This is a genomic window from Chelativorans sp. Marseille-P2723, assembly GCF_902809845.1.
Classification (GTDB): Bacteria; Pseudomonadota; Alphaproteobacteria; order Rhizobiales; family Rhizobiaceae; genus Chelativorans.
Genome location: NZ_CADDWI010000009.1, coordinates 344382 through 402052 on the forward strand (window position 1 = coordinate 344382; position 57671 = coordinate 402052).

At 57.7% G+C, this 57671-nt stretch carries 53 protein-coding genes, 1 CRISPR repeat array and 1 riboswitch (2 of these 55 cut by a window edge); of the genes, 17 read left to right on the top strand and 36 right to left on the bottom strand.

Annotated elements, in window-relative coordinates; translation table 11 throughout:
- A protein-coding gene (locus HUS57_RS08955) for a hypothetical protein (RefSeq protein WP_173932869.1) crosses the window boundary here: on the top strand, window positions 1-590 show its 3' portion. The gene continues 808 nt to the left of window position 1, outside the view; only the last 590 of its 1398 coding nucleotides appear in the window; its start codon lies beyond the left edge, outside the window; its stop codon occupies window positions 588-590.
- 92 nt (window positions 591-682) lie between these two features.
- Here HUS57_RS08955 and HUS57_RS08960 read toward each other — a convergent pair whose 3' ends face one another.
- Complete coding sequence (locus HUS57_RS08960; protein ID WP_173933260.1) at window positions 683-1867, bottom strand: acyl-CoA dehydrogenase; 1185 nt, start codon at window positions 1865-1867, stop codon at window positions 683-685.
- A 173-nt stretch (window positions 1868-2040) separates the two neighbouring features.
- Between HUS57_RS08960 and HUS57_RS08965 the strand changes: the two genes are divergently transcribed.
- From HUS57_RS08965 to HUS57_RS08995, 7 genes are all read left to right on the top strand, one after another.
- Window positions 2041-2982 carry a LysR family transcriptional regulator gene (locus HUS57_RS08965; RefSeq protein WP_173932871.1) on the top strand — a complete coding sequence of 314 codons (942 nt, stop codon included), beginning with the start codon at window positions 2041-2043 and terminating at the stop codon, window positions 2980-2982.
- Window positions 2983-3074: 92 nt separating this feature from the next.
- The gene (locus HUS57_RS08970) at window positions 3075-4124 is read left to right on the top strand and encodes an ABC transporter ATP-binding protein (RefSeq protein ID WP_173932873.1); all 1050 of its coding nucleotides are present in this window, start codon (window positions 3075-3077) and stop codon (window positions 4122-4124) included.
- A 10-nt stretch (window positions 4125-4134) separates the two neighbouring features.
- Entirely contained in the window at window positions 4135-5487 is a 1353-nt protein-coding gene (locus HUS57_RS08975) for an ABC transporter substrate-binding protein (protein WP_173932875.1), read from the top strand.
- Between the two features lie 32 nt (window positions 5488-5519).
- Entirely contained in the window at window positions 5520-6458 is a 939-nt protein-coding gene (locus HUS57_RS08980; RefSeq protein ID WP_173932877.1) for an ABC transporter permease subunit, read from the top strand.
- Window positions 6458-7300 (top strand): ABC transporter permease, encoded by an 843-nt coding sequence (locus tag HUS57_RS08985; protein ID WP_173932879.1) that lies wholly within the window; start codon window positions 6458-6460, stop codon window positions 7298-7300. The genes HUS57_RS08980 and HUS57_RS08985 overlap by 1 nt, the downstream gene beginning before the upstream one ends.
- A 120-nt stretch (window positions 7301-7420) precedes the next feature.
- Entirely contained in the window at window positions 7421-8587 is a 1167-nt protein-coding gene (locus tag HUS57_RS08990) for an AbrB family transcriptional regulator (RefSeq protein WP_173932881.1), read from the top strand.
- Window positions 8588-8764: 177 nt separating this feature from the next.
- Entirely contained in the window at window positions 8765-9925 is a 1161-nt protein-coding gene (locus HUS57_RS08995; RefSeq protein ID WP_173932883.1) for a GGDEF domain-containing protein, read from the top strand.
- A gap of 85 nt (window positions 9926-10010) precedes the next feature.
- Here HUS57_RS08995 and HUS57_RS09000 read toward each other — a convergent pair whose 3' ends face one another.
- From HUS57_RS09000 to HUS57_RS09125, 26 genes are all read right to left on the bottom strand, one after another.
- Window positions 10011-11423, bottom strand: coding sequence for a hypothetical protein (locus HUS57_RS09000; protein WP_173932885.1), 1413 nt, complete (start codon window positions 11421-11423; stop codon window positions 10011-10013).
- Window positions 11424-11842: 419 nt separating this feature from the next.
- Entirely contained in the window at window positions 11843-12133 is a 291-nt protein-coding gene (locus HUS57_RS09005) for a hypothetical protein (RefSeq protein WP_173932887.1), read from the bottom strand.
- Between the two features lie 37 nt (window positions 12134-12170).
- Window positions 12171-13082: a LysR family transcriptional regulator gene (locus HUS57_RS09010; RefSeq protein ID WP_173932889.1), complete on the bottom strand. Its 912-nt coding sequence runs from the start codon at window positions 13080-13082 to the stop codon at window positions 12171-12173.
- Between the two features lie 614 nt (window positions 13083-13696).
- A complete protein-coding gene (locus tag HUS57_RS09015) occupies window positions 13697-13987 on the bottom strand; it encodes a hypothetical protein (RefSeq protein ID WP_173932891.1) in 291 nt (96 codons plus the stop codon).
- Window positions 13988-14061: 74 nt separating this feature from the next.
- Window positions 14062-14424, bottom strand: a complete 363-nt coding sequence (locus HUS57_RS09020) for a hypothetical protein (RefSeq protein WP_173932893.1) — start codon at window positions 14422-14424, stop codon at window positions 14062-14064.
- Window positions 14425-14601: 177 nt separating this feature from the next.
- Entirely contained in the window at window positions 14602-14871 is a 270-nt protein-coding gene (locus HUS57_RS09025; RefSeq protein WP_173932895.1) for a hypothetical protein, read from the bottom strand.
- A 158-nt stretch (window positions 14872-15029) separates the two neighbouring features.
- A complete protein-coding gene (locus tag HUS57_RS09030) occupies window positions 15030-17102 on the bottom strand; it encodes a flagellar biosynthesis protein FlhA (protein ID WP_173932897.1) in 2073 nt (690 codons plus the stop codon).
- A 23-nt stretch (window positions 17103-17125) separates the two neighbouring features.
- Complete coding sequence (locus HUS57_RS09035; RefSeq protein ID WP_173932899.1) at window positions 17126-17803, bottom strand: hypothetical protein; 678 nt, start codon at window positions 17801-17803, stop codon at window positions 17126-17128.
- Window positions 17804-17813: 10 nt separating this feature from the next.
- Window positions 17814-19166 (bottom strand): pilus assembly protein N-terminal domain-containing protein, encoded by a 1353-nt coding sequence (locus HUS57_RS09040; RefSeq protein WP_173932901.1) that lies wholly within the window; start codon window positions 19164-19166, stop codon window positions 17814-17816.
- Between the two features lie 40 nt (window positions 19167-19206).
- On the bottom strand, window positions 19207-19743 hold the full coding sequence (locus tag HUS57_RS09045) for a hypothetical protein (protein WP_173932903.1): 537 nt from the start codon (window positions 19741-19743) through the stop codon (window positions 19207-19209).
- Between the two features lie 3 nt (window positions 19744-19746).
- Window positions 19747-20052, bottom strand: coding sequence for a hypothetical protein (locus HUS57_RS09050; RefSeq protein WP_173932905.1), 306 nt, complete (start codon window positions 20050-20052; stop codon window positions 19747-19749).
- 125 nt (window positions 20053-20177) lie between these two features.
- Complete coding sequence (locus HUS57_RS09055) at window positions 20178-20930, bottom strand: tetratricopeptide repeat protein (RefSeq protein WP_173932907.1); 753 nt, start codon at window positions 20928-20930, stop codon at window positions 20178-20180.
- A gap of 342 nt (window positions 20931-21272) precedes the next feature.
- Window positions 21273-22289, bottom strand: coding sequence for an EscU/YscU/HrcU family type III secretion system export apparatus switch protein (locus HUS57_RS09060; RefSeq protein WP_173932909.1), 1017 nt, complete (start codon window positions 22287-22289; stop codon window positions 21273-21275).
- Window positions 22286-23089 carry a flagellar biosynthetic protein FliR gene (locus HUS57_RS09065; RefSeq protein WP_173932912.1) on the bottom strand — a complete coding sequence of 268 codons (804 nt, stop codon included), beginning with the start codon at window positions 23087-23089 and terminating at the stop codon, window positions 22286-22288. Before HUS57_RS09065 ends, HUS57_RS09060 begins: the two co-directional genes overlap by 4 nt.
- 1 nt (window position 23090) lies before the next feature.
- On the bottom strand, window positions 23091-23354 hold the full coding sequence (locus HUS57_RS09070) for a flagellar biosynthetic protein FliQ (protein ID WP_173932914.1): 264 nt from the start codon (window positions 23352-23354) through the stop codon (window positions 23091-23093).
- 36 nt (window positions 23355-23390) lie between these two features.
- A complete protein-coding gene (locus tag HUS57_RS18095; RefSeq protein ID WP_173932916.1) occupies window positions 23391-23765 on the bottom strand; it encodes a hypothetical protein in 375 nt (124 codons plus the stop codon).
- A gap of 273 nt (window positions 23766-24038) precedes the next feature.
- A complete protein-coding gene (locus HUS57_RS09080; RefSeq protein WP_173932925.1) occupies window positions 24039-25097 on the bottom strand; it encodes a FliM/FliN family flagellar motor switch protein in 1059 nt (352 codons plus the stop codon).
- Window positions 25087-25572 carry a hypothetical protein gene (locus HUS57_RS09085; protein ID WP_173932927.1) on the bottom strand — a complete coding sequence of 162 codons (486 nt, stop codon included), beginning with the start codon at window positions 25570-25572 and terminating at the stop codon, window positions 25087-25089. The genes HUS57_RS09080 and HUS57_RS09085 overlap by 11 nt, the downstream gene beginning before the upstream one ends.
- On the bottom strand, window positions 25565-26857 hold the full coding sequence (locus HUS57_RS09090; protein ID WP_173933263.1) for a FliI/YscN family ATPase: 1293 nt from the start codon (window positions 26855-26857) through the stop codon (window positions 25565-25567). Before HUS57_RS09090 ends, HUS57_RS09085 begins: the two co-directional genes overlap by 8 nt.
- Window positions 26858-26891: 34 nt before the next feature.
- Entirely contained in the window at window positions 26892-27536 is a 645-nt protein-coding gene (locus HUS57_RS09095) for a hypothetical protein (RefSeq protein ID WP_173932929.1), read from the bottom strand.
- Complete coding sequence (locus HUS57_RS09100; protein ID WP_173932931.1) at window positions 27523-28137, bottom strand: hypothetical protein; 615 nt, start codon at window positions 28135-28137, stop codon at window positions 27523-27525. The genes HUS57_RS09095 and HUS57_RS09100 overlap by 14 nt, the downstream gene beginning before the upstream one ends.
- Window positions 28137-28946, bottom strand: a complete 810-nt coding sequence (sctJ, locus tag HUS57_RS09105; RefSeq protein ID WP_348640563.1) for a type III secretion inner membrane ring lipoprotein SctJ — start codon at window positions 28944-28946, stop codon at window positions 28137-28139. Before sctJ ends, HUS57_RS09100 begins: the two co-directional genes overlap by 1 nt.
- Window positions 28943-29341 (bottom strand): hypothetical protein, encoded by a 399-nt coding sequence (locus HUS57_RS09110; RefSeq protein WP_173932934.1) that lies wholly within the window; start codon window positions 29339-29341, stop codon window positions 28943-28945. The genes sctJ and HUS57_RS09110 overlap by 4 nt, the downstream gene beginning before the upstream one ends.
- A 33-nt stretch (window positions 29342-29374) precedes the next feature.
- Entirely contained in the window at window positions 29375-29791 is a 417-nt protein-coding gene (locus HUS57_RS09115) for a hypothetical protein (RefSeq protein WP_210256065.1), read from the bottom strand.
- A gap of 2 nt (window positions 29792-29793) precedes the next feature.
- On the bottom strand, window positions 29794-30870 hold the full coding sequence (locus HUS57_RS09120; RefSeq protein ID WP_173932937.1) for an FHA domain-containing protein: 1077 nt from the start codon (window positions 30868-30870) through the stop codon (window positions 29794-29796).
- 137 nt (window positions 30871-31007) lie between these two features.
- Window positions 31008-31295, bottom strand: coding sequence for a hypothetical protein (locus HUS57_RS09125; RefSeq protein WP_173932939.1), 288 nt, complete (start codon window positions 31293-31295; stop codon window positions 31008-31010).
- 711 nt (window positions 31296-32006) lie between these two features.
- On the opposite strand from HUS57_RS09125, the gene HUS57_RS09130 reads away from it, so the two are divergent.
- The 4 genes from HUS57_RS09130 (at window position 32007) to HUS57_RS09145 (ending at window position 39574) form a co-directional block, all read left to right on the top strand.
- Window positions 32007-34304, top strand: a complete 2298-nt coding sequence (locus HUS57_RS09130) for a hypothetical protein (RefSeq protein ID WP_173932941.1) — start codon at window positions 32007-32009, stop codon at window positions 34302-34304.
- 67 nt (window positions 34305-34371) lie between these two features.
- Window positions 34372-34572: riboswitch (cobalamin riboswitch) on the top strand.
- Window positions 34573-34679: 107 nt separating this feature from the next.
- Window positions 34680-37535, top strand: a complete 2856-nt coding sequence (locus HUS57_RS09135) for a ribonucleoside-diphosphate reductase subunit alpha (protein ID WP_173932943.1) — start codon at window positions 34680-34682, stop codon at window positions 37533-37535.
- A gap of 106 nt (window positions 37536-37641) precedes the next feature.
- A complete protein-coding gene (locus HUS57_RS09140) occupies window positions 37642-38754 on the top strand; it encodes a ribonucleotide-diphosphate reductase subunit beta (protein WP_246727809.1) in 1113 nt (370 codons plus the stop codon).
- A gap of 472 nt (window positions 38755-39226) precedes the next feature.
- Window positions 39227-39574 (top strand): hypothetical protein, encoded by a 348-nt coding sequence (locus HUS57_RS09145; protein WP_173932945.1) that lies wholly within the window; start codon window positions 39227-39229, stop codon window positions 39572-39574.
- Window positions 39575-40449: 875 nt separating this feature from the next.
- A CRISPR array of direct repeats spans window positions 40450-42261; the repeat unit is 32 nt; unit sequence GTTTCGATCCACGCCCCCGCGTGAGGGGCGAC.
- A gap of 194 nt (window positions 42262-42455) precedes the next feature.
- Here the strand turns inward: HUS57_RS09145 and cas2 are convergent.
- From cas2 to cas3, 7 genes are all read right to left on the bottom strand, one after another.
- Window positions 42456-42746, bottom strand: a complete 291-nt coding sequence (gene cas2, locus HUS57_RS09150) for a CRISPR-associated endonuclease Cas2 (protein WP_173932952.1) — start codon at window positions 42744-42746, stop codon at window positions 42456-42458.
- Between the two features lie 10 nt (window positions 42747-42756).
- Entirely contained in the window at window positions 42757-43791 is a 1035-nt protein-coding gene (gene cas1c, locus HUS57_RS09155) for a type I-C CRISPR-associated endonuclease Cas1c (protein WP_173932954.1), read from the bottom strand.
- Window positions 43788-44480 carry a CRISPR-associated protein Cas4 gene (cas4, locus tag HUS57_RS09160; protein ID WP_246727810.1) on the bottom strand — a complete coding sequence of 231 codons (693 nt, stop codon included), beginning with the start codon at window positions 44478-44480 and terminating at the stop codon, window positions 43788-43790. The genes cas1c and cas4 overlap by 4 nt, the downstream gene beginning before the upstream one ends.
- Entirely contained in the window at window positions 44467-45342 is an 876-nt protein-coding gene (gene cas7c, locus HUS57_RS09165) for a type I-C CRISPR-associated protein Cas7/Csd2 (RefSeq protein ID WP_173932956.1), read from the bottom strand. The genes cas4 and cas7c overlap by 14 nt, the downstream gene beginning before the upstream one ends.
- 5 nt (window positions 45343-45347) lie before the next feature.
- Window positions 45348-47219 (bottom strand): type I-C CRISPR-associated protein Cas8c/Csd1, encoded by a 1872-nt coding sequence (gene cas8c, locus HUS57_RS09170; RefSeq protein WP_173932958.1) that lies wholly within the window; start codon window positions 47217-47219, stop codon window positions 45348-45350.
- Window positions 47216-47911: a type I-C CRISPR-associated protein Cas5c gene (gene cas5c, locus HUS57_RS09175; protein WP_173932960.1), complete on the bottom strand. Its 696-nt coding sequence runs from the start codon at window positions 47909-47911 to the stop codon at window positions 47216-47218. The genes cas8c and cas5c overlap by 4 nt, the downstream gene beginning before the upstream one ends.
- Window positions 47912-48278: 367 nt before the next feature.
- Window positions 48279-50480, bottom strand: a complete 2202-nt coding sequence (gene cas3 / locus HUS57_RS09180) for a CRISPR-associated helicase Cas3' (RefSeq protein ID WP_246727811.1) — start codon at window positions 50478-50480, stop codon at window positions 48279-48281.
- Between the two features lie 418 nt (window positions 50481-50898).
- Between cas3 and HUS57_RS09185 the strand changes: the two genes are divergently transcribed.
- The 5 genes from HUS57_RS09185 to HUS57_RS09205 all read left to right on the top strand — a co-directional run bounded on the left by HUS57_RS09185 (window position 50899) and on the right by HUS57_RS09205 (window position 55230).
- The gene (locus tag HUS57_RS09185; protein WP_173932964.1) at window positions 50899-51093 is read left to right on the top strand and encodes a hypothetical protein; all 195 of its coding nucleotides are present in this window, start codon (window positions 50899-50901) and stop codon (window positions 51091-51093) included.
- Window positions 51094-51312: 219 nt separating this feature from the next.
- Window positions 51313-52359: a carboxynorspermidine decarboxylase gene (locus HUS57_RS09190; RefSeq protein ID WP_173933269.1), complete on the top strand. Its 1047-nt coding sequence runs from the start codon at window positions 51313-51315 to the stop codon at window positions 52357-52359.
- Window positions 52360-52400: 41 nt separating this feature from the next.
- Complete coding sequence (locus HUS57_RS09195; RefSeq protein ID WP_173932966.1) at window positions 52401-53675, top strand: saccharopine dehydrogenase family protein; 1275 nt, start codon at window positions 52401-52403, stop codon at window positions 53673-53675.
- Between the two features lie 808 nt (window positions 53676-54483).
- The gene (locus HUS57_RS09200; RefSeq protein WP_173932968.1) at window positions 54484-55014 is read left to right on the top strand and encodes an NUDIX hydrolase; all 531 of its coding nucleotides are present in this window, start codon (window positions 54484-54486) and stop codon (window positions 55012-55014) included.
- A 12-nt stretch (window positions 55015-55026) separates the two neighbouring features.
- The gene (locus HUS57_RS09205) at window positions 55027-55230 is read left to right on the top strand and encodes a hypothetical protein (protein WP_173932970.1); all 204 of its coding nucleotides are present in this window, start codon (window positions 55027-55029) and stop codon (window positions 55228-55230) included.
- Between the two features lie 54 nt (window positions 55231-55284).
- Here the strand turns inward: HUS57_RS09205 and HUS57_RS09210 are convergent, their stop codons facing one another.
- Complete coding sequence (locus tag HUS57_RS09210) at window positions 55285-56550, bottom strand: Glu/Leu/Phe/Val dehydrogenase (protein ID WP_173932972.1); 1266 nt, start codon at window positions 56548-56550, stop codon at window positions 55285-55287.
- A gap of 288 nt (window positions 56551-56838) precedes the next feature.
- Window positions 56839-57671 carry the 3' portion of an alanine racemase gene (alr, locus tag HUS57_RS09215; RefSeq protein WP_173933272.1) on the bottom strand. The gene runs 298 nt beyond the window's last position, so only the last 833 of its 1131 coding nucleotides appear in the window; its start codon lies beyond the right edge, outside the window; the stop codon is at window positions 56839-56841.

Genomic DNA, 57671 nt, shown 5'->3' on the forward strand with positions numbered 1-57671 from the left:
CAGAGAACCGGCTTTACCTGCTGGGCGATCTATTGTCGGGATGGATCGCACAAGCAGTAGCCATATCGCCTGAGGCGCTCGACTTCCAACTTCGCGAGATTGTCGATGTCGCTGCAAAGCGAGGAATGGGAATGGAACTCGCCCTGCACCTTATGCGGACATTGCAACGTAGTGAGAGGCCAGATCTGCAGGCGGGGCTGATCAATGCGATCCTCGAGCGGTTCGGATACTCAGCGATAGTGCCGGTTCGTGCGGCGATAACCCCCCAGGTGCTCGCCGCACGTCCGGTAATGGCGGCTCGGCTGTTCCTTGCCGAAGGAAACCCCATGGCGGCACGTTATTTTCTGCTGGGAACCGAGCTGGCAGATATTCCCGAACGGTTGCGCCCATCCTGGCTTGATCTGGCAAGGGAAATTCTCAAGCCCTCCGAGCTACTTGGCGAACTGGTGGCGCAAGCGCGATCCGGAAAGTTGCCAGCGGATATGCTGCGGCCCGCACTCGACCTTGCAACGAGCCTTGGAGGCGAAGCACAGCTCCGCCAGATTTGGTCGCTCGCAGCTTACGCCGAATGGCAATCGAGCGACATCTAGGTCACTCCTAAATTTCATGGATGCTGGAATGACCAGGTTCCGGCTTTTTCAGATCTGGACGGAGAACCGACACCCGCTTTTCTATGAACCTTTCAGTAGAACGCCTGCAATCCGGTTTGTGCGCGGCCGAGGATGAGGGCGTGCACGTCGTGTGTGCCTTCATAGGTGTTGACGGTCTCCAGGTTCTGCGCGTGGCGCATCACGTGATACTCGACCTGGATGCCGTTGCCGCCATGCATGTCGCGCGCGGCGCGGGCGATGTCGAGCGCCTTGCCGCAATTGTTGCGCTTCACCAGCGAGATCATCTCCGGCGCCATCCGCCCCTCGTCGAACAGCCGTCCGACCCGCAGCGAGGCTTGCAGGCCGAGCGCGATCTCCGTCTGCATGTCCGCCAGCTTCTTCTGGAAAAGCTGAGTCTGCGCCAGCGGCCTGCCGAACTGGATGCGCTCCAGCCCGTAATTGCGCGCCCGGTGCCAGCAATCCTCCGCCGCCCCCATGACGCCCCAGGAAATGCCGTAGCGGGCTCGGTTGAGGCAGCCAAAGGGACCCTTCAGGCCGGAAACATTGGGCAAAAGCGCGTCTTCGGAAACCTCCACCCCGTCCATCACGATTTCGCCGGTGATGGAGGCGCGCAACGAAAGCTTGCCGCCGATCGTCGGCGCCGAAAGCCCCTTCATGCCCTTTTCCAGGATGAAGCCGCGGATCTGGTTGTCATGGGCGGCCGACTTCGCCCACACCACGAACACATCGGCGATCGGCGCGTTGGAGATCCACATCTTGGTGCCGACCAGCCGGTAGCCGCCATCGATCTTCTCCGCCCGCGTCTTCATGGAGCCGGGATCGGAACCGGCATCCGGCTCCGTCAGACCGAAGCAGCCGATGAGCTCGCCCGAGGCAAGCCCCGGCAGGTATTTCCGGCGCTGCTCCTCAGAGCCATAGGCATGAATCGGATACATGACCAGCGAGGACTGCACGCTCATCATCGAGCGGTAGCCCGAATCCACACGCTCGATCTCGCGCGCGACCAGCCCGTAGGAAACATAGCCGGCCCCCGCACCGCCATATTCAGCCGGGATCGTCACACCCAAGAGCCCCGCCGCACCCATCTGGCGGAAAATCTCCGGATCCGTCTCCTCCTCCATATAGGCCCGCTCAATGCGCGGGCTCAGCCTCTCCGCCGCAAAGCCAGCCGCAGCGTCCCGGATCATCCGCTCCTCTTCCAAAAGCTGATCCTCAAGAAGAAAAGGATCAGACCAGGCAAACGGGCCACGATCGATCTGGTTCTTCGGCGACGGGTTGGCGGTCTCGGACATTGCCGTTTTCCTTCCTGTAATGTGAAATCGGGAGTTCGGCCACGGCATCAGCGCGCGCATAGATCATGTCTTTAGCAATTGTATCTATGGCCGAGAAACAATATTTATGCGTAAAATAATGCGCAAAAGGAATATCCGTGGGCCGTTCTCGCCGCTTCATTCCATCCACGAGTCTGTTGTCAGCCTTTGAGGCTGTGCTCAGAACGGGAACAACAGCAGCGGCGGCACGGGAACTGGACCTTACGCAGGGTGCGGTCAGCCGGCTCATCCAGAACCTGGAGGCCCAACTGGGACAGCGGCTCTTCGAGAGGCACCGCCGCAGGCTCATTCCCACGCAAGCCGCCCGCGCCTATGGCCGAGATATAAGCCGTGCGCTGGACCTCATCCAACGCGCCAGCATGGAGCTTTCGGCGAATCCCGGCGGGGGCGTTCTCTCGCTCGCCATCCTGCCGGCTTTCGGGACGCGCTGGCTCGCTCCAAGACTGGGAAGTTTCCTGGCGCTGCATCCGGGGGTGACGATCAATCTCGCCACACGACTGAAGCGCTTCAACTTTGAGGCGGAGGGGTTCGACGCTGCCATTCATTTCGGCACGGACGATTGGCGCGATGCAGGACATATGAAGCTTTTCGAAGAGCGGTTGACAGCCTGTGCTGCGCCGTCTCTGCTCGAACGCAGCCCAGTAGACACGGTGGAGGATATGCATTCGCTGCCGCTGCTGCAGCTTGAGACGCGCCCGACAGCATGGGCGGCATGGTTCAGGGCACACGGGGCTGAGCCGGTACCCGTACGCGGAATGCTCTTCGATCAGTTCGCGACAATGACGCAGGCGGCCATTGCCGGGCTCGGCGTGGCACTTCTGCCGGAATATCTGGCGGCGCCCGAGATAAGGGAGAGACGGCTGGTCCCGCTTTTCCAGCGCGCAACGAAAGGCGTTGGAGCCTACTGGCTCGTCTGGCCACAGGCGCGTGCGAACTATCCGCCGCTTGCATCCTTCCGCGAATGGCTTGCTGCGGAAACCGCTTCGTTGCATCTGGAAAATCGCGACGCCGCGCATGAGGATGCTGCCGTGCCCCTTTGACAGGCTTCAAGGCACACCCTTTAATCCGCACAGTCAGCATGCCGAGACCATTCTGGCTGATGAAGCATGGTGCAGAGCGGTGGAGAGCCTCGGTGACGAAAGTTCATCTAAGCGGGGTGCGGAAGTCCTTCGGCTCGTTTACCGCAATCGAACATCTGGAGCTGACGATAGAGTCCGGCGAGTTCGTCGTGCTGCTCGGCCCCTCGGGCTGCGGAAAGACGACGATGCTGCGCATGATTGCCGGGTTGGAAGAGCCGTCGGCCGGGTCGATCCTGCTCGACGGCGCGGACGTATCGAATACGCCGGTGCAGGAGCGCAACGTTGGAATGGTTTTCCAGCGCGCCGCCCTTTTCCCCCATATGACGGTTGAAAAGAACATTCTTTTCGGCCTCAGCGTGCGCGGAAGACCGCGCGGTGAGATGCGCGAGAAGCTGGAGGAGATGCTTGAGATCGTCCAGCTCCACGACTTTCGCCACCGCTTTCCCGCCCAGCTTTCCGGTGGGCAGATGCAGCGCGTCGCCATAGCCCGCACCCTGATCACCGAGCCTTCCGTGCTGATGATGGACGAGCCCCTTGCCGGCCTCGACACCAAGCTGCGCGCAACGATGCGCCGCTTTATCCGCGACGTGCAGAAGCGCTTGCGCCTCACCACCATCTTCGTCACGCACGATCAGGCCGAGGCGATGGAACTCGCTGACCGTATTGCGGTAATCTTTGACGGACGCCTTGCCCAATATGCACCGCCAGATTTGCTCTACAAACGCCCCAGTTGCATGGCCGTCGCGGATTTCATGGGAGTGTCCAACATTTTTCCCGGCACGCTTGTGGCAAAGAACCGGGTCGAGTCGGCGTTCGGGCAATTGAGGGTGGATGAACAGCCGCGTTGTCCCCTTGGGGCCACCGTCAGCCTCATGCTGCGCGCGGAGGCAATCGACCTTCATGAGCATAAGGAAGACACACGCTTTCAGGCAATTGAAGGCCGGATAGTGGAACGGGATTTTCTGGGCGCCAGCGTTGTCTACACTCTGGAATGCGGCGCAACACGCATCGCGGTAAGCGAGCCGTCTCGCCGCCTTCTCGATGTCGGCCGGACAGTATGGCTCGACATTGCGCCGGAAAGCGTCTGGCTGCTATCGCATTAAGGGAGGCAACATGCACAAGTTTCGACTGGTTCCCATCACCTTGCTGGCGCTGCTGGCCTGCTTTCCGGCGGTGGCCGATGAGGGCGCGGAAAGGTTCAGGGATGATTTCCTGGCCGGAAAACTCGCGTGGGGGCAGGTTCGCGAAAGAGCGCGGGAGGAAGGCCAGGTCAATCTTTACTACTGGGGCGGCGATGACCTGCTGAATGTATGGATGGACAGGGTGGTAGCTCCTGCCATGAAACAGGAAGGCATCACCTTCAATCCCGTGCGGGTTACTGCCACGAAGGATGCGATCGACCTCGTTCTGACGGAACTCGCTGCCGGCAGGACCATCGGCAAGGGCAGCGTCGACGCGATATGGGCGAACGGCGAAAACTTTGCGACGCTGAAGCAGCAGAACGCGCTTTTCGGCAGCTTCGCCAAATTGCTGCCAAACGCGGTGAATCTCGAATGGGATCCGGCGGATGAGCGGTCGCTCACAAATCTGAGGGATTTTGGCGTGGAGACGCTTGGGCAGGAAATGCCCTGGTCGGCTGAGCAATATGTGTGCGCAGCCGATCGCGCCCGCGTTGCGGAAGAGGACACGCCGTCAACCTTCGCGCAGTTACATGCCTATCTTGAGAAGAACCCGGGAAAGTTCACCTATGTGAAGCCACCCCACTATATTGGCAACACCTTCGTACAGGCCGCGATCTACGCCCATAACCCCGATGGAACAGGGGCCATGCCATTGCAGGCCTCACTGGATGACTTGGGAGTAGAGGAGCTTGCCCGCCTCATCGAGCCCGGGCTTCGTTACCTGAAGGATCTGGAGCCGCTGCTTCTGAGCGCGGGGAATGGACGCAGGCCCCGCTATCCTGAAGACATTGCGGAACTGGAAGGCCTGTTCCTCAACGGTGAAATCGATTTTGCCTGCAAATTCGGCCTTTATGCGGTTGCCACAGCGGTTGCGACAGGCCGCTATCCGGAAAAGGCCGAAGGGTTCATCTTCCCAGAGGGCAACATGATCAAGAACAAGAACTATCTGGTCATCCCTGCAAATGCCCCGAACCCTGCAGCATCCCTGGTCATGATCGACTATATGACCTCTGTTGAGGCGCAGGTCTCAAAGCTTCGCCATGTGGGCATGCCAGCCGGGATCGATCCGTGGCGGCTGCCGGCAGAAGATGCCGACGCGCTTGAAGAAGCGTCACCTGGCCATGTCGGTGTTACCCAAGCGCAGCTCGATGAGAATGCAGCGCCCGATACCCACGCCACATTGGTCGACGTGATCGAAGCCGTCTGGCTGGAATATATTGAGCGGAATAGAAACGAGCCCATCTCGAAGATCGTCGCGCGCGTGGCCGAAAATTACATAAGATAAATAGAAGCAGGCCAGCCGCACCGGAGCCAGCCATGTCCTCCCCGATCCCGCCACCAAATTCAGCGCCGCGCCTCTTCCAGCCGGCGCAGGCGGCAGGCAGACGGCCCGCTCTCGGCCTTGCGCTGACCCTGACGCCGATTGCTTTCGTTCTTGTGCTGCTCTTTGGCGGGGCTATGCTGCTTGCCGTGCTCCAGTCCCTGGGCTTTGCGCCATGGTTCGGCGTCAACACATTCCCAAGTCTGACATATTTCAAGGCGCTTTGGGCATCGCAGTTCTTCTGGATTTCTGTCGGCCTCACCCTTTATTACGCAACTGCCTCCACAATGATCGCGCTGGTGCTCGCCATCCCTCTTGCACTGGCGCTGACCAAGGCATTTCCCGGCCGGGGACTATACGATTACATCTACAAATTGCCGTTGATGATCCCCTATCTGGTTGGGATCGCTCTGGCCGTGCTTATGCTTGGCAATGGCGGCATTCTTTCCCGACTTGCAGCCTATGTGGGCCTCATCGACGATCCCGGCCAGTTCCCTGCCATCCTGAAAACGCATTACGGCTGGGGCATCATTACCGTCTATGTGTGGAAGCAGACACCTTTCATGACGCTTGCCATTTATGCGGTTCTGCTTGGTGTCGATCGCAACACCGAAGAGGCGGCCGCAGTGCTCGGCGCAAGCCCGCGGGCGATCTTCTTTCGCGTCACGCTGCCGCAGATCCTGCCCGGCATCGTCTCTTCGAGCCTGATCTGCTTCGCCTTCAATATGGGAGCCTTTGAAGCGCCGCTGATCCTGGGCGGCGGCTTTCCCGATACACTGCCCGTGATCGCCTGGCGCTACTTCAACGATGCAGATTATACGCTGCAGCTTCAGGGCATGGCGGCGGTGGTCTCGATGGGCATCATCTCGGGCGTGCTCCTGTTTGCCTATCTTGCTGCGTACAGGCGCTACGAAATGATGATTGGAAGGGTCTGATGCGGCGCCCCCGCCTCACAGATCGGCTGTCGCCCTTCCAGAGGTTCTACCTTCTGGCCATGGCCGCCTTCATCCTTGGTCCGTTCCTGCCGCTCATCATCCAGAGCCTCGCTTTCCGCTGGGCCTGGCCGGACCTGCTCCCCTCGGAGTGGTGGCTGGAACAGCGCGAGCGTTCGATTGGCCCGCTTGCGTGGGATTATGTCTTTTCGCCGTATTCGCGCGTACTTGAGGCTACGGTGAACACGGTCATCATCGGGGCGGCGGCCACGATCCTGTGTCTAGCCATCTGCCTTCCTGCGGCGCGCGTGCTGGCGCGCGAGCGGTTCAGGGGCAAAAGCGCGGTCGAATTCTTCCTCTCGTTGCCCCTCATCCTTCCGGAGGCTGCGATTGGAATTACGCTTCTCATGGTTTTCATAGGCCTTGGTCTGGCCGGCAGCTATGCGGGCATTATCATTGCCCATCTGATCCCGACCATTCCCTACATGGTGCGCACGCTGACGGCGGTCTATCAGGGGCTCGGAACCGAGTTCGAGGAGCAGGCAATGGTCCTTGGCGCCAGCCGGCTGCAAGTCTTCCTGCGTGTCACGCTGCCCATGCTCATGCCTGGCGTCGTGGCCGGCGCGCTGTTCACCTTTCTCGTCTCCACCAACATCTTCCTGCTCACTTTTCTGCTGGGCCAGGGCAGGATCATCACGCTGCCGACGCTGCTTTTCTCAAAAGTGTCGGGAGGAACCATCGATGCCTCCGCAGCCGGCATCACCGTCATTGCCACCCTGCCGGGAATCGTGCTTCTGCTCCTGACAGAACGTTTTATCAGGCAAAAAGCTTTCGACGGGTATTAGGCAAGCTAACTCCTGCGCGGGGTTGACAATCATCCGAAAGATACGCGATCCGAACGGCGGATGTATTGTCGCCGGTTCTCGCCATTTACATACCGTTCCGGCTTCGGGAAGGACTTCAACTTGGATGAAACATCTTCTCCCAAGCGCTTGCAGGAAGCCAGCGGTGGGGATACCGCCATTGTTCCCCCGGTTGTTCGTTCAGCCAGCGCGTCTGTAAGCGTCGTTCTTGCACTCGTCATAGGAATCGCGGGCGCGCTGGTTTTTGCACATTTCCAGCTTCCGCTTCCATGGATGCTAGGTGCGATGGGCGCAAGCAGCGTTGCCGCCCTCGCTCGCTTGCCTGTAACCATGCCAAGCCTGGTGCGCCAGCCAATGCTGGCCATTATTGGCGTGATGCTGGGTGCAAGGCTTCAGCCCGAGCTATTCAAAGATGTCTGGGCATGGCTCCCGACACTCGCCCTCATCGTCGTGTTCGTAGCAACCAGCGGCTTTCTCTGCATGGTCTATTTCCAGAGAGTGGCCGGCCTTGATCCACGCACCGCCTATTTTTCTGCGATGCCAGGCGGGCTCATGGAAATGATCATCCTAGGAGAAAGATCGGGCGGCAATGTCCAGGTCATTGCGCTCTGCCAGTCTGCCCGCATTCTGCTGCTCGTCTTCACCCTCCCCTTCCTGATACGTTATCTTGGCGATGCCTCCTCGCTGACCATCCAGACCGGCGCTGCTCCATCGATCTTCGATGCAGATTGGCAAAGCCACTTGTGGCTCCTTGTCACCGCGGCGGCCGGCGCCCTGTTCGGCAGGATCGCACGGCTTCCTGCAGGATGGTTGTTCGGACCGTTTCTTGTAAGCGGTCTCGTTCATCTTGCCAGCTGGAGCAACTTTCAACCCTCCGTCGAGATCGTCAATGCGGCCCAGCTTATCATCGGCACGGTGCTGGGTTGCAGCTTTGCGCGTTCGAACCCTGCCCTTGTACTGCGAATGTTGAAGCTTTCGGCTGGCGCGACGGTCATCCTGCTGGCGACTACCTTCACTTTCGCGTTCCTTGCCAGTCAGGTCTCTTCTTACGGCTTCCTTCCGCTACTGCTTGCCTACTCGCCGGGTGGACTGGCAGAGATGAGCCTGATGGCGCTGGTGCTGCAGGTGGAAACGGGATTCGTGGTTCTACATCACATTGCGCGCATTACATTGGTGCTCTTTGGTGCCCGTCTCGTATTCTCGTTGGTGTTCAAGGATGGCAAAGCAGCAACTAGCAGCCTGAGCAAAGATGCACGCAAGGACAGCTAAAACCCGCGAAACTGTAACCGCCTCAAGACACCATGATGGCAATAACTGCACCTCGTTGAAATTATCCTACTAACGTACTACTAAGCCGCTCAACATCGTTGACGCTTGAGTCGCGTTGAGGAATTTCTTCAGGTATTGACGCGGAACAGACGTGTAACTGGTTCTCCTGCAGGCTGCATGGCGCTCGATTTCCTCACGCTTTACGTGATCATACTGCTCAACTCATTGAGCTTCGCCATTGTGTGGCTCGTGATCGCCTGCACCTATCGCAGCATGAAGGCGGCGCGTTTCTGGCTTGCCGCCCTTGTGATGACCTGCGTGAGCGGCCCCCTGCTCGTGAGCGCCGACGGAAACGAAGCGATTACCTATGTCGGCCTGACGCTGGTGGCGGGAAGCTTTGCAGTCATGTGGCAGGGTGTGCGGGTATTCCACCATCAACCGCCGTTCTGGTTAGCCGTAGTCGCCATCGTCGCCGCCACATTTGCCGCCCTGAACATTTTTGGACCACAGCAGGAGGCGATCAACATTATCGCCGCCATAAGTCAGATCGGGCCGGTGTCCTTCGCAATGGTTGCGCTTCTGCGCGAGCGTCCACGCTATATCGGCGTGTATGTTGCAGCCTGCGCCGCCGGTGTGCTCATCCTCGGCCAAGGAGCCGAGGCGATCACAAACGCCTTGCGGCTGTCGGGCCTCATGACCATTGACGCTTACTACTCCGTCGCGGCGTGGTTCCTTGTCTGCGCCGTCATTGGCGGCAGCGTCTGGAACCTCGGCTTCCTTCTCATGGCTTCCGATCGATTCAGGGCCGAACTCCGGTTGCTGGCAACGCGAGACGACCTTACAAACCTGCCCAATAGGCGTGGCCTGCGGGAAAAGATCGCAATTTGCGAAAAATCGGTGCGGCGCAAACGAACCTCCGCAGTGCTGATGATGATCGATCTGGACAGGTTCAAAAATATCAATGACCGCTTCGGTCACGCCGCCGGAGATGCGGCGCTGGCCCATATCGGCCGCGTGATCCTCAGCAGGCTCCGCGACGACGACGTGCTGGCGCGCATTGGCGGGGATGAGTTTTGCGTGCTGTTGCCACACACGAAGCTGAAAACGGCTTCCACAATCGCAAAGCGGTTGATTGAGGCAATTGCATCGACGCCGTTGGAATGGAAAGGATGTCGGGTCGACCTTTCTGCTAGTATCGGACTGTCCGAATGGAAACCCGAATCCTCCATCACGCTGGCTGAGATCCTGCCACTGGCCGACGCGGCCATGTTTGGTAGCAAACGCGAGAGAAACAACAGCGCGCCCTCGACCACTGTTAACCTTCAGCTTGCAGGCTGACGACTTCTCGGGACAATCGCCAGCCTGTTGAAAGATCTGTTCTGGCCAGTCCTTTGTGCGCCGGCGGGATCTGGCCTGACCGGGCCTAAACCTTCAATTCCTCAAGTGCAGCGCACCGGATCGCATGAGCAATTACGTTGCGATATACGTTGTCCTTGCGCAGTATGCGCTTATCCTTGTTCCGCTCGGACTGCAGGAAACGCAGAAATTCGCCCAGCATCCGATCGTCTCCAGCATTGGCCGCCGGATCAAAGTCGTCATAGCGGTAGATCCGGCCGATGGCGACATGAGCATCGTCAATCGCCTTCTTGCCATTGCATATCCGGTCAGCCAAGCCTTTCAAGAATGTCATTTCTTCCTTGTCCGAAAGTGTCCTGCCGCCAAGCTGCCTGGACCCTTGCGCGATCGCGGAGCGGTTCAAAAGCGGACGGACCAGGTCTCCAAAACTTGAGCCGTAAGCTTCAGCGATCTTCTGCTGGAGGAAAGACTGTGCGGCCTGTCGTCTGAGGGAAACATTCCGGCTGCTCTCGGCTACATCCGCGGCTACTGACTTCCGATCAGGCTTGAAATCCGCAAAGGGTTGCTCCCCCCTCAGCGTGTCGAGAGCGAAGGAGCCCAAAAGCGTTACGAGCAGAGGGAAAGCTGCAGGATTGCGCGCCGATTCGCCACCTTGCACCGCATTCATGACATTGAGCGACAGGAAGCCGGCTTGGGCGGCAAATTCGTGGAGGAAGTCCAGCACGGTGTGAAGGCCGTTATCGACAAGTCCGTGGCCGATGGCGAAGGACGTGAAGGGGTAGGCCTCCTGATCGAAGCGGGCACGGCGGAGGCTGACCCATTCATATCCGTGATGCAGAATCTCCGGCAAATTGGTCATCATCAGTGCATTGCCGGCCGCCGCAGCAATGGCAGAGGTCTTGTCCAGGCCGAACGCGGCGGTTGTAGGATTAAGCGTCATGGCACCTATAGCACAGATCGAAAGTGCAGGCATGAGCGCGTCCTTGAAGCGTCGCTCGTGGAGTGCCTGCACTACCGTCGGCAGGTTCTTGCCAATGGTGGGAACGAACATCAGGAGAGCAGTAAGAGCCGCTGCGGCAATATTGGAACCGTTGAGCGCCTTGTCACTGCTGATCTTGTCGAAGAAATACGTGTTGACCGTCGCAATTGTGTCATCGATCGCAAGGTCCCGGCCGCCAAGGACTGCGAAATAGCTCTTGACCAAAGCTGTTATTCTGTCCTTCAGGGTGCCGTCGGGTTTGCTGGTTTCCAGATGCTCAAGCAACTGTGCGTTGACTGCCGGCAGAAGCTTTCTGGCAATCTCCAGCTTTGCGGGTGTTTCATCCGCCAATGTCAACGAGCGGCAAACTTGAGCCAGATGCTGCGGCGAAGGTGAACGTTGCGCCTCCGCCTCCTCCAGGTCGCGATGCCGGGTGATGAAAAGCTTTCCACCACGCAGGGCAAGGTCGGCCCCTGCCTTCTTGAGAAAGGCGTTCGCCATGTCTTCTGCGAGTTGTTCACTGACATTGCCTTGGGCAACCTTGTTCTGGCCGTTGGCCTTTCCGAAGCGATCCAGGCTTGCCGCCCGAGGTAATAGCAGGTTTGCGGAAGAATGTTGAAGGGAAAGGCTTCTTGAGCGTCGGGGAGATAACGCTGACGCGCTGCAAGCGGATTGTATATCCGGCGTCCGCAGGACGTGCATAGGAATTGCGGCACTCGAAATCGGCATGGCGTTCACCTGTGAATCGGTTGGTCGGCTCGACATCCGTCAGGTAGCCAGCGCTGACACGAATATTAGAATTGGAAAATATTATGATCACCAAGCATGCCTCTACCTCACGGAATAGCCTGCCCATGAGGACGGGCGGCAACCGCGGATGCCACAGTTACCGCCCAGGTCGTTTACGTCATTGCGGACCTTTATATAGGAACGACGCAGCTTCGGGAGATCACTGCGTAAGCAATAACTTCCATTTCCTCGCCGATAAGCCGCATAACATCTTCTTTCTGCCCTTCTGGCAGATCGGAATTGCCGACATATTGCAGTAGCACTTCAAGAGCCTGCGTCAGTTCGGCATTATTCCGGAAACGCTCGACAACCTTGAATGCCTCATCGAATGAAAAGGAGAATACATCTGCAACGAGGCTCATATATCTGGGGAATTTCCCGAACTCGTTATCAAGCCCCCCAGCTGTGTCATCCACTATCATGCTATATGGTCGAACCCGTATTCATATTAGGACGCAGTCAGATGTAGAAGCGGCGCTCGAAGACATTGTCGATGTCCTTGCCGATTACCTTGCTGCGCATTCGGTTGCCATGAGAGATGGACAAGCCGATAGGGATGAACAGCTTTGAGTAGGAAAAAGGAAGCCAGCGAAGGCGAAGTTCATCTCCGAACGCATCGATCAAGTTCTTTGGTGCGATGGCAGGAATGCCTGCCTTGCTACAAAAGTTGCTCAGTACCGAGGGGCAGTTCACCTCAATGAAGTCGCCGGCGTCCTTCTGGGCCATCTTGAGATTCTCATAAATGCGCTCCAAAGTGTTCGGGCAGAGGTCGGAATATATGACTGCGCCACTTGGTACATCCTCCCACGCCACTTCGGATTGACCGGGATCGATATTGGAATAGTTGTCGGGAATTATTAGGACCATTTCCACATTGCCGATCGAAATATACTCGCTATTCTTTAGACGTATCTCCCCATCAACAAGCGCCATGCAATCCTCGCGATTCTCGATTGCATTCATGATTTCCTGCCAGCTTGCCGAACGAATGGAGGTCTGCGAATCCGTCTCCTGCTCGATCAGTTTGCTGAGCCACAGAGCGGAGACCGATGCAGCGTAGGGCGTCTGGATCAGAATTTTCTGGACGCGGCGTGGCCGCTTGCCGGCGCTGATGGCCTCAAGCGCGCGCTCATACACGGCCAAGGTGCGCACAAATGTGTCATAAACTTCATTGCCGCGTTGCGTCGGGGTAGCTCGCCGCGTTTTGCCCGAACGTTCAAACAGCTCTTCGCCTACGGTTTCCTCGATCTCGCCAATTATGCTTATAGCCGCGGGCTGCGATATGTTTGCCCGCCGAGCCCCTTCGGTAAAGCTGCCTTCTTCAATCGCACAAACGTACACCCACATCTTGCGGATACTGATATTTCTCATCTAAAAACACCCGTAAAAGAAAGCCATGCGGATCAAAACGCTGACGTGCGCACCCAGAAAATATGACAGAGCCCTCCTAGGGCAACGTCGCTGAGCTATCCGCAGAGTAAAAGCGCGGGCCTCAAAGGAGCGCCGCGATAACTGGCCGTTTACATATTGTAAACTGATTTGTATATCCAGCCCGGATAGGGAAACAATTTTCTATTTGCGCGTCAAAATTCCCGTCGTTCATAGATAAATCCAGCGTCGACGGAAAGATCGTGGCATCTGCCATGCCGGACGGGTCCATTTACCCCCAGTCAGGGGCACAACGGCAAGGCTGAAGCTGGCACAGAGTTCATGGAAAGGACGATGAGGCAGGTGTGAGGAGGAGTGAGCACGCCGCCGGAGCTGCAGGGAGCATTAAATGCAGCATTGTGAAGAGGGTGGGCTCCCCATCCGTTCTTGGGCGCGGAGCCCTCGATCAGGAGCCAGTCGGAAGCAAGGTCCTATGAGGCTACTTTCAATATCGTCAGGCGCGTGTTGCAGAATCGCAGCGGCCGTCAGGACGCTCAAGAAGGGTGTTGTCTGAGCCGCCGCAGCTGAAGAATAGGGCGGCAGGGAAGCGTCCCTGCTCACCCCAGGCTGCGCTGGAACGAATCGATCAGCTTGAACTTGTCGGTAAGCTTCGTCAGAAGGCGCTTGGATTGTGCGCTGGCAATGGTGCTGTCGGCCATGAACGCCACCATCCTAATCTGTTCGTTTACCAGCTCCTTCATGTGAGCGCGGCGCCGGAGTGACGAATCGGTCATTTGTGCCCGCACCTGGCCCATCTCGTTCTCCACAACATCCTGAACCAGGCGCAGGATTGCCGTGGAATGAGCATCCGTGCCGCCGAAAGCAGATATGGAAGAAAGCTCACTCATTGTTGATCCTTAGAGGTTCAAAAACAGCCCGCGCTGCCTCTCCCCACGGCAGCGCGGATAAAAGATCATCAGGATCAGCCCGCAGACTGGCTCATCTGCTGAGAATCCTGATTGATTTTTTCCATCTGCTTGGTGAACGTATGCATCGTCATGTCGTGCGAAACCTTAAGGATGCTCTCAAAGGTCGAACGATCCATCTGCTGCATGTTGATTTCATGCATCTCACGGCTGTCTCTATCAGCATTGAAAGCGGTGTCTGCCTGGAACTGAAGAAGCCTTCCCAATTCCGCCGCGTTGATGGCAGAGCTGGACGCAAGAGCGCCAGCGGAAGCATTTCGCGAGGTCAAGTTGCCTAGAACTGAACCTAGCGCGTTTCCGAGCGAAGGTAGCAGGCTGCCAAGGGCAGTGGAAGCAAGAGCAGTCATGATGTACTCCAAACTATTAGTCTAATATGTCGTTCAAATTGCCCCGGATGGAAGCCGGATCAGACACTCAGACCGAATGAACAGTCCGTGTGTGATGAGGCTTCCGTGCAAGGCGGACAATTCCGCCCTTGAAAGCCGCCGGCAGGCCTGGAACGATGTTCTGCAACGGCCTGCCGCGCGGATCTTCGATCACCTGAACTGCATGTTGCTCATACAGTTGGTACAAGCACCGCAGTTGCAGCCGCCGCCCTGGCATCCGCCTGCCGGCTGTGCACCAGCCGCATTGGCACCGCAGTTACTTCCCGAGCAGCCAGCGTCGGCTTGCTTGCTCTTTACGGCAGCGGCCAAGAGCTCGAACAGAGCGGTGAAATCCTGAGTTTCCTGTCCGGGCTGGGAGAGGATATTCTGAAGATTTTTGAAATTCTGAGCGCCGCCCTGAATACCGGAAATACCAGACATATATGTCACTCCTAAAACTTATACTGGACAAAACACAAGGCAGTAAGTCTATTCATCTCCTTGTGTTCTGTAATATGTCGAAGTTCGCGGAAATAACCTCTTCGCTGTTTCCGATAGCCAGGCGGAAGCGTTTTCAGTTAGCCAGCCTCTTCAGCATCCTATTGCTGCACGGCTTCTGCCGGCTCGGCAGAAAGGAATGAGACCGGATATATGACTGTCTCCGGGGTAATTTCCTGATAGGCGAGGACAGGCAGGTAAATGCCGTGCTCATGAAGGATGTTGTGCATAGCAAAACGCACATCCTGCTGCATGATCAGGACAGGATCGAGCCCGCGCCGGAACCCCTCCCCACATATCTGCCTGGCCTGCTTGACGATGTGCGCCGCGATCGAAGGCTCAAGAACGAGGAAATTCCCTTCCTCGGTGCTCCTTGTCCCTTCGCGGATAAAGGACTCGATCGTCGGCGAGACAACGACCACCGGCAGAAAGCCATCAGAGGCAAAGCGCTGGGTTATGAAATCAGCGATCTCAACCCGCACTTTCTGCGCAAGATAGGCCGGATCGGGCCGCCTCTGCGACCATTTCAGAACAGCCTCAAGGATGCGCACACGGCTGGTGATCGGGATGCGCTCACGAAGCAGGTTCTGGATGACGCCCGTGACCTGGTTGTTCGAGACAGCCTCGCGCAGGTCGCTTATCAAGGCAGGATTACTAGCCTGCACTTCCTCAAGCACTGCCGAAGTGTTCTGGAATGTAGCCAGGAAGTCCAGCCGCTCGATCACCACCCGTTTTGTATGCAGGAGCAACTGCACCATGGGAGGCCAATAGGCGATATTTTCCTGAATGAGTTTTTCCTCATATTCGGCAGAAACGACCGCTCCTTCCCTGCGGCCGAAGCTGCCAAGGCAAGGGATGCCAAGCGGTTCGAGGTAGTCCGGATTGGCCTTCACGAAAAAACTGTCCACCCTGAGGGTGCCGCTATCGGCAAACTCCTGACCGACAAAGATCTTGTAGGTGTGCTCGGACCCTTCATCGACCTCAAGCCGCCAATAGCCGGTGGGAATACCATATTCCTGTTCTAGTCCGGTACGCGCCTTTTCGAAAGCCTCGTAGAACCTTACGACATCCAGCTTGTAGACTTCGCGGGGCAAGAGCAGCTTCAGGCTCTCCTTCTTGCCCGTGCGCCCTTCGATCTCGGCATATTGCTGCTTCAACAGCGCAAGGCGCAGGTGCCAGTCACTTTGCGCATTCTGCACAATGCGTTGCCGGTGGCGCATGGTCCAAAGGACGCCTCCGGCCATGCTGACGCCGACCAAGACGAAGATCGAAGTAGGGAAACCCGGAACAAAACCGAACAGCGCTATGATAATACCAGCTATGATGATCGTGCGGTGATTGGCGACAATTTGCTGGGTGATCTCTGTTCCTAGATCCATACCCTTCGGATTTGCAACCCGAGTAACCATATTGCCGGCCGCCACCGAGATCAGGAGCGCCGGAATCTGGGCGACCAGCCCGTCGCCAACCGTCAGAAGCGAATAAAGGCTGAGCGCCTCGCTAAAGCCCAGTCCGCGCTGGGCCATGCCAATCGCGACGCCTCCAAGAAGGTTGATGGCAGTGATTACAAGGCCCGCTATGGCATCGCCCTTCACGAACTTCATCGCGCCATCCATGGCGCCAAACAGTTTGGCCTCGCGCTCCAGGTTCTGCCTTGCCAATCTGGCGTCCACCTGATCCATGTTGCCCGCACGGACGTCCGCATCGATGCTCATCTGCTTGCCGGGCAAGCCATCCAGCGTGAAGCGCGCGCCAACTTCTGCAACACGGTCGGCACCCTTGGTGATTACAAGGAACTGCACGACGGTGATAATCAGAAAGATCACCAAACCGACTGCTAGGTTGCCGCCCATTGCAACCTGTCCGAAGGTCTCGACGATGCGTCCTGCGTCGCCCTCGATCAGGATCAGCCGCGTCGTTGATATGGATATTGCCAGCCGAAAGAGCGTCGTCACGAGAAGCAGCGGCGGAAAAGTGGAAAAATGCACGGGATGGTGCATCTGCAGTGACATCAAGATGATGATGATCGACGCGCTGATGTTCAGGGTGATCAGCACATCCATCGCCGCGGCTGGCAATGGCAAGATCACCATGAGAAGAACAAGTACAAAGACTACAACAAGAACAATGTCCTTCTGCCGCCCCAGCAGGACCGCAAGTTTTGCCGGTTTCATCGTTCGTTTTCCGGTAACAGGGACTATTCGGCGGCCAAACCCGATTCGGCGCCGACACCACCCGACTGCATCACGTCCGGCATCCGGGACAGTGAGTGCAGGACCGGGTCTTCCACAGCGCCGCGCAAAATGGTTGGGATGGTCCGGTTTGCCTTTTCCAGAGCTTCGACCGCCTTCTTGATGTTCGATACATAGGAAGGAGGGCCAGATACCATGAAGACCCTCCCCTTCAGGTCATAGCGATGCCTGAATTTGGGCTGGTAGAGATCAAGGCGGGAAAGTGCCGTCATGACACGAGCGCCGTTGTTGTTCTCAAGCGCAAAAACTTCGGTCTGGACGCTGCTGGATGGCGCCATATGAAGCACGGTGCCATCGAAATACCAGACGAAACGAAACTCCGCCGCTAGATGATCGATGAAAGCCTGGCGGGAAAGATTGCGCGGAGCAGCATCGCTTACGCGTCCCTGGATGCCCGGAGCGATGTTCGCTCCGATCCCCAGATTGAGCGCGAAGAAGCGGATCACCTCGTTCACATCCTGCTCGACGCTCACATAGTTGTAAGGGCTGTTTGCGCCTGGCAGCGTTGGTTGCGCTCTTGCCGTACCTGCTGACAGGATGCTGCCTGCCAGAAGGAGGCTCGCAACTAAGCACCTTGTGAGCGACCGATATCCATTCCCCCTCGAATTCTGTTCGTTTGCCAAGATATGTGCCTCAATAAAGAAACCCGGCAGGACCATACAGGCGCACCGAAGCAGGGCGCTCACCTCTGGCCTCGGCGCTTCTCGCAAGAATATATTCAAGATTACTCTGCTGAAGGTCCATCACTTCTGCGATAACCGGCTTATCGGGTTCGCCAAAGAAGGGAGTGACAACCACGATAAGGTCCCGTTGGCGAGAGGTTATGTTGTCCCGGCCAAAGAGCCAGCGCGAAAGCTCGCCTAGTAGGCCCCAGTTGCGGCGCGGCTTGTCTAGCGATGCGCTCGTATCCAGACGCGACAGGCCGGCCAGGATAAAATCCTCGCCGCTTGCAAGATCCACGCTCGTATCGACTTTGCGGGTAGCGATATTGGCGAACCTATCTCCGTTGATGAATTGGGCAGTATCGTGGACGTTGGAGATTTCGGATTCGATGGCCAGATGGATCTTTTCACCGGGAACGAAGCTCGGCGTGAAACCGACATTCAGCCCCACGAATCTGTAATCAACGCTATAACCCGGAGCAGTCTCCGCATCCGAAACCGCATAATGTGGAATGGCCAGCTCTTCACCAACCATGAAGCTAGCCTTCTTCTTGCTCGTGGTCGTCAACGTCGTTTCAGATAGAACTGTGGCCACCCCGGTATCGAGAAGTAGCTTCAGGAGGGCATTGACCTCCAAGCAGGGTTTGGACTTGCACCGCCCATCTGGACGACTGGAGGTCAGGACGGACCAGCTTACGCCATAAATTTCCAACTGGTCCCTTGCTACCTCCATGAACTTTACGTCAAGGCGGATGATCCGACCGTCGGTCACGATGATCTCGTCGATGAGCACTCCATCGGGGATGCTGCCGCGCAGGCTCTCCATGATCGCGTCATAGATACGCTCATCCGCGACCGTCCCGCTTACGTAAACGCTCCCCCGCGCAGACTGGACGGTCACATGAGTCCCCGGAAAACGGTAGGCGATCATCCGCTGCACTTCATCAAGATTATGGATCACGATCACATCATATGAGAACAGGGTACTCCCTGTCAGATCGACGCCGATAACCGTCGTCTCGCCCGGCTGCTTGCCGTATACAAAATGCGCTTCTCCCGGCGAGGCGCTCAGATCCGCAACATCTGGATCGGCTACGAAAACGGTTTCGGCTTCCTCGGTGCCCTGCAGATGCAACCCTTTGCCGACCTCGATCACAAGCTGCCCTGAGCGGGCGGAAGCCGCGCTGGCGCAGATGCAAAATGCAAGCAGGAGGAGCGCCAGGAAACCACTCAGACGCTTGGGAAAATCCGGCAGGAAGCCGGAACAGGAACGGTAATAGCGGAAAGTAACGCCTCTTAACGACATGGTTGAGAATGGTGTCATCCCATTGCCACCGCTAATAATTCGACAGCTTGTCATGCCGTTAACGCGCCCGTGCAAATGCATCAGCGTCAATACGCTGCCAGTTCTGGAGAATGCGGATCAGGCTGATAAAGGACCGCAAGCTGACATGGGTCGCCACTTCGTTGACTCCCATCTTGCTGGTTCCCATGATGTGACTGTCATGTCGTGCCTTAGCGGAAGCTTGTGCATCCTTTCCCTGCACGTCCGCCTGCGGCGCTGTTACCGAGCGTGCCCCCCTGCTCTCACGAATGCTGGCGAGAATCGCGTCGTCACTGGCGACCCTCTTGGACTTGGCAGAGACTTTCCTGTCAGATTCGTTGGCGGCGGCCGATCCTCTCCTGCCAGCCGTCAATCCAGTTGCGGCGGCGGCCATATGCTCAGAGGTATCATTATCATAAGCTTCCCTCAGCATCGCCTCGTAGCTGGTGGAAGCTACTTCGGCGCCCTGGGGCGAGCTTTCCCGAAGCTTTGCCTGCTTCTGCTGCCCCTCAGGTGTATTTGCGCGTGACGGAAACGCCGTCTGCTTGCTTGCGACTCTGGCCGTAGTTCCGCTCATCTCTTATCTCCCTCTCAGATAGGTCCTGAGTGCTTCCTGCCTCTCCGGCTCAGAATGCCCTTCATTCATCGCAAGTTGCGCTTTCAGATAGGCTAGATTGCGGGTCTGACGGTGAATGGTGCTGACGACGGCCGCAGCTTCCTCAGTCTCACCCTCAAGCAGCAGTCCGTAGGCAAGAGCCTCTCTGAAGCGGTTATCCTCAGGGTAAAGCGCCACCCCGGCTCGCCCGTAAATAATAGCCTTGGCGAAAAACTTCGTCTTCAGGCTAAAGGCTGTCAACATCAAAAGAACATCTGCAGTTATGCCCATAACAGTCTCGTTTATTCTGGCGAGAACCGGCAGCCCAACGCAGGGAAACCGGATCAGCGCTGATAGGAAAATTGGAAAAAACAATAATTGCAAACAAGTCGTACATAGATGGCTGGTTATGCTCCTCAGCGCCTTCCGACGAGCTTCGAGACCTGAATGAAATTCGCTTGTGCCTCCCCTTCAGCCAGGTCCAGAAGCGCCGTCCGCTTCGATCTTCCACGATCACCAGCAAGGTACTGAATCAATGCAAGATTCTGCCGGATCACCGCTTCATTCTGATTGGAGCGAGATAGCTCCGCGACTATAGGATAAGCTTCCTTAGCCTCTCCTGCCAAAGCAAGCGAAAGCGAGAGATTGTTAAGTGCCTCCTTATGCGTAGGAACACGGTTCAGAACGGTTCTATAGAGTTCCTGCGCCAGGTCATGACGACCATCCAGATCGCGAACTACACCCAGAGCGGTGAGCGCGTGGATATTTCCAGGCTCCCTTTGCAGGATGTCGTTCAGCAGGACCTCGGCTCCGGCGGGATTGTTACGGGCTAGTTCCACCCTGGCGAGCCCCAGCTTGCCTGGAAGCCGCGCGCTAAGTTCGATTGCTCTTCGATAGTGGGCGGACGCCTTCAGCAGAACTCCTTGCCGGAAATAAGCTTCGCCCAGCCCTAGCGCAGCGACACTGGAGCGGGGATTGTTCTCAGCGATCCTATCCAAGAGGGCATACGCCTTGTCATAGTCACCATAGCCCAGCATCCGCTCGCCAACGGAGATTTGCGCCAATGTACTGGTGCGGTTGCTGTTTGCAGTGGAACATGCAGCAAGAATCGCAACTCCGGCTACCGCCAACAGCCGGGGAACCACCCCACGTGCAAGGTTCAGCTTCATAGTTCACCTGACTGACCGAACACCCCCCAAAGATGCCGTCGCCTGTGAAAGTCAGCGCTAAGGCAGGGGGTAATCGTCAGGCCATTGCATGGAGGCCGCAGCAACGCCTTTACCGGCGTGCGGTGATCGACATTGTAGCTGATTATTGCCCCTATGCCCCCGCACGCCGAACACGCGGAAAAGTGCATGAACAAACCGGATTACCATTTATCTCTCGCAAACAATCTACATACCAACGAACAGCAAAATCAATATGCGCATTCCATATCTGTATACCATATCGAAAGCACGTTTATCCACCAAAAAATACCTTGGTTCTGACAGCAAGGGGAAAGGCTGAGGCTAACTCATTGACGCCCTGAGGATTCTTTCAAAGTTGCGAGCAGCCCGTGCCGAAAGATACTGGCCGACCGGCGCCGCCCGATACAACTCAAGGGCTGCACCGGGCTGATTGATCGTCGGAATTTTCATAGAGGCAAATCTTCTGCGAAGAACTGGAACGCGCGCGCCCTTAGCTTTGAATACGATGTAGGGAGGCTGCTGCACACCTGGATAAAAGATGAGGGCCACGAGCACCTGATCACTATGCACCACATGCGTTGCCTCCGATGGCAGCGGCATGGTTGCGTCGCTCACGGCGATGGATTTGCGCCCGGCCTTGATCTCAGGGTCCCCTTCCTGCCCTTTATACTCTCTTTTTACCTCATCCTTCGTCATCTTGTTCTGTGAGATGAACAGAAGACTCTGAATGCGGTAGTCGATAGCGGCCATCACCAACAGGGCGATCAGAATGGATATGATGGCAGTCCGGATAATCTTGACAAAGAGCGGATAAAGACACGCTTCGCCGCAATAGCTTGCATTTAGGGAATTTTCTATGTTGGCATAGATTGATATGTATAATATTACGCATACAGAAAAGAAGAAAACAAGCAGTCGCACAAAATTGTATAGAGTAGACTTGGAGAATATGCTCTTCACCTGGTTGACAGGATTCAATTTTTGGAACTTTATAGAAAGTGCTTTCGGCGCGAACAGGAACTTGTTCATCAGCATTCCAAAAAGCACGGAAAACAGCGATGAGGCGGCGCAGATCGCCAGAATAAAGTAAAGCGCGTCCAGAGTCGCGGGGAGACTCAGCGCCCACGCTGCACCGAAGTCTTCGTCGATATTCGAAAAGACAGCTGTCGAAAGGTCGAGGAGTACTTTAGAAAGTCGGTCGAAAAGCCCCGCAATGAGCAGCAGGGTGAAGGTTAGAAGCGCAGCCTCGATGACGTTCCTGCGCTGCGGAACCTGCCCTTCCTTGCGCCGTTCATCCAGTCGGTGCGGTGTCGGCGCCTCGGTTTTCTCGCCGCTCATGGGATGAGTGCCTGCTTCAGGAGCTCCAACGCTCCGGAAAGCACCTGCAGAACGTTCGGGTAGAGAATGCTCATATAGAAAATCAGCATGACCATGAGGACGGCGGACTTCACCGGCATGCCGAGGGTAAGCGCGTTGAGGCTTTGGGCGGAGCGGGCCAGGAAGGCAATGCAGATGTCGCTCAGGAACATGAACCCGGAAATTGGCAGGACAAGCACCATGGCCGTGATGTAAACCATCCCGGCAAACCGCAGGAAAAGGAGCATCATCTCCGGTGAAATGTCAGGGAGAAGCTCCAGCGGCCGCCATATAGTGACGCTTTGGTAGAACATCGTCATCACCATCAAGAAACCGCCGGCGGCGAAGAAATAACCAGCAAAAAGCTGAGACAGAAAGATCGCCGTCGGCGTCGTCTGTGCGGAGAAAATCACGTCGAAATCTTCCGCCTGTGTGCTGCCGCGCTGGGTATCGAGAATGGCGCCTGCCAGTTCCAATCCGCGTACAGGCAGCCAGGTGAGTGCCCCGAGAAAAAGACCGAGCGTCAGTTCTTTCACGATCAACAGGAGATAGGCAGGCAGCACATCTTTTCTTTCTGCAATCTCTGCTGCCAGTTCCGGCATGATCGGAAAACTCAAGGCAGCCATCACGCCAAAACGCACGACCCGCGGGACGCTGCGGCGGGAAAAAAAGGGAGAAGCCGCCAGAAATCCTGTCAGACGAGAAACGGACAGCATGAACGCAAGCAGAAGATCCAGCAGTTCGCGATTGTCCGACGCCAGGAATGAGAACGCTCCGGCCATTCTAGATCCCGATGATCTTGTCCATGGCTTGGTTCAAAAATCCGAGCAGATAAGAGGACATCCAGCCGATTGAGATCGATAGCATAAGCACAACGGCTGCCAGCTTGGCTGCGAAGGCCACGGTCTGCTCCTGAACCTGTATCAAGGTCTGGATGAGCGCCACGACCAGCCCTACCACCGTGGCGGCAATAATTATCGGCATGGATAGATAGAAAACCATCACGATGGCATTCCGCGCCATCATCAACACTTCATCGGGAAACAATGTGCGACTCCTTCTCGCCTCCCGAGGTTCAGGGCTTCACCGGGCGTAGCTCAGCACCAGGTTGTGAAGCACGAGCGACCAGCCATCGGCCGCCACGAACAAAAGAATCTTTATGGGCAGCGATACCAGCATGGGCGGCACCATCATCGCGCCCATAGCCAGAAGAACGTTCGAAACTACCATGTCGATGATGACGAAGGGCAGAAAGATGAGAAAGGCGATTTGGAATGCGCGGGTGAGTTCCGAGGTAACGTGGGCGGGCAAAAGGATAAACAGGTTGTCATTTGTAATCTGGTCATGCAGCCTTTCCGGCCACATATGTCTGGCTGCATCCATGAAGAATTGCAGCTCGCGCGGCGTTGAAAAGCGCTGAAGATAATCGGTAAACGCTTCGGATATGATGGTGAACATTCCCGAAACATTCTCCCACCCGTGAAGCCCAGCTGCTGCTCCTGCACCTGCCCTATAACAGAGTCGGCCATGGGCACCATAATGAAGGCGGTCAGCGTGAAGGCGATGGAGTTGATGACCAGGGCAGAGGGTGCCTGTTGCACACCAATCGCATTGCGCAGGAGCATCAAGACGATAGAGATCTTGGTGAAAGCCGTCCCCATCACCGCCATGAACGGGAGCAGGCTCAAAGCCATGATGGCGATGGTGGTGGGAAGTATGGCGGGAAAATTCTCAGTCATTATCTTTGATACCCGGCCAATAGCTGATCTGAATCCCGACCGTTTCTCCGATCTGCACCAAATGGCCCCTAGCTGTCGGAGCGCCATTGGCAAGAATCGTTACAGGCTGGGTGAGATCGAGCTTGAGGTCGAGAACGGCTCCTGGCCCTAACTGGCGTAACTCGGACAAGCTTATGCGCCGGGCCGGCAGTAGAAAATCTAGCCTTACAGGCAAGCCTCCGACCGGATCTGAAACTGGCGGCGCATCGTAAACGGCTCCGGCCTCAAGTGCCAGTTCTTCCAATTCCTCATCGTTATCCATTGATGCTTGCATTCCTGCATCCTCGAGAACGTTTATCGCCCCGGTTGCGATATCGATTTCGGCGTGGAAAGTGGCGGCATCAGCGACTTCAAGCACCGCCCGAAGTCCCTCTCCTCGAAGCGCGCCCGCAAACAGCGTGTCACCGACCTCAAGGCCACTGTACTCGCAAAAGGACAGCGGCCGCCCAGTCAGCAGAACACGGCAGTGGAATTCCGGATCGAGTGTGCTGACCATCCGCTCGGGCTGCATCTCCAGCAGGAAAGCGATCCGGCTTTCGTTAATTCCGGAAAGTTCGAGCGAGAAGGGAAAGCTGTTTCCCTCAACCACAACGCTTCCATTCAACCGGGTAAGCGGTGGGCCTTCGTGCCGCTGATCGGCCAGCAGTACACGTGCATCGACTTCAAGAATTCTGCTCGCCATCTCCTCGCCGGCGAACGCCTCCAGAGCCATGATCGCCCGCCATTCAGCAGGGAGGCACGCAGCATCCTCTTCACGCCAGCCGGGCAGAAGATAATCGCTCAGAAGATCTATAAGGTGGATCTCAATACACAGTACAGCCGTCCCGAGGTCGGTCGACGCCTTCAATTCCACACATGTGCCGGTCAAATGGACGCGAGACCCGAAATGCACTGCCAGCGGCACCGGAGCCACCTCCGGACCGACGAACAGCCAGCGGGTCGCTGCCAAATGGTTAATGAGCGCTACTATCCCAGGAGAAATGGCCGGCAGTACGGAAAGGTCAGGCGGCATAGCCCTTCCTCGCAGCCATTTGCTCGCAAAACTCATCAAGCGCCGCTTCCTCGCGCAATTCCTCCGAATGCATCCGCTGCTGGCGCAAATGTGTCTGTATATGCTCGCTCTTGTTAAGTTTCACGGCGCTGTTCGCCCGCTGGCGACCGGCAATGCGCACACGTTCCTTCGCTTCAAGCAGCCGGGTCTCGCACTCTGCGCGGTGATTGGCGAGTTCCTGCGCCTTCTCCTTCGTCTTGCGAAGCGTTTCTTCGACGGCAAGAAGATCATTGACGGAAACGCTCTTGTTGAGAAGGTTCGTCAGAAGGTCGATCTCGAGCGTCCTCGTCTGCTCAAGATAATCGTCAATGGCTTGTTGTGCCGCCTCGCAATCTGCATCAGCCTGCCGAAGAGCGGCTTCCTCAAGCTTCTCCGCGGTAATCATGCGGTCCAGCCGGCGCTGGCGGATGGCGACGATCTTCGAGAAGTCAATCATGGCCAACCGCTTCCTTCAGCGCTTCCACAGTCTGCTCGAAGCTCAGAACCTCGTCCATGCCTTGACGAAGAAAAGCATCGAGCATCGGCTTGCGTGCCACGGCTTCGTCTGCAAGGGGATCAGCCCCTTCAGAATATTCCCCGATCCTCAAGAGAAGCTCGACCTCGTCATATCTGGCAAGCAAGGCACGAAGCTTGCTGATCGCTTCGAGATGATCGGAGGAGGCTATGCGGTTCAGGACGCGGCTGGCGCTGGCTGTGACGTCTATGGCCGGATAGTGGCCGGCCGCGGCGAGTTTGCGCGAAAGGATGATGTGCCCGTCCAGGAGCGAACGGGCCTCGTCAGCAACGGGCTCGTTCATGTCATCGCCCTCCACCAGAACGGTATAAAGAGCGGTGATGGAACCTTCGCCACTGCGGCCGGTACGCTCCACAAGACCTGGAAGCTGCTCAAAGACCGAAGGCGGGAATCCGCGCCTGGTCGGAGGTTCTCCGGCGGCCAGGCCAATCTGACGTTGCGCGCGGGCAAAACGCGTCAGGCTGTCCATGATCAAGAGCACGCGTTCGCCGCGGTCACGGTGAAATTCGGCTATCGCCGTCGCAGTATACGCCGCCTTTACCTGTTCAATTGCCGGCCGGTCGGAGGTCGCCACAACGATGGTCGATTTCGCCAGACCTTCAGGGCCGAGCTGGTCATCGATGAATTCGCGCACTTCGCGCCCACGCTCGCCGATCAACGCTACGATGCAGCGGTCGTATTCAGCAAACCGAACCATCAGCGAGACCAGGGTAGACTTGCCGCCGCCTGCAGCCGCAAAGATGCCCATGCGCTGGCCCTCGCCGCATGTCAAAGCACCATCAAGCGCCTTTACGCCAAGGACGAAGGGTCGTTCTATAGGCGGGCGCAGCATCGGATTGGGCGGCGACCGGTCAGCCGGATAGAAGAGGCGGGGGGCAAGCGGGTGGCCGGAATCAAGAGGTTTGCCCATTGCGTCAAGCACCCGGCCGGTCAACTCTTCACCAACGGGAACCTCAAACGTGCCCATCACGGACTGGATTGTCGAATTATGCGAGATGCCCAGGGTGCGCCCATAGGGTGTTAAAATGGCCTCCCCCTGATCGAATCCGACAACCTCCGCCAGAATCGGCTGTCCCGTGGTGCGTGAAATCGAGCAGACTTCACCGATGCTGAAATTCCCAGCCGCCCGAACCAGCGGCCCCGTGGTCCTGCTCACCCGCCCTCGCCGCCTGAACGGCCGTTGGCGCTCGAACAAGAGGTCAGCCATGCAATCATCGATGGCGCCGGCGGCAGATGAAGGTTTACGCTTTGGTGCCATTTGCTTTCCCTTCATCCTTGTCCCCGCTGCTTACCGGAAGTGACTTTAGAGCGGCAATGGCCTCCTCAACCAGCACAGGCATGCTGGCATCGATGACTTCGAGTCCAGCATAGATCAGGCATTCATCTTCACCCATTTGCGGATTGGGTTCTGGCTTGATGGGTACGAGGCTCTTGTTGCGGCGTCTGGCCGCGCTGATCGCCGATCTAAGGGTGCGCAAGTTCGCCGGGTGAACCATGATCGCGATTTCGGGGTCGCCGCGCAGGTCGTCCAGTGCCTCCAGCGCTATCGAAAGCCATTCTTTCCGCGGCATGTAACCCAGAACAGAGTACAGGCACTGGCGCAGCATTCCATCGAGTTCAGCGCGAAGCTGTGTTCGGGCGGCATCAAGATTTTTGATCGCGGCAGAGAACTGTTGCAACCCCTCGGCATAACCAGCCTGTCGGGCGTTCTGGTGTATGGTCCCGCGGCTTTGCCGTGCACGGCGCAGGCATTCGGCAGCTTTTCCTCGCGCCACCTTCACAATAGTTTCCGCCTCCGCCAGATGGCGGAAGCACTCGGCTTTCAGGATTCCGTTGGCTGGAAAAACATCTTCCCCCTGTTGGTCGATCGCTTTAACCCGCAGCATCGCGATGTTCCCGCGCAAGCATCAGGTAACGCAGAATACATGCCTCGTCAGGATCGCTCGCAGCAAAGGTCCGCGGCTCCGGGAAAGCTCCAGGCGGATACTTCAGCAGCAGTCGCTCCCGGCAGGCCGGCGGCAGCATGCCTATAAGGTATGCCTTGAGCATCGTTGCATATTCCTCCAGTGCATCGGCCGATACAGCGGTCAGAACGTGGAGATTCTCGAATGAGGGGAAGCGGCTATCGCCAAGCCCTCTGATCAATGCCTGATCTTCGCACCATGATGCAATACCGCTTAGCAAAGTACCGCTCGTGGCCATCCGAATTGCTTTGTGATTGATCATAACCGCCATTATCCGGCATAATCGGTTAAGCGATTCCAGTTCTTCATCCATCAAATACGCAAACAGACGCAACGTCTCCGCTCGCGACTCCGTAAACGGCGGCAGCTTTCTGAGAATCTGCTTGTTGAGCATCGGCCCCAGGAGGCGGATGTTGGTTAGCCGGGCTGCAATCTGAGCATCACGCAGTCCAAGCACGGCCGGGAGGTTGTCGGGCATGATGTGATCGAGAGGTGTCTCGTCAAAGCTGCAATGCGGATGCATCAAGCGGCCTCCTTCCGCCGGCCCTTCAGCAGATTCTCTATCGCAAACATGCCTCCGGCTCCTACTATTGCTCCCAACAGGCCCATGCCTCCAAGCACCACAAGGGCTTGCATCTTGCTGCTGCGCTGCATGATGACGCCTCCCAGGGCAACAAGATCCATTTTCGGGGCCGAAGGCGTATCCACTGGGGAAATAACAACCCCCACCCGTTCGTAATCAATCTTCTCGACACTGTAAGAAACAAGCTGCTTGATCTGCGGAACGAGCTCGGCAGTGATGGCGTCCCGCGCTACCAGTACCAGAACGGAGGCGCTGGGCGGTGGCGCCTCCTCGAAAGGTGTCTGCTTGCGAGGGTTGGCGATATGCACTTGCGCGGAGATGACGCCTGGGATGGACGACACCATGCTCGACAGTTCCTGCGATAGAGCGAAGTTGAACCTCGCCCATTCCTGCACAGGGCTGGTTACAAGACCATCGCCTGTAAACACGTCGCCCATCGTCTCATATTTACGGCGAGGCAATCCAAGGCTTTGAAGAAGCTCGACCGCCTGGGCAAACTGGCTTTCTTCCACCATCAGCGTGATCCGATTGTCCTTGTCGGACTTTTTCGACGCGTCGATGCTGTACTCCAGCAGCTTGCTCAGCATTTCATTAGCTTCTGCTTCGTTCAGCCCGGTATGCAGCGGCACCTTGCAAGCAGCAAGGAATGCACACAGCGCCGCGCAGACCATAAACCGCCCAAGAGGCCATCGTGAACGACGCCTCATGCTGGTACTCGCAGTAAGATAGTGACAAGGCGCGTATATCATTGGCTCGACAGAAGCTGCTGCACCCCGTTCACAATTTTACTAACCGCTTTGACAGCCGCTTCAAGTTGTATTTTATCGGCGTTTTGTGCAACTTTATTGCGAATATAGTCGCGATTGTCGTTATGCAGCTGGATGATCTTGTTCTTTGTTACATCCATGAGCCGCGCCTGCTCTGGCGTTAAATATTTCGGATGGTCGGCCCAGCGGCGGAACAACTCCTGAACCGGCCTTGGCAGGCTCATCAGCGGGCTCGACGGATCAAGGGCGTCATTAATGTCACCGACGATACTCTCCTCCTGCTGACGAAGCGTTTCGATCAGACGGGTTTGTAAACCGTCCACGCCCGGAGCAGCGGGTTTTTCCTGCGGTGCACTTAGCGTGAAAGATATGCTCATCCGACGATTATCCTTTTGCAGTGCATACAGGAATCAATCTTCCTTGATGCCCAAGGCATCGGCACATTCGGTTACGATGGTCTGCACGGCTTCCAGGGCAGCTTCTGACTGGAGAAGATCCTCATCGAGGTAGATCGAGCCCAACTTGTGAGCGCGTTCGAGCTGCCCGTCCTGCTGGAGCAGGTAGAGATGAAATGCCAGTGCCTCGTCACGATTGACATCGGCGGCAAGCGCGCCGTTACTCTCCAGGAGGTCTATCCCGGCGCCAGCCTCCCCTCTGGAAAACAGGTACATTGCCTCAATCAGGAAACCGCCCGCATTTTCAGGGCGCACTTCCTGCACAAGCTTCCATAAGGATTGTGCACCTTCGCCAAGACCGACGCGCACCGCAAGCGATGCGGTATTGCCAAGTACGAATATGTCATCACTGGAATATTGGACTTCAGGCATTCTCATTTCACATTCACCTTCTTCTGCTCGCCCCTCACATCCAAAAGGAGATAACTCTCTGCAACGGCTAACAGTTTGACGTCTTTGCTCAGTGTCTCGCCGGGTCGGACAATTGCCCCGTTCTCCACCACCACATACGGATTTGGCCCGTGCCAAACCCCGATCACTTGCCTGGTCAACACGCCCACATCCGGCCCCTCGGCGCGCTCGAAACGCACACCGGCCAGCCCCCGCACATCAGCCTTCAGGTGCCGGACGAGCTTTTCACGCAGTTCCGCATCATCAATCGCCACCAGCGTCACGACTCCGTGAGTAGATCCTACTACACGTGAGGCGGGCGCGAGGTTTTGCGCGATCAGCGCTGCTGCTTCCGCTATTTCCGTATCGACGTATATGTCGGCCGAAACAGGGGTGTCAGATCTTGCAACTCCGGCTAGTAACCGCGCGCGAGCCTGAGCATCGGCCACTCTTACGGTCGCACGCCACTTGCCCTCGTAACACAATAGGCTTTCAACCCTGCCGCCCAGCACTGCCAGTTCACCGTGAATATCCTCGCTGCATTCAAGCTGCTGAAGCGGCGTCTCGATCTTTGCAGGTGCAAGCTCCGCCTCGGCCTCGATGGTCGATCGGCTTTCGGACCTGATGGGCAGGAATACGTTTACGACAACAGCAAGAATAAAAAGAAAGGCGGCTGCCACCAGCATGCGCGAGACCGGAATCTCAGACCAGGATTCCGCAAGCAGGTCGAAAGCCCGTTGGCGCTCGGGCTCAACTCCAGCAAACTCGATCACGGTATCGGCGATGACAAGACGATCGCCCAAATAACAGGGCGTCCATTCGCCAGGCTTCAACACTGCAGGTTGCCCGCTCATCTGGCGGTGCAGCATGGCGGCCGCACCGGAGCTCAGCATGATGGACGCGTCCGTCTCGCCCACCTTTAGCGTCAAATGCTCCGAAGTTACCGCTGGATGGAGAAGGACGATCTCGCAGGCGAAGTCCGAGCCGATGCGGTGCAGCCCCGGTTCAAGAGGAAGAGACCGGTCATCGATCCCCTCCCTGGACAACTTAGCGACAACCATTTCGCCCTCTTAAGGTCAGCCGGTTTCCCTGCATCGATCACTTTCGATCCTTGCCCGCTGCCCCTTGATGATTGCCGGCATGGAGTGCAAGTGCGCAGGCACCCGCTCTCTTATCCCGCTGTCCCTTCTGGCGATCCCTACGAAGCCTCGCCAGGCGTCCTGGCCGCCTCCTCCAGCGCCGCGCGCAGGTTTAACAGTTTTAGTTGTTCAATCAGCTTCAGAGCATCGTCGATAACCTCGACCGCACGTATGAAATGGGCTGGGTCCTCGCCTTGCAACGTAAACTGCGAACCATCGCGCAAGAGCATCTGCCGGCGCGTTTGCAAATATCGAACCAGAGAGTCCGGACCGCCCGCAGAGCCCTCCACGAAAATCTCGTCAAAGCTCACGCCCAATTGCGAAAAGCTGCTGAAAGCATCAGTCATGTGAACCATCATCCGCTCCTTTGTCGGACAGACGAATCGCGCCAATCCCGCTTATGGGGAACTTGGTTTTTCTGATAAACCATAGCACTGCCTTGCGCCAGTTCAGTGTTGCGAATATGGTTTACGAGTTTGGATGCATATGCGCAGCGCTATACTGCGCTATAACCAAATGCTAAAAGAGTTATAATGAGATGCAACTTTGGTATGCATTTTTTGAAAGATAGATTTGCGCGAAGCCATATTGTTCATGCTCGGCGGGAGGCCGGAATGTTTCCGAAAGCCATAACATCACCAGTCGCAAGCTCCCCTTCTCAGCCCGACGGAACGTCGGCACCAGGGCAACTATCCGATCCAAGAAACACACGCTCAAAGACAGGCGCCGCGCAAGTTTCGCGGGGTGCTGCATCGAGGCCCTTTTCGCGGACATCGGAACGGCCGGCCTTGCGAAATGGAGGTGGTGAAACCTCAACTTACCCCAATCAGGCCGGATCGAGATTCCGGCTTCCAGGGCTCGGCACGATCAGGGAGTTCTTCACGGGGAGCAGCGCGCCTGTGAGAGCCGGAATTCCTGCGGCGCCTATGGCGGCCAGCGCATTCTCGCCTATTGCACTGCATGGCTGTTCTCCAGAAGGAGCAGCCATAGAACTGGGTTTGTTCGGCCTCGGTTTGAACCATGATCAAGCATTGGAACCGTCCGAGCCGGAGGGCGGATTGGCGGTCATAAGCCGCTTTCTTTCCAGGGCGCCTTCACTTGCAAACATTTCCGAGGGCGTACAGCAGGAGGCTGTTGACCTGGAAGCAGGTCTTAGTGCCGCTGAACAGCAATCCGCGCAGGAAGCAGCCGAAGCACTTCGTCAGGTTGTCTTTAAGGGATCCGGTGGAGGGACTGCTCATGTTGAGCTTGCGGAGCTGCTTGAGGAGCTTTGCAGCGATCTTAGCAAGGTGGATGCACTACGGAAGAGCAAGGGACTGGCGCCGCTGGACGAAACCGAACGCCAGGCGCGGGCCATCTTCACAATATCGCGCTATCTCTTCCGGAATGAGAAGCCTGGCGCGACCGCTCGCTGGTTGGGCAATCTGACCAGTTCGGGTGTCCGCACGGGCCTGGCCACCTTTATGGCGACTATGGCGCGCAATCTCGGCGCCTTTGCTATGCAGCAGTGTCTGAACTACGCCGATGCTCTTGCGCAAGAGGGGCAGATAGCCGCAGCAAACCCCGCAACCCAGCCCGTTTCCGAAGGGTCTAATCCTCCTTACAGCGCCCTCTGCGCCAGTACGGAGGGAGCAACAACGCTAGCAAACATATTCGGCGGCCTCATGCTAGGCACGATGGCATCCTTGCATCTTGTCGGGGCTCTGCGTGACTTGCGGAGCGGTGCAGCGAACTTTGAATCGCTATTGTCGCGGTATGGGCAAGTTAGCCTTGATGCGTTGTTGATCGCCATCGCTATCAACAATTCTTCGTGGGAGTCTTTGCCTTCCTGGCTCACAGCAGCAGGCATATATTCCGCCGGCCGGGGCGTCAGCTCTGCTTTGCTGGAAAGGAAGACCAATGTTGGCGAATATTCGCCTCCTGCGCTTGCGCTAGCCGCTGCATCCTATTCGGTAGCCCAGTTCGGGGGAACGATGGCTCAGAATGCCCTCGGATTGTGGGGGGGAGCGACTGCCGACTCGATCCGGACCGCAGACCGCTACACGGAGGCACGGCGCAGTGCCTTGGAAATTACGGAAGGACGTCACCCCTGGGGCGCCAATGCTGGGCATGCAGCATTAAACGCCTCTCTCGAGGTCTTCGACGAGCTTCAATACCTTGCGGTTAACCGCGCCTTCCAGTCGGCCAAAGCAAAAAGGCAACTGCGCACGATCCTCAGCACAAAAGACACCACGCCGCAGACCCGCATTGCGCGGCTGGAGGAAATCTCGCAGATGCATGCTGCCGCATTGCGCGGGATGATCGACTATGCCCGCATAAATCCGGACGCATCCAATGAAGCACTGGAAGCCGCCGGTGCCAATGCAGTTCGAGAATACCGCAATGCCAAGCTGGAGGGAGTACGCATGTCGCTGGCACGTACGCCCGCCAGCGAACGCATGCTGGAGGAGAGGGCGAACAGGGCGTTGATCGAACTTGCATCCCTCGGCTACCGGTTTACTCCGGAGGCGCCGGCTGATGGGCCCGGGAAAGCCTCAAAGCATAACCGCCTGATAGCAGCCTACGTTGCGCAGAGTCTTGAGAAGCTGAAACAGGACCAGCCGCTGGAAATATCCACCCTCTCCACTTGCGCTGGCTGGCAGCGGCTGGGCGGCCGCCTTGTGAACCAGTTTCTCAATGTGGAGCCGTACCGTCAGAGCTTGCTGCATGCGCTTTACTCCGCTCTTTCCCTACTGTCTCTTCGTGTCAGGAAGGAACAGGTACCGAACGACAAACAGCGCGTTCTGGGCGTGAACAATGCGGTGGAGGCGAGTTGGACCGCCGGTTTGACCCTGCTACTTTATCCCCAGCTGAAGCGCGGGGTTCAAAGCCGCCAGGAGCCTGAAGCGCAGCGAGAGACCGCGGCCAGGCGGAAGGCCCGGATGGACGAGTTAGCTCTGGATATTGCACAGATCGCAGACCTTGCCGACGCCGTGCGGCAGCCGGGCTCATGGGAGAGGATTACGGAGGATCTTGCATCCAAGGCAGTCGCTAATGCTGTGGGCAGACCGATCCGCATCCGGCATAACATGCAGAGGAATGAACGCACGATGCTTGCCCGAGAACGCGGCGCGCAATCCCCCGTCGAAATCGTCAATGATGGAGCTGGCTACAGGGGAATTGTGGAAAACCAGATTCGCGAAACGCAACCAGATGGCGACAGCTTTTTCCGAGCAGTGCTGATGAACATGCACCAGAATGCCGATGTGCCCGACCATGCAATCGCCGATCTGCGTCAGCGTACCTCTCAGGAACTCCTCAACAATGCCCGGGACTATGTCCAGTTCCTCACGCCGCCAAGCGCGCGGACGCCTTGAGGAACGCTTGCAATACGCGTTTGGAGCAGGGCATCCGCAACCAATTGACAATTTATGACCGATAGCTACTAGATGTCGTCGTCACGGTGCTTCTGAGTCGATTCCGGCCGAAAGCTAAGAGGGAAGCCGGTGCAATGCCGGCGCTGCCCCCGCAACTGTATGCAGCGAGCTGCTGCCGCATAATGCCACTGGCGCTGTTGGCGCTGGGAAGGCTGGCAAGAGCGATGACCTGCGAGCCAGGAAACCTGCCGTGACAGTGAATTCAACGACCACGGGCGGGGTGCCCCGGGGTGCGGCCTGGCTTGCGGCATCTGCTTCTACTGCCGTCCTCCTGCCTGCATTTCGTCATCCTGCCCCCAAAGACACGGGGGTTACATGTCTTCAACTGCCACATATTCCGACAGTGCCGCTGATGGAGCTGTCTATACGCTTGCAAGCGCCGAACACGAGGAAGGACCGACCCGGCGCGTCGCGCGCCGTAATGGCTCTGTAACGCCCTTCGATCCATCGAAGATCTCCATTGCGCTGACCAAGGCGTTTCTCGCCGTCGAGGGGTCCACGGCAGCCGGATCAAGCCGTGTGCATAATGTAGTCGAGGAACTGACGGATCGCGTGGTTCGCGCGCTCACCAGGCATGGCGAGGCAGGCCGGCTGCTACATATCGAAGAAATACAGGACCAGGTGGAACTCGCGCTCATGCGCGGCGGCCACCACAAGGTTGCACGCGCCTATGTGCTTTATCGCGAAGAACGAGCGCGCCGCCGGCAAACGGAACAGGACGCTACAGAAGAAAAGCCTGCAAACCTCAACGTCCAGCTTGTAAACGGCCGGCTTGCTCCGCTCGATGCGGCGCGGCTTTCCGCCATCATCACAGAAGCATGCGAAGGTCTGGATGGGGTTTCTGCCGAAACCATTCTCTCCGAAACCAGGCGCAATCTCTACGATGGCATCACTCTCGACGAGGTTTCCCTCGCGACAATATTGGCTTCCCGTTCGCTGGTCGAAACCGAGCCGAACTACTCTCGGGCAAGCGCGCGGCTGCTACTGGACAAGCTGCGACGCGAGGCTTTGACCTTCGTCGCAAAGCGGCCTGAGCAAGCGACACAGGCGGAGATGGCCAAGCGCTACCCGGCCTATTTCCGAGACTTCATTGCCGCCGGGATTGAAGCGGAGATGATCGACCCGGAACTCGGCCGCTTCGATCTTCAGAAGCTGGGCGCCGCCTTGAAGCCCGAACGTGACCTGCAGTTCCAGTATCTGGGCCTTCAGACACTCTACGACCGATATTTCCTGCATAAGGACGGTGCGCGGTACGAGTTGCCGCAGGCCTTCTTCATGCGGGTGGCCATGGGGCTCGCGCTGCGAGAGATTAACCGCGAGGGGCGCGCCATCGAGTTCTACGAGTTGCTGTCGAGCTTCGATTTCATGTGCTCCACGCCGACATTGTTCAATGCCGGTACATTGCGGCCGCAGCTTTCCTCCTGCTTCCTCACGACGATTTCGGATGATCTCGAAGGCATCTTCAAGGCGGTCAAGGACAATGCCCTGCTGGCGAAATATTCCGGCGGGCTTGGCAATGACTGGACGCCCGTGCGCGGTCTCGGCGCAACCATCAAAGGAACGAACGGGAAGAGCCAGGGCATCGTGCCTTTCCTGAAAGTGGCAAACGACACGGCAATCGCAGTCAACCAGGGCGGCAAGCGTAAGGGCGCCGTCTGCGCTTATCTTGAAACATGGCATATCGACATCGAGGAATTCCTCGACCTTAGAAAGAATACCGGCGACGAGCGGCGACGCACTCACGACATGAACACGGCCAACTGGGTGCCGGACCTATTCATGGAGCGGGTGGAGGCGGATGGAGACTGGACGCTGTTTTCACCAGACGAGACGCCGGATCTGCACGACCTTTACGGGCCAGAATTCAAGGAGGCCTATGAGGCATACGAAGGCAAAGCTGCGCGTGGAGAGATTCGCGTTTTCAAGACGGTTCGGGCAGTCGAATTGTGGCGGCGGATGCTTACCATGCTGTTCGAGACCGGTCATCCCTGGATCACATTCAAGGACCCTTGCAACCTGCGCTCACCCCAGGGGCATGTTGGCGTCGTGCATTCTTCCAACCTGTGCACGGAGATCACGCTCAACACGTCGAAGGATGAGGTCGCAGTCTGTAATCTGGGCTCGATCAACCTTGCCGCCCATGTGAATGAGAAAGGCATCGATTTAGCGAAGCTTGCGCGGACGGTTTCAACCGCCATGCGCATGCTCGACAATGTCATCGACATCAACTTTTATACGATCCCCGAGGCGCGGCGCTCTAACCTCCGCCACCGTCCGGTGGGGCTTGGCCTGATGGGATTTCAGGACGCGCTGCACACGCTCCGCATTCCCTATGCTTCTGAAGCGGCCGTAGAGTTTGCCGACCGGAGCATGGAAGCTATTTCGTTCCATGCCATCTCCGCTTCCGTGGAACTGGCGAAGGAACGTGGCTCTTATCAGAGCTTTGCAGGCTCACTCTGGTCAAAAGGCGTGCTCCCTATCCACTCTATCGACGCGGTGGCAAAAGCACGCGGCTTTGACGGGATGGACCCTACGGCTACGCTCGACTGGGAGGAACTGCGTCAACGCGTGGCCGCGTACGGAATGCGCAACTCCAATTGCATGGCGATCGCTCCAACAGCCACAATCTCCAACATCTGCGGGGTTAGCCAGTCAATCGAACCAGCCTATCAGAACCTCTTCGTCAAATCGAACATGTCCGGCGATTTTACCGTGGTGAACGCTGCGCTCGTACGTGACCTGAAGGAGCGCGGCCTCTGGGATGCGGTAATGGTCTCCGACCTGAAATATTACGATGGCTCCCTCGGCCAGATCGACCGCGTGCCGGGTGACCTGAAGGCGCTTTATGCGACAGCTTTCGAGATCGATGCGTCCTGGCTGGTCGAGGCAGCCTCACGCCGCCAGAAATGGATCGATCAGGCACAATCGCTGAACCTTTACATCGCCAATCCCTCGGGAAGGAAGCTCGACGAGTTATACCGGCTCGCGTGGCGCAAGGGGCTGAAGACAACCTATTACCTTCGCTCGCAATCGGCCACACATGTCGAGAAATCAACCCTCAACCGGTCAGACGGGAAGCTGAATGCCGTGGCCGTGCCGCAGCCGGCCTTCGAACCCCAGGCAGGCAAGGTATGCGCCATCGAGGATCCCGATTGCGAGGCTTGCCAGTAGCTTCAACGACTCGCCGCCTTAGCTGCCTGCACAATCCTTCCGGTTTGATGGGGTTGGAAGCAGAAGCATGAGCGCGCCCGGACATCCAGAAATATTAAGGAAAGACATGACTATTGCGAACGAACTCAACATCGAAGCCCTGCAAGAAAACCTCACCGCACGCGGCGATACCACCGGCCTTGGTACAATCGAAAGGGGAGCGGCGCGCGTAAGGGTCGATGACAAGCGCATGATCAATGCGCGGGCCGATGTGAACCAGCTTCTGCCGCTCAAATATCGCTGGGCGTGGGAAAAGTATTTGGCCGGCTGTAACAATCACTGGATGCCTACAGAAGTTTCCATGCAGGCGGATATCGCTCTCTGGAAATCCGCGGACGGGCTGTCAGAGGACGAGCGCCATATGGTGAAGCGCAATCTGGGATTCTTCGCCGCTTCCGAGTCGCTCGTCGCCAACAATATTGTGCTGGCCATCTATCGCCACCTGACGAACCCCGAGTGCCGGCAATATCTATTGCGCCAGGCATTCGAGGAGGCGGTGCACACGCACACCTTCCAATACATTGTGGAAAGCCTCGGGCTGGATGAAGGCGAACTTTTCAACATGTACCGGGAAGTGCCTTCCATCACCGACAAGGCCGCCTGGGCCCTGGAATACACCCGGCATCTTGACGATCCGGAGTTCCGCACCGGCACCCCTGAGACCGACCGGGCATTCCTTCGCGACCTCGTCGCCTTCTACGTGGTCTTCGAGGGAATGTGGTTCTACACCGGCTTTGCGCAGATTCTCTCGCTTGGAAGACGCAACAAGATGGTGGGCATCGCCGAGCAGTATCAATACATTCTGCGCGACGAATCCGTGCATCTGAATTTCGGGATCGATGTCATTAATCAGATCAAGCAGGAGAATCCCCATCTTTGGACGTCCTCCTTACAGGAGAAGGTTCGCCAGATGCTGTGCGAGGCAGCGGAACTGGAAGCGGCTTACGGGCGCGATACCATGCCGCGCGGTTTCCTCGGGCTGAACGCAGAACTTTGCGAAAGGTACATGCGCTTCATCGCCAACCGCCGCTGCACACAGCTTGGCCTTGCCCCGGTCTTCGCCGAAGAGCCAAACCCGTTTCCCTGGATGTCGGAAGCTATGGATCTGAAGAAGGAGAAAAACTTCTTCGAGACGCGCGTGATCGAATACCAGAACGGAGGGGCTTTATGCTGGGATTAAGTGCTTGGCTGAGCTGCCACGACAGGCAGGGGCAGGACAGATCATCGGACGCAAATATCCCATGCGGGCGCAGTCGCAAATAACATCTTGCCGCATCAAGCGACGTGGCCTCTCTTGATCATCGCACGTCCTGGTGACTGACGATCTGGTTCGTTGGATCGGATCTGGCGTGTTCATGTAAGTATCTGAGTGCCTTCATTCGCAGTATAGCGATCGCGGCACGTGCGGGCGCTCTCGCGTGCTGCTGGGATTGAGCACAGAAGCCATTCACTCCATCATTTCCTTGATGGACAAACCACCGCCGCGGGCGGCGTTAAGCCGCCCGCGGCGCCGAAGCATGCGGCGTATGCTTCGGGATGCCCGACCCCATAGTTCCCCCCAACTATGGTGGGTTCGGACCAGATCTCCGCAACCATGTTTCTGCCGTCGGCGCGAAAGCTATCTCCGGTGCGGATGAGGCCTCTGCAGGAAAATGCTTTCGAAAATTGCCGCAGCCTCCACGGCGGTGGTCACCTTCCGCGACATATCCGGGCGGGAGAGCGCGGCTGGATCGCACACCGCATTTTTTAAGGGCTGCCTTCATTTACCGCTTGCCGGGATAGCTATTGAAATCGAGCACGTCCAAACTCGTCCGTGCGTTGCGGCGCAGGCGCACCGGCGTCTGTCGTGCAATGGTCAGATACAACGCGAGCAAGCCTCCCAGCTCGAAAAGACCTTGGCGCAGCAAGAAGCTTCTTGGCAGATTTCCTGCTCAAAGCTCTATGCGCCCGTTATCCAGACCAGAGCAAATTCCGTTCCACCCGCGCTTCTGCCCCAGTAAGCTCAAGAAACCTGGCATTTTCGCGCAACACCGCTCTTCACCGGGCAATCATATTGAGACGAAAAAGAAGCTGCTGCCCAAAAGAGGACAGACCTGTCCCAAAACAGATCAGCTCCCTGCCGCCGGCTCACGTTTCGATCCACGCCCCCGCTTGAGGGACAGCTTTAGCTAACCATGCACGGAGAGAAGTGTAGATTCCCTCTAACTGGCTCCCGGGCATAGGGGACGCGCTAGCGGTTGACGACACGGCACAAGCCGTTAATGCAGGAAACAGGGGCCAGGCTACGGTTCCGGGCTCCCTAGCTGCTATGGGAATGACACCGGGTGCGGGCGGTGCTGCTAAGAAGCTTGCTATGGACCAGGCTTCACGGCTGTCCGGCGCACGGGATATGGGATTTTACACATCCCCCTTTATTATGGGACTAGCTCCGCTTTTGAGGCGTTCGACCCTGCGCTAGGAGGGGCCACGACCGGGGCAGCACCTGTACAACTAGGAGTTTGGTCTTCGACTGACCCGGAGACAGCGTCTGAGTTTGCTGCCCTATCGGCCAAAGCTCGCGGGGGCAACCCGCAAGTATATCCCCTCTTGCATCGCGCAGAATGGACCGCTGTTGTGGATCTTGATGGATAAGAGTTAAATACGAGATCGCTGCGACATTATCCGATGCCTTTGAGGATGGTTATGACGCCGTAATGTTACGGATTTATACCACACCGAAGGGTGAAAGTGAGAAAGAATATTTGTTGTAGTACGTGATCCTGCGCAGATTCAATCCGGTTCGCTCGCTTCGATCCGTCCAGAATAAATTCGCGCGATCTTCTAGCTTTAATCGCAGTAGCTCTCGCAGGGGCGGGAATATTTTGAGCCAGCAAGAGTTTCGATCCACCCCCGCGTGAGGGGCGACCCATGCACCTCACCGGCACATTCAACTCAGTGAGGTTTCGATCCACGCTCCCGCGTGAGGGGCGACGGCCTACCGTCTCCATCCCAGAAATAGAAAGAGCGTTTCGATCCACGCCCCCGCGTGAGGGGCGACAAAAATCCGAATAAACTTCGCCTTCCTCGTTCTGTTTCGATCCACGCCCCCGCGTGAGGGGCGACAGGTCGGCCGCGATCTCCATCTGGAGTTCGTCGTGTTTCGATCCACGCCCCCGCGTGAGGGGCGACGCGCGCTGGAACAGACGTGCCGCGACTTCGTGTCGTTTCGATCCACGCCCCCGCGTGAGGGGCGACCGAGTTCGAGGCACAACATGGTGACGGTTGAATTGTTTCGATCCACGCCCCCGCGTGAGGGGCGACGAGGACGATGACGAGCTTCTTGCAAGGCTGATCGTTTCGATCCACGCCCCCGCGTGAGGGGCGACAGGATCGACAGGACGAGCCGGAGGTGTGGCATCTGTTTCGATCCACGCCCCCGCGTGAGGGGCGACTTGCCGAATTCCTCCCGGCTCATCTGGCCAGCCATGTTTCGATCCACGCCCCCGCGTGAGGGGCGACAAGAGGATCGCGGCGGTTCCCAGCAGGAGAACCAGTTTCGATCCACGCCCCCGCGTGAGGGGCGACGAATGTCCACCATGAGGTTACTCCAGCGGTATAGGTTTCGATCCACGCCCCCGCGTGAGGGGCGACTGGGGGCCGGACAGCCGGTCGAAGTCCTCTTCGGTGTTTCGATCCACGCCCCCGCGTGAGGGGCGACGCTCGTACCGCATCCTTGAGCAATGTATTCAACAAGTTTCGATCCACGCCCCCGCGTGAGGGGCGACCCTCTTTCCGTCGCCCCGATCTCGGTTATGCTGTTGTTTCGATCCACGCCCCCGCGTGAGGGGCGACGCTGGCTGTCAACGCCGCCCGCCCCGCCAACCGTGTTTCGATCCACGCCCCCGCGTGAGGGGCGACGATAAGGAGGGTGCAGGATGAACGCGATTGAATGCGTTTCGATCCACGCCCCCGCGTGAGGGGCGACTGGCCGGGGGCGACAGCGGCGTCGAAATAGCACCAGTTTCGATCCACGCCCCCGCGTGAGGGGCGACTTTTCGCGCCGCCAGCGCCCTGAAGGAGAATGGGTTTCGATCCACGCCCCCGCGTGAGGGGCGACGACACTGCTGTCAGAGGATCCCACCACATCGGATGTTTCGATCCACGCCCCCGCGTGAGGGGCGACGTAACGCGGCCGCTCGAAAAACAGGCCATCATGGTTTCGATCCACGCCCCCGCGTGAGGGGCGACAAGGCTCCGTTGTCAGGGCGTCGAGCGCCAGCGTGTTTCGATCCACGCCCCCGCGTGAGGGGCGACCCGAAAAATAAGAAACGTCGCCATCGCTGTTGGCGTTTCGATCCACGCCCCCGCGTGAGGGGCGACGCCGCCCGATGAGAACAATGCTGTCGCACTTATGTTTCGATCCACGCCCCCGCGTGAGGGGCGACGACTGGGCAGAGTGGCGGCGCATTGCGTTTATTGTTTCGATCCACGCCCCCGCGTGAGGGGCGACTTGGTCTTGATTGATCCGGCATCGGCACGCGCCTGTTTCGATCCACGCCCCCGCGTGAGGGGCGACGGTTCTGGTGGCCAGTGGCAGTGAGATATCGAGGTTTCGATCCACGCCCCCGCGTGAGGGGCGACCCGGTGTTCCTCATCACCGTTTTTGCCAAGAGTCAGTTTCGATCCACGCCCCCGCGTGAGGGGCGACTGCCTTGCTTTAACATATTGAGGAATATGACGAAACCGGTCCTTCTGCGCGAACAGGATGATTGCAGTTCACGGGGGTTTCTCCACCGTAAACCACAGTACAAATTTCTTCACGTTTTCAAAGTACTGGCTCAGGTGCGAACCGACCTGGGGTCATCAGCACGCTTCTGGTTCGCGCCTGGCTCCGGGAGCGTCTCACACGATGAGGATACCCCCCAAATCTGTTGCCGGTTTGGCTCCAACATGCTCGACACGCCGCCGCCAATTGGAGCCGAGATAATAATAACGCAGGCTGTCGCGCTCCGGGTCAATGATGGCTTCAAGGCGGCTCTTGAGCAAGGTCCACTGGCCAGGATCGACCTCTATCTCAAAGACGGAAAACTGGACTCGCTGGCCAAAGTCGCGGCAGCTCTTCGCCACGCGGCGCAGCCGTCTCGCGCCGCCGGAATCGGTTGTATTCACGTCATAGGTTACGAGCACCATCATCCGGCAAACCCTACTTCCAGAACCAGGGCGGATAAGCATCAAGATCGCCACGCAGATGGCGTGCGAGAAGCTGGGCCTGAAGATATGGAACGAGTCCGAGGGGCGCAGTCTCTTCGATGAAGGGGTGACGGCGCTCCTCCCTCTTGCGCTCCTGCCACGCCTCCAAAACGGTCCGGCGGCCTTCCTCATTCAGAAAGACTGCGCCGCCGTCGCGAAATTCGAAATCCTTTTCGCGCAGCTGGCGCCGGTTGATAAGCGAGAGCGCAAGGCGGTCTGCAAGGACGGGGCGCAGCTCCTCCATGAGGTCGAGCGCCAATGAAGGACGTCCCGGCCGGTCCCGATGCAGAAAACCAACGGCCGGATCAAGGCCAACACTCTCCGAAGCGCTTCGGCAATCATGCGTTAGCAGCGTGTAGAGGAAGGAAAGAAGAGCGTTCACCGGGTCAAGCGGCGGGCGGCGCGAGCGGCCGCCGAAGCGAAGGCTGGCATCCGGCGAGCGGAGCAGATGTCCGAACACGCTGAAGTAAAGATTGGCGGCTTCTCCTTCCGTCCCGCGCAGGAATTCAGCCGGATCGTTTCCTAGGCCGACCCGTCGCACTATCCGTGCCATCCTCTCGACCACAGCCTCTATGGCGCAGCGAGCATCGGAGGGAAATTCCGGACCATAGTCACGGAGCGCGCGCATCAGAACCGCGCGTTGATTAGAGATCTTTCCGGTCACGAGACTGCGAACGATCTCGTCGGGAGCGTCCGATGCGCGGTACTGTGCCCGGCGCAGGAGAACGTTGCCCGCAACGGGTCCCTCGACACGCGCCTGAAAGCGCCCGACGCGGTCGAGAAGCACGATCGTGATGCCAGCCGCCGCACAGGCCCGAAGGAGAGGCGGCGATATATGGATCGCGCCGAAGGTGACGACCGAAGCCAGCATGTGGAAAGGGACGCGCGCCTTCTCCACACCATCTACCTCCGCGACGAAATTTTCGCCGTCCTTGCGCAAGGCCGCTCCTTCGGTGGTGATGTAAATGGTGTTGAGAAGCTTCTTCAAACGGAACCCTCCCCTTCCGTCAGGCTCGCCTCGACCATCCTGTCGCGCCATGCGCGCGCGGGCCTTGCGGAGGCCTTCGGCCGGCACAGATCAATCAGCGAGCAGGAGCGGCAGCGCTTGGCGAGAAGGATTGGCGGGGGCGTTACGAGCGTTCGGAAAATTTCGCGCAGGTCCGCTGCGGTCTCTTCCGTCAGCCGTCGCAAATCCTCGTCAAAGGGAACAGAAACGCGGCGCTTGGTCTCGGCATAATAAAGAGCGCCTTCGGGCACGGCGCGCCCGGTCATTTCCTCCAGGCAAAGTCCCTGCGCGCAAAGCTGCACCTCGTCAGCGCGGTGCAGCTTGGGTCTTCCCCGCTTGATCTCGATGGGATAGGGGGTTTCATCCTCACCATGGAATTCGACAAGATCGGCAACACCGGCGATCCAAAGCCGCTTCGAAGCGATCGGCAAGGCGGCCACGCGCCTAATACCGCGCACTTTGCGCCGGCCTGGTCTGTCGGCGGCCTGATGCAGCACGCGCCCCTCCGCAGTGAAGCGGTTTTCCGCCCATAGCCTTTCGAGATGGATGAGTGCGGCCTGGCGGAGGCAATAGACAGCGTGCTGGAGCGCCGAGATGGGGATGGGCTCGGCATCCAGTTGATCATCCAGAGGATTCGGGACCACCCCCTTCAAAGCTTTACAGCTTCTCAATGACTACAACGCCCTTTGGAAGGTTCTCCTGGTTGATCGTTATAATGTAATCTGAGAAACTGCGCGGCAGCGATGCGTTCTCTTTTCGCTGCACGGCAACCCGTTTGAATAGATCCTGGGCCGACGCATTGCCCATCCGATTGTCGTGTTTGAAGACAATCAACCTTTGAGCATTCATCTCCATTCTGGCAGCAGATCGATCATGCTCAAACATGTTGGTGAGCGCCTCGAACAACAGGTTAAGGTCCTCTTCCGAGAATCCGGTACCCTTCGTTTCATCACCGGCAAGACTAGCCGAGACAAACCCGTGACAGCGGTAAAGCCCATAAGGAATGATGTATTTGCGCCCCATGGTGCGTTCTTTCTCGACGTCCTTTTCGTTAGTTACTGATGAACGCGTGATGGTGATTTCCTGCGGGATCACCGGGTCGATCGATTGCGCAAATCCGAGTTGCACCGGCCCTCGCACCTGACCGGCGTTGACCTCCGTGGTCATCACTGCACCGAATGTACGCACATCGTAGAAGTTTGTGCACATCCACCGGGTGATCTCGCGCGCCTCGGCCTCGTCTTTGGGAAGCTTTTTCGTTTCAGGCTTGATGCCAAGTGCATCGTAGGCCCTCTGGTGCTGAAGATTCAGTATTGCCTTTTCCTGCATGTAGATGGCGTAGGGCGGTCCGCCTCCCTTGGCCAACTGTACATAATTGCGGATCTTACGCTTGAGGCTGACGTCGGTGACCAGACCCTTCTGAGTATCCAGGTCCTGGCGCGGCATGTTTCCGCTATCCGGGTCGCCGTTAGGATTGCCATTTATGATGTCAAAGAGGTAGACAAAGTCATAGCGGTTTTGGATGGCGGCCATATCAATCACTCCTCGCCCGTAAGATCCATGTCTTCGTTGTTCTCGGCGTTGTCTGCTGCTGTGTCCTTGGAACCGTAGCGTTCCTGGTAGTAGCCAATCAGGAAAAGGCCCTGCTCCTCAGCGGAAAGTTGTTGAGGAAATCCATCTGCAAAGCTGGCCGTTAGCAGTCCGATGTCCCGCTCCAGCGACGAAGCAAGCCTTCTGGCATGCTCAGTATCCTTGACCCAATCTGCAGCCGAATGCCCGTTGCGCAGCCGCTTAATATGATGATTTCGGGCATTGCGGATCAGGTGATGCAAAACCCGCCCTGGAGTTGCGGATGCCGCACCGAGGAATTTATCGGCCACTGTCACATTGAGTTCACCACCGAGCGCAGCGCTCTGCGCTCGCTCTATAAGCGCGAAGAGCCGGCCGAGACGTCTGGCGGGGCTTGGATCGTCGGGATCGAAGCGCATCAGATATTCCTCCATGGGGCTTCCATCAGCGGAAAGGGGAAGGCGTTTGTCGAAACGCAGAATGCGCGTTATGACAGCCTTGATAAGTGCCGCTCGCATATGGTCGAGGACGCCGTCACTGCGCACGCGCATAAGAAGAAGCGACAGCAATGATGATGGGAATTTGCTGCCGGTAAGAATTGCGCGCAGCAGTTCACCTGCAAGAAGCGGGGAGATTCTGTCTGGATCGAACTGAAGCTTTCCGGATTTGCTATCGCGCGATGCCGGCGCCGTACGCAGTTCACATCGTCGGATAGACGGCAATGAGGTGTTCGACGGAGACGGCTCTAACAAAATATCCTGGTAATAGTCCTGCATATTCTCCGCCAGCCGGCCGAAATCGTCCTCGAACCAGAAGCGAATGGACAGGCGCGCCGCGTTGGGAGCAAGGCCCAGCACATAGAAGCGTACGCTTGTGGCCAGGCGTGGTGCGATCTCCCTGAGCGGGACGCCCCTTCGCATGCGTTTCAGGATCGTGCCGACCTTCTGCGCTTCGCTTTCCTCGTCCACCTCGCTGAACATGGCAAGGACAAGGCTTTCCGCTTCCTTCGCCGTATCGTCATCCGGTGCTACAGCCCAGAAAACCGTCGAGGTGTCACCGATCTGCAGCCGATGATTGCTGCTTGCGAGAAGTGCGTTGAGAGCTGCTGTGTATTTGAACGCGGCGAACTCGGAGACCGGTGAATTGTCGCCCTGGCTGTGGCCATAGGAGGTAAAGGCGTCGAGGTTGAACGATACGATGGAGGCGCCAGAGGATTGCGCTCCCCATACGCCCTTAATCGCGGGATGCAGCCGTGCGACCGGACCGCGCACGCCGGAAACGAGACAGACCTGCGGCCGTCCCTCATTTGACGAGGCGATCTGCGCCCACAGCTCCTTCGCTGCCGGCCGGTCATGCAAATAGCAATTCTGCCGCCGCTCGCTTTCAAGAGCGAAGACGACGTTCTGGTCCTTCATATCGTCGGGCCAAAGCGGTTCTGTAAACTTGTCGGGGGTCCAGCTCTCGAGGAACAGGCGAAGGGCTTTAAGGCCGGTGTCAGCGGTTGTTTCGAGAGTTTCAAGATGACGCTGCTTGAAGGCGGCGTGTTCGTCAGCCACGCGCTTTCCTTCTCCGGCGGTGACACCCAATACATAGGATGTCTTGTCCCATAGAAAATTCGGAGTGATTGCTACAGTCCGCTTTACCGGTTGCGGAACCTCCATCATGCGAGATGTTTTCCTCTTTCCCTCGCCGCTGCGAAGGTCGGTGACGCTTGCCACGCTGCCATCCTCGTTGAGAGAGATGACGAAGCCGATCCTTTCCGAAGAAAAGCCGAAAGGCGGAACCATCCCCAGCCGGTCGAGCCGGTCATAGGCCTGGACGAGGGCGGCAAGAATGCTCATCTGAGAATCTCCGCTGATCCTGGCGCAGGCACCCGCATGACGCCATCCACAAGCCGCGCGCGGAAGAAGAGAGAGGGACGGTCCTCCGCCTGATGGTCGATATCCCACAGCATGAAGCCCAGATCTCTGGGATGGCCAAAGCCGAGCTCAGCGCTTTCCTCTTCAGCCTGCGGCAGAGGTGCATCGGGCGGCAGAAGCGAAAAGCTGGCATCAAACTCGCGCGTGCCCAGACAGGGCTGGTGAAAGCATTGCCCGCGCCCGGCACGGCGGTTAAAAATATCCAGATGCTTGCCTTCGTTATCGTCTGAGCCAGCTCTTTCTCGGACAATTTCGAAATGCGCCTCAATGACATAGGAGACATCAACGAGTACCGTTGCCGCGCGCTGCTGGCGGTTTTCCTCGACGAGCAGGTGCAGCCCCTCCAGACTGCCGCGCCTCATCGCCGTTTTCGCCTTCGTCGCGGGTACTTTCCCGCCCACCTCGTTGCGCCGGATTGATTGGAAGCGGATCGGTTTCAGGACATGGATGGCGTCAATGACCCAGCGGATGGCCGGCTTCCAGTGGATTGCCTCGAGAATCCCGCGCGCCGCGGAAGGTGTCATCACATCATAGGAGACGCGCTCGACCTTCATCTCCGGACGTGTGAAACACGCGTATTTGCCTGAAACCTGCAGGCGAATTCCGTATGCCAATGTTGCCCCCGATCCTTGAGCGATTTGATCATCCAGACAGCGGCACTTCCGTCCGCGGTGTGTTTACCTCCGCTTTCCGTTCGATAAATTTGGGTAGCTTGTTATAACCGATACGAGGATCGTTAGCGCGCAGGGTAACGATAAATTCCATTCTCTTGCTGCGCACTTCGGAGGCGGAAGCAGTCGGGGCCTCCCATAATATTTCTCGTGTCACAGTCATTTTTCTCCGCACGTCACGGGTTGGAAAATCCGCCTCTATGGCTGTCTTGTCGGGGCTGCCGAAATGGAATCAGTCAGGTCGTTCCCCACGTAAACCTTGCCGTTTGGCCAGATAACTTTGTATATGACTTTCATCTTTGGCATTGACTCACACCATCCATTGCTCCAGCCCCAGATACTCCGCATCCTCCCACAGCAGCCCTACCTCCCGGCAATAGAGGCTCGGCGTCCATAGAACGGCGAACTGCTCTCCGCGTTTATCAGGATGGGCGAACGTCACATGCCCGCAGTCGATAAGCCGTTTGCGCGCCTTGGGCGGCACCTGCACCGTGTAGCGCTGCAAGCCGCGGGCGATTGCCCCTGAGGGGATGTTTTCGATGGCAAGGTTATCGACCAGCGCACGTGCTTCATGTTCGAAAGGCACGATCACAGGCTCCATGCCGCTCTCGATCATGCGGAATTTTTCCGCCACGGTGCGATAGGCGAAATTCGTCTGGCCGCTGCCCACACAGAAATCTGCGATAATCTTCTCCTTGTCGAGTCTATCCTTCCCGAAGCGCCAGTAGACCTCCCCGAAGAAGTCCTCCATCGCTCCGAGCGAGAGCAGATCGTTATGTTTGTTCATTATCCGCTGCATATCGCCGCACAGGCCCCTGATCTCGTTTGGCGGGGGGGTATCGGGTGCAGAAAAGATTGTGACGATGCTTGTCTCCCGATCCCGCCTGCCCTCCCTGTTGCATCTGCCAGCGGCTTGCATGATCTGATCGAGGCCGGCTTCCGCCCGCCATACGCGGGGAAAATCAAGGTCCACGCCCGCCTCTACGAGCGACGTGGCGATCAGCACGCAGGGCAGATCATTCTCGAGGCGCTGTCGTACGCTGTTTAATATTTCACGCCGATGCGCTGCATATTGGCGTGTCGTCAAATGGACGAGCCCTTCCAATCCTGCTTCCTTCGCCGCCCTGTAGAGCGCGAGTGCATGGCCCCGGCTGTTGACGATGACGAGGCCCTGCCGCTCTTGGGCCAAAGCCGCGATCAGCGCTTCGTCGTCCATGTCGCCGGCATGATGAAGATGTACTCGTGCCAGCACCTTCGCCAGCACTTCCGGCTCAGGCGCAAGTTCGCGGCCTTCAAGCGGCAGGCCCAGAGGATGGCCAAGCGTGAAACGGCGTGCGTCGAGGGCCGGCTGCGTGGCCGTGCACAGGACGATGGTGCAGCCATAGTTTTCGGCGAGCTCGCGCAGCGCCCACACCGCCGGAATGAGCAGCGGGCGCGGCAGTGTCTGCGCCTCATCGAGAATGATGACGCTGTTCGCGATGTTGTGCAGCTTCCGGCAACGTGACGCTCTCGCCGCGAAAAGACTCTCGAAGAACTGCACATTTGTGGTGACGACCACCGGCGCAGCCCAGTCTTCCATGGCAAGCTTGAGCTTGTCCTTGCCTTCGCGGGCCTCCTTGGGATCGAACTGTTCCTCGATGGCTGAATGGTGCTCGAGCACGATTTCGCTTCCCAAAACGTCACGGAATATCGTGGCGGTCTGATCGATGATGGCAGTGAACGGTATCGTGTAGATGATCCGCCTGTGCCCGTGCGACTTCGCATGGTCGAGCGCAAAGCCCAGGGAGGCGAGTGTCTTGCCTCCGCCGGTGGGCACGGTGAGGGTGAAAAGCCCCGGTGCTTCGGAAGCGCGCGAGCGCACATGAGCAAGAATCTCGCCGCGAATGCGGTTGACCTTCGTGTCCGCCTTGGGCATGGCGGCGATGTACCGGTCGAACCTGTCTATCAGATCGGGCAGGATCGACGGCAATTCGGGCCAGGATCGATCAACCTGCCAGTCTTCAATCCTCGCGTAGAAGGCCTCGGTGTCCTTGTAATCGGCGTCCACCAGACAGGAGAAGATCATCCGTCCCAGGAAGGCGAGCTGAAACGGCATTCTGTTTCTGTCGCTGAGAACGCGGACGAAATCCGGAAGAAGGCCCGTCGCGTCGGCGGATATCTCGGATTGCCAGGTCGTGTCGAGGGAAGCGGGATCGAAGCCCTTCAGGCGCTCGGCCAAGGTGGAGAGCGCCTCGCCCTCCCGGTCGGGCAGACCGGCGTGATGGCCGGCGATGACATAGGCGAGAAGATCCGCGACGATCCGGTCTTTGCCTTCGGCCATTTGCAAAATGGTGGCGGCACCGGCCGTGGAGTGGTCGACCCTCAGCTTTGCGCCCCTGATATAGGCCTGGAAATCCGGGTTGTATTTGCCCAGATCGTGCAGCAGCCCGGCCAGGCGCGCCGCCTTTCCGGCGCCGAATCTGCCGGCAAAGTGCAGCGCAAGGAGCGAAACACTCTCAAGGTGCTCGCTCAAAAGTTGCCATCGGGATTGCGGCTGCCCCTCAGCCGAATGCGCGTAAAACGATACCCTCTCCCCCACCAATGCAACCTTCGAATCTCACGCATGGTCCTGTCAAGAGGTGCCAGCGTGCGGCAGGACTTCTTCTTCAGGCGATGTTTATCTTTGTCATATGGCGCAGAGTGCGTGGCTTAGCGTTGAATGAATCGTAAGCGCAGCCTCGGGCAGAAAGTGTGGGTGAAAGCCAGGAGAGTGACGGACAACGCCTTCATCGTGATTTTCCGCCGCCGGTTTTCGCCCGAAAGACGCCGTGGGTCACCCACATTGGTCTTTTGCTTTCCAAAGCCTGTCATTCCGTGTTGAAAGTCTTTTCATGCTGCTATAAGACCTCGCAGCCTGTTGCAGGTTACATCTGCTGGTTGGGGAGGACGCCATGTCTAACGACGCCCTCTTCCAATTGGGGATGGGCCCAGTCAATCTGGATGCCACCCAAACGGAAGAAACTGTTGCATTGCGCGCTTTGGAGCGCTGCATGAATGTGCGTCTTGCCGTTTGTCAGGACGAACGAGACGGTTCGGCTGTCTCCGTGGCCATTATGTTCTGTACAGGAACACCGCTAGCAGCGTGAAAGGCCGGTTTCCGGCATGGGGCAGGTAGCACGTTCCCTACGTGATAGCAGGTACTCCTGAGAAATCGCCGCCGCGCCGGCTTGGAATGCCGCAACAGTTCATTCTTCAATTCTGGTTCCCGGAGACGGGCGCGACTTCAACCTTATAGGCAGGCAGGAAAGAACTTGGACATCCAGACGCCATATTATCTGATCGACAAGAGCACCCTGCTGCGAAACATGCAGGTGATGGACCAGGTGCGCGAGCGCTCGGGAGCAAAGGTCCTTCTTGCGCTCAAATGCTTCGCGACATGGTCCGTCTTCGACCTTATGCGAGAGCATATGGACGGCACGACCTCATCCTCCCTTTATGAGGTCAGGCTCGGCCGCGAGAAGTTCGGAGGCGAGACCCACGCTTACAGCGTCGCCTATGCCGATCACGAGATCGATGAGGTTGTATCGAATGCCGACAAGATCATCTTCAATTCGATCCAGCAGCTTGAACGGTTCGCTGGCCGCTGCGGCGGACTTGGCAGGGGGCTGCGGCTCAATCCGGGAATAAGCTCTTCAAGTTTCGACCTTGCCGACCCGGCGCGCCCTTTCAGCCGGCTCGGTGAGTGGGACGCCGGGAAGGCAGCATCCATCATCGACAAGGTCGACGGCTTCATGATCCATTACAACTGCGAGAACGCTGATTTTGAATTGTTCAACCAACTGCTAGGACGGATCGAGGAAGAGTTCGGTGCGCTGTTCGAGAAGGTCGAATGGATCAGTCTTGGCGGCGGGATCCATTTCACTGCGGAAAATTATCCGCTGGCCGCCTTCTGTGACCGCCTTAAGGCCTTTGCGGCCAAATATGGGGTTCAAATCTATCTGGAGCCGGGCGAGGCAGCCATCACCCAAAGCACAACGCTTGAAGTGACGGTGCTCGACACGCTCTTCAACGGCAAGCACATTGCCATTGTGGACAGTTCTGTCGAGGCGCACATGCTCGACCTCCTGATCTATCGGGAGAGCGCCACGGTCATGCCTGATGAAGGCGACCGGCGCTACATGATCTGCGGAAAGTCGTGCCTTGCAGGTGATATCTTCGGCGAGTTCGCCTTCGACCATGAATTAAGGCCGGGAGACCGCATCTCCATTCAGGATGCGGCCGGGTACACCATGGTCAAGAAAAACTGGTTCAATGGCGTTCACATGCCGTCGATCGTCATACGCGAACTCGATGGAAGCCTGCGCCTGATCCGCAAGTTCACCTTCGAGGACTACATGTCGAGCCTCTCCTGAGGCTTGCCCCATAGTTGCGCATACAAAGGAGCTCCTGCCCAGTGAAAAAGAATGTCCTGATCATCGGTGCCGGTGGCGTGGGCCACGTAGTGGCCCACAAATGTGCCCAGAACAATGACGTGCTGGGCGACATACACATTGCTTCACGGACGCTGGAGAAATGCCAGGAAATCGTCAACTCCGTCATGGAGAAGAAGAACCTGAAGAAGGCGGCCAAGCTGGAGGCACATGCCCTCGACGCGCTGGATGTGGAAGCAACGAAAGCGCTGATCGAAAGAACAGGGGCGCAGATCGTCATCAATGTCGGATCCGCATTCCTCAACATGTCGGTCATGTCTGCCTGCATCGAAACCGGCACCGCCTATATCGACACGGCGATTCACGAGGACCCGCTGAAAATCTGCGAGACGCCCCCATGGTACGGGAACTATGAGTGGAAGCGCCGGGAAGAGTGCGAGAAGGCAGGCGTAACCGTCATTCTCGGCGCCGGTTTCGATCCCGGCGTGGTCAACGCCTATGCCAGGCTTGCAAAGGACGAATATTTCGACCGCATCGATTCCATCGACATCGTTGACGTAAATGCCGGTGATCATGGCCGCTATTTTGCCACCAATTTCGACCCGGAGATCAACTTCCGCGAATTCACCGGGCAGGTTTGGTCATGGCAGAACAAGCAATGGACCTCGAACAAGATGTTCGAAATCCGTAAGGAATGGGACCTGCCTGTAGTCGGCACGCGTACCACCTACATGACGGGTCACGACGAGATCCACTCCCTGTCGCGGAACCTGGACGTGCCGGACATTCGTTTCTGGATGGGCTTTGGTGATCATTACATCAACGTCTTCAACGTCCTGAAGAATCTCGGCCTGCTGTCGGAGCAGCCGATCAAAACCGCCGAGGGACAGGAGGTTGTGCCGCTCAAGGTGGTGAAGGCGGTGCTGCCCGATCCTTCCTCACTCGCCCCAGGCTACAAGGGAAAGACCTGCATCGGTGACGTGGTGAAGGGTGTAAAGGACGGCAGGGAGCGCGAGGTCTTCATCTACAACATCGCCGACCATGAAGAGGCGTTCAGGGAGGTCGGCAGCCAAGCCATTTCCTATACGGCCGGCGTGCCGGCGGCCGCCGCTGCGATGCTCATCGCCAGAGGCGACTGGGATGTCAAGAAGATGGCCAATGTCGAGGAACTGGCTCCGCGTCCCTTCCTTGCGCTGCTCAACGGGATGGGGCTGCCTACCCGGATCAAGGATGAAGATGGAGACCGGGCTATGACCTTCGCCGAATTCGAGGCGATGGAGCCATTCGCTTCGTCTTGAAGCTGAACGGAGCTTGAGCATTCTGACGCCGTGCGTCTTGCTGGACGCACGGCTTTTTTAATCTACCAATTTACTTCTTGTAAGTAGGCTAGAGCAGGATGAATTTGGGTTTGAGCGTATCAAGCTTTGCAAAGTGGTTTTGCATTTCTCAGGCGGATATCCGAGTTGAGTGACAATCAGCCAGGCTCATCGGCTCCTTGACAAGACCGCACAGCGTGAAGGATACGCAATGCGGCGCAGCCAGTTGAGTAAGCTGGCGAAAATTCCATCTCCGCCATTATGCGAAACCTCTCCGCAAACGCTCTCGTCAGGCAAAGCGCAGATGGTCGCCATCTCTGCCTGACCAAGACGAATACTTTAGCCGTTTCTCCGGGCTATTCACAGGTCTACGTAAAGCTCCGGGGTGGTCATTGAATGGCCAAATGCCGTCGCCTATATAGTAGTTATGTGCATGGAAACCTTTGTCAGGATATCGAGGCTCGCCGGTAACGGCCGCTGCTCCACCCGGAGCGGCGGGTTGTCGAACCCTGAACACCGCGCCTAATCCCGCGCTCCGGGTCTGCACAAAAAAATGCGGTTCATTAATCGCGGCGCCGGAAGCGTCGCGTCAATGGAGCGTATAGATGCGACATGTCCACCCCCCAAAAGTTTGCACCTCGTGCCGCCGCCTCCTTCCGCGCGCTGCAAGCCGCTGTCCTTGGTGCAAGGCCCCGGGCATTCCTGAACGTGAGGGCCCGGCATTACATAGCCGGCGAAGACCTTCTGGAACACAACGTCATGCAGCAATATTTTGGGAAGGAGGTGAACTTTGAGCGAAAATCTTCTTGAGAACTCTGTATCGGAGCATTCATCCGATATTGTATATGAGCAATATGGTACCCTGCCGTGGCGGGTAAACCGCCATGGAGATATCGAAATCCTTCTCATCACGTCGCGTCAGCACAAGCGGTGGATCGTCCCCAAAGGTTGGCTGGTCAGCGGGAGGTCGCAATTCCTGTCCGCCGCGCTTGAGGCATTCCAGGAAGCAGGCGTGATCGGGGAGGTCTATCCTCATCCCATTGGCGATTACAAATATACAAAGGCATGGGACGACGGCACATTCCAGAACCGTCGTGTCACCCTGTTCAGCCTGCATGTCCGCGGAACGTTGATAAACTGGCCCGAGCGAGCCGACCGCAAGAGACGCTGGGTCACGTTCGAGGAGGCTCTACAGTTGATTGCAGAACCAGACCTCGTCCGTCTCTTGCAAAAGATTCGATCCAATACCGGAATTCTGACCGAGCTTGACCGGAATCATCCGGCAATGCTCGTCTCGAACAATATGCATGATCCGAGCTAAAGGAAGGTTGCGGTGCTCTCCTCGACATTTCTCGCCTTACGTACGCAAGGGATCTGCGCCGAGCGGCTCCGCCATGCATGCATCGCTCATTTCCAGTCAAAATGCTTCGATGAGGAGGCAAGGCAGCAGTTTTGGGAGGAGCTTGTCCTTGCACGCCGCGCGTATCGCAAAGTCACCGAGGAAAATCTTGAGCGGATCCTGGCGGGAGCCGCATGAAAATACGGTGTTCCGGCTTCGAAAACCATCATCGGCTTTCGAAGCCGGAAAGGCTCAGCTTGTAAAAAAGTTCTGGGTGCCGTGCGCCTCGATTGCCTCGGCGAGACGGCCGAGCGCATGTACGTAGGCAGCAGTGCGCATGGTGATCTCCCGCTCACGTGAGATGTTCCATACCGCCCGTCCCTCGCGTTCCATGATTGTCTTCAGGCGCTCGTGGATCTCTTCAACATCCCAGTAGTAGCCCTGCTTGTTCTGGACCCATTCGAAGTAGGAGACAGTCACCCCGCCGGCATTCGCAAGAATGTCGGGCAGGACCACAATGCCATTGCGCGCCAGAATCGCGTCTGCTTCGGGCGTCACCGGACCATTAGCAAGTTCCAGCACGAGCTTTGCCTTGACGGACGATGCGTTTTGGCAGTCTATCATGTTCTCCAGCGCCGCCGGCACGAGCAGGTCGCAATCAACGCCTACAAGATCTTTCGGGTCCAAAAGCTCATGCCCTCCCTGCCCTGCTGTCGAGGCAACCGACTGGCCCTTCGCCTTGGCTTCAAGCAGCAGATCGATATGAAGCCCCGCCTTCGAACCGACGGCACCTTCCGAATCGGAGACAGCCACGATCTTGTGGCCGTCTGCGCCAAGTAGGCTGGCAATATTCTGGCCGGCATTTCCGAAGCCCTGGACGGCTATGCGCATCGTCTGGCCCAGCCCAAGATCCTCCGCCAGGTGGCGCACCAGGTAGTAGCCGCCTCGCGCCGTTGCATCGCCGCGTCCTAGCGAGCCCCCGAGCGCGATCGGCTTGCCGGTGATGACGGCGGGCTCTGCTTGTCCCTTGATCTGCGCGTACTCGTCCGCCATCCAGCCCATGATCATGGAATTGGTGTATAGGTCCGGAGCGGGAATATCGCGGTCAGGGCCGATGATGCGCGCGAAAGCCTGAATGTAGGCTCTAGAGAGGCGCTCCAACTCGGCTTTAGACAGCTTGCGCGGGTCCACCTGCACGGCACCCTTACCACCGCCATAAGGCAAGTTCATCACCGCGCACTTGAAGGTCATCCAGAAGGCCAGCGTCTCAACCTCGTCAGCGGTCGAATCTGGATGAAAGCGAATGCCGCCCTTTGTCGGCCCTCGAGTGTCATCATAGCGGCAACGCCACGCAAGGAATGACTTGCGCGACCCGTCGTCCATGCGGATCATCAGGCGCACCTTGGTAGTCTCACGCGGGAATTTCAGTTTCTCAATCACGTCCTGGTCGATGTTCAGATGGGATGCCGCCTCATCGAGACGAACGAGAGCGTGATCGAGCAAACCGTCTACAGTCATCGTGGCTCCTGAGTATTGAGATCCATTCGCGCCACCTCATAAAAGGCGAGAACGCATGCTGCAACAGGAAGTCAATAATACTGACCTATTTTTTCGGAGGACAGCTAGAGGCCGAATTCCTCCGCACAGCCTCCGGAGCTCATGCGATATCTGCCTGCAATTGGAGGGCGCCCGGGTTCTTCAAGGATCGTTATGCCGGTGTCAAGAACTTGATGAGCAGCCATTATCCTGCGCCAATCGGTCGCGGAACCATTGATCTATTTTTAAGGACGGTGTGATGACCGGCTGTCACTCCTTAAAATCATCCACACTGACGGGCCCTGCATTCGTGTCGATGTAGCGTCGGTGGAAGCGCCGGCCTAGACGCGTCAGTATCTCATAGCCGATCGTGCCTGCAGCCCTGGCAACATCGTCCACCTTCTGCTCTTCACAGATCAGGTCGACCATGTCTCCCTCCCGCGGTTGACGCGCTCCATCGGTAATGTCGAGGATGATGCTGTCCATAGAAACACGACCGGCAAAGGGCAGTCGCACGCCTTGGTAAAAAGCCGCAGCCGCGGCGTTGCGTGGCCACCCGTCCGCGTATCCAAGCGAGATGGTTGCCAGGCGCGAAGCCCGTTGGGTCATTGCCGCCTGGCCGTATCCGATTGCCGTGTCTTCTGGTATGTCGCGGATCTGAATCACGCGGGCGCTGAGACGTATGACCGGCCTCATCGGGTTTTCGCATGACGAAGTGGGGTTGATTCCATAGAGCGCCGCCCCGGGACGGGCAACTTCATAATGGTATGGTGCGCCCAGGAAAATCCCCGAAGAGTTGGCAAGCGAAGCCGGAGCGGCAGGTAACACCGCACGCAGGCGCTCGAAGTTTTTCCGCTGAGCTTCATTTGCCGGATGGCCCGGCTCGTCCGCACAAGCAAGATGGCTCATCACGAGTTCGATGGAAAGGCCATCAAGCAAAGACGGATCGTTCCAAATCTTCTCAGCATCGGATGGCGCTAATCCCAATCGCGACATTCCGCTGTCAACCTGAAGAGCGACAGGCAGGAAGCACCCGGCCGCGCGGGCCCTTTCCTGCCAGGCTGCAAGTTCTCCCAAGGTGTTCACCACCGGGATTAACCTGG

Coding starts and splice junctions, on each gene's coding strand:
- HUS57_RS08975 (WP_173932875.1), top strand. CDS start 4,135: ATGCACAAGTTTCGACTGGTTCCCATCACCTTGCTGGCGCTGCTGGCC.
- HUS57_RS08980 (WP_173932877.1), top strand. CDS start 5,520: ATGTCCTCCCCGATCCCGCCACCAAATTCAGCGCCGCGCCTCTTCCAG.
- HUS57_RS08985 (WP_173932879.1), top strand. CDS start 6,458: ATGCGGCGCCCCCGCCTCACAGATCGGCTGTCGCCCTTCCAGAGGTTC.
- HUS57_RS08995 (WP_173932883.1), top strand. CDS start 8,765: ATGGCGCTCGATTTCCTCACGCTTTACGTGATCATACTGCTCAACTCA.
- HUS57_RS09000 (WP_173932885.1), bottom strand. CDS start 11,423: ATGGCGAACGCCTTTCTCAAGAAGGCAGGGGCCGACCTTGCCCTGCGT.
- HUS57_RS09005 (WP_173932887.1), bottom strand. CDS start 12,133: ATGATAGTGGATGACACAGCTGGGGGGCTTGATAACGAGTTCGGGAAA.
- HUS57_RS09010 (WP_173932889.1), bottom strand. CDS start 13,082: ATGAGAAATATCAGTATCCGCAAGATGTGGGTGTACGTTTGTGCGATT.
- HUS57_RS09015 (WP_173932891.1), bottom strand. CDS start 13,987: ATGAGTGAGCTTTCTTCCATATCTGCTTTCGGCGGCACGGATGCTCAT.
- HUS57_RS09025 (WP_173932895.1), bottom strand. CDS start 14,871: ATGTCTGGTATTTCCGGTATTCAGGGCGGCGCTCAGAATTTCAAAAAT.
- HUS57_RS09030 (WP_173932897.1), bottom strand. CDS start 17,102: ATGAAACCGGCAAAACTTGCGGTCCTGCTGGGGCGGCAGAAGGACATT.
- HUS57_RS09040 (WP_173932901.1), bottom strand. CDS start 19,166: ATGACACCATTCTCAACCATGTCGTTAAGAGGCGTTACTTTCCGCTAT.
- HUS57_RS09045 (WP_173932903.1), bottom strand. CDS start 19,743: ATGAGCGGAACTACGGCCAGAGTCGCAAGCAAGCAGACGGCGTTTCCG.
- HUS57_RS09050 (WP_173932905.1), bottom strand. CDS start 20,052: ATGGGCATAACTGCAGATGTTCTTTTGATGTTGACAGCCTTTAGCCTG.
- HUS57_RS09055 (WP_173932907.1), bottom strand. CDS start 20,930: ATGAAGCTGAACCTTGCACGTGGGGTGGTTCCCCGGCTGTTGGCGGTA.
- HUS57_RS09060 (WP_173932909.1), bottom strand. CDS start 22,289: ATGAGCGGCGAGAAAACCGAGGCGCCGACACCGCACCGACTGGATGAA.
- HUS57_RS09065 (WP_173932912.1), bottom strand. CDS start 23,089: ATGGCCGGAGCGTTCTCATTCCTGGCGTCGGACAATCGCGAACTGCTG.
- HUS57_RS18095 (WP_173932916.1), bottom strand. CDS start 23,765: ATGTTCACCATCATATCCGAAGCGTTTACCGATTATCTTCAGCGCTTT.
- HUS57_RS09080 (WP_173932925.1), bottom strand. CDS start 25,097: ATGCCGCCTGACCTTTCCGTACTGCCGGCCATTTCTCCTGGGATAGTA.
- HUS57_RS09085 (WP_173932927.1), bottom strand. CDS start 25,572: ATGATTGACTTCTCGAAGATCGTCGCCATCCGCCAGCGCCGGCTGGAC.
- HUS57_RS09090 (WP_173933263.1), bottom strand. CDS start 26,857: ATGGCTGACCTCTTGTTCGAGCGCCAACGGCCGTTCAGGCGGCGAGGG.
- HUS57_RS09095 (WP_173932929.1), bottom strand. CDS start 27,536: ATGCTGCGGGTTAAAGCGATCGACCAACAGGGGGAAGATGTTTTTCCA.
- HUS57_RS09100 (WP_173932931.1), bottom strand. CDS start 28,137: ATGCATCCGCATTGCAGCTTTGACGAGACACCTCTCGATCACATCATG.
- sctJ (WP_348640563.1), bottom strand. CDS start 28,946: ATGATATACGCGCCTTGTCACTATCTTACTGCGAGTACCAGCATGAGG.
- HUS57_RS09110 (WP_173932934.1), bottom strand. CDS start 29,341: ATGAGCATATCTTTCACGCTAAGTGCACCGCAGGAAAAACCCGCTGCT.
- HUS57_RS09115 (WP_210256065.1), bottom strand. CDS start 29,791: ATGCCTGAAGTCCAATATTCCAGTGATGACATATTCGTACTTGGCAAT.
- HUS57_RS09120 (WP_173932937.1), bottom strand. CDS start 30,870: ATGGTTGTCGCTAAGTTGTCCAGGGAGGGGATCGATGACCGGTCTCTT.
- HUS57_RS09125 (WP_173932939.1), bottom strand. CDS start 31,295: ATGACTGATGCTTTCAGCAGCTTTTCGCAATTGGGCGTGAGCTTTGAC.
- HUS57_RS09135 (WP_173932943.1), top strand. CDS start 34,680: ATGTCTTCAACTGCCACATATTCCGACAGTGCCGCTGATGGAGCTGTC.
- HUS57_RS09140 (WP_246727809.1), top strand. CDS start 37,642: ATGACTATTGCGAACGAACTCAACATCGAAGCCCTGCAAGAAAACCTC.
- HUS57_RS09145 (WP_173932945.1), top strand. CDS start 39,227: ATGCTTTCGAAAATTGCCGCAGCCTCCACGGCGGTGGTCACCTTCCGC.
- cas2 (WP_173932952.1), bottom strand. CDS start 42,746: ATGATGGTGCTCGTAACCTATGACGTGAATACAACCGATTCCGGCGGC.
- cas7c (WP_173932956.1), bottom strand. CDS start 45,342: ATGGCCGCCATCCAAAACCGCTATGACTTTGTCTACCTCTTTGACATC.
- cas8c (WP_173932958.1), bottom strand. CDS start 47,219: ATGAGCATTCTTGCCGCCCTCGTCCAGGCCTATGACCGGCTCGACCGG.
- HUS57_RS09185 (WP_173932964.1), top strand. CDS start 50,899: ATGTCTAACGACGCCCTCTTCCAATTGGGGATGGGCCCAGTCAATCTG.
- HUS57_RS09190 (WP_173933269.1), top strand. CDS start 51,313: ATGCAGGTGATGGACCAGGTGCGCGAGCGCTCGGGAGCAAAGGTCCTT.
- HUS57_RS09210 (WP_173932972.1), bottom strand. CDS start 56,550: ATGACTGTAGACGGTTTGCTCGATCACGCTCTCGTTCGTCTCGATGAG.